Origin of the sequence: Proteiniphilum sp., assembly GCF_040307845.1 — a bacterium.
Taxonomy (GTDB): Bacteria; Bacteroidota; Bacteroidia; order Bacteroidales; family Dysgonomonadaceae; genus Proteiniphilum.
Map to the genome: position 1 here is coordinate 173015 of NZ_JAWRIS010000027.1, position 57671 is coordinate 230685.

Annotated in this window: 43 protein-coding genes and 1 tRNA gene (2 of these 44 running past the window's edge); 10 read left to right on the plus strand and 34 right to left on the minus strand. The window is 46.2% G+C overall.

From position 1 onward, the window contains the following. From ABV001_RS06720 to ABV001_RS06820, 21 genes are all read right to left on the minus strand, one after another. Window positions 1-2085: the 5' portion of a glycoside hydrolase family 95 protein gene (locus ABV001_RS06720; protein WP_352422077.1), read on the minus strand. It extends 372 nt beyond the left edge of the window; the window shows 2085 of its 2457 coding nt (coding positions 1-2085); its start codon is at window positions 2083-2085; the stop codon falls past the left edge of the window. 10 nt (window positions 2086-2095) lie between these two features. Beyond that, window positions 2096-3478: an alpha-L-fucosidase gene (locus ABV001_RS06725; RefSeq protein WP_352422078.1), complete on the minus strand. Its 1383-nt coding sequence runs from the start codon at window positions 3476-3478 to the stop codon at window positions 2096-2098. 83 nt (window positions 3479-3561) lie between these two features. Then, a complete protein-coding gene (locus ABV001_RS06730) occupies window positions 3562-5904 on the minus strand; it encodes a glycoside hydrolase family 3 N-terminal domain-containing protein (protein WP_352422079.1) in 2343 nt (780 codons plus the stop codon). 45 nt (window positions 5905-5949) lie between these two features. Continuing rightward, window positions 5950-8178, minus strand: a complete 2229-nt coding sequence (locus ABV001_RS06735) for an alpha-L-fucosidase (protein WP_352422080.1) — start codon at window positions 8176-8178, stop codon at window positions 5950-5952. Window positions 8179-8226: 48 nt separating this feature from the next. After that, entirely contained in the window at window positions 8227-9612 is a 1386-nt protein-coding gene (locus ABV001_RS06740) for an alpha-L-fucosidase (RefSeq protein ID WP_502929860.1), read from the minus strand. Between the two features lie 118 nt (window positions 9613-9730). After that, window positions 9731-10153 carry a hypothetical protein gene (locus ABV001_RS06745; protein ID WP_352422081.1) on the minus strand — a complete coding sequence of 141 codons (423 nt, stop codon included), beginning with the start codon at window positions 10151-10153 and terminating at the stop codon, window positions 9731-9733. A gap of 70 nt (window positions 10154-10223) precedes the next feature. Beyond that, complete coding sequence (locus ABV001_RS06750) at window positions 10224-11993, minus strand: RagB/SusD family nutrient uptake outer membrane protein (protein ID WP_352422082.1); 1770 nt, start codon at window positions 11991-11993, stop codon at window positions 10224-10226. A gap of 27 nt (window positions 11994-12020) precedes the next feature. Beyond that, window positions 12021-15182: a SusC/RagA family TonB-linked outer membrane protein gene (locus ABV001_RS06755; RefSeq protein WP_502929861.1), complete on the minus strand. Its 3162-nt coding sequence runs from the start codon at window positions 15180-15182 to the stop codon at window positions 12021-12023. A gap of 437 nt (window positions 15183-15619) precedes the next feature. Beyond that, window positions 15620-16948, minus strand: coding sequence for an L-fucose:H+ symporter permease (fucP, locus tag ABV001_RS06760; RefSeq protein ID WP_352422083.1), 1329 nt, complete (start codon window positions 16946-16948; stop codon window positions 15620-15622). Window positions 16949-17071: 123 nt separating this feature from the next. Continuing rightward, window positions 17072-18841, minus strand: a complete 1770-nt coding sequence (gene fucI, locus ABV001_RS06765) for an L-fucose isomerase (RefSeq protein ID WP_352422084.1) — start codon at window positions 18839-18841, stop codon at window positions 17072-17074. Window positions 18842-19123: 282 nt separating this feature from the next. Next, the gene (locus ABV001_RS06770) at window positions 19124-20107 is read right to left on the minus strand and encodes a GntR family transcriptional regulator (RefSeq protein ID WP_323425661.1); all 984 of its coding nucleotides are present in this window, start codon (window positions 20105-20107) and stop codon (window positions 19124-19126) included. A gap of 250 nt (window positions 20108-20357) precedes the next feature. Next, window positions 20358-20579: a DUF2795 domain-containing protein gene (locus ABV001_RS06775; protein ID WP_019538324.1), complete on the minus strand. Its 222-nt coding sequence runs from the start codon at window positions 20577-20579 to the stop codon at window positions 20358-20360. Between the two features lie 131 nt (window positions 20580-20710). Beyond that, entirely contained in the window at window positions 20711-21271 is a 561-nt protein-coding gene (locus tag ABV001_RS06780; protein WP_352422085.1) for a cob(I)yrinic acid a,c-diamide adenosyltransferase, read from the minus strand. Window positions 21272-21329: 58 nt separating this feature from the next. Then, complete coding sequence (locus ABV001_RS06785) at window positions 21330-22028, minus strand: O-methyltransferase (protein ID WP_352422086.1); 699 nt, start codon at window positions 22026-22028, stop codon at window positions 21330-21332. 10 nt (window positions 22029-22038) lie between these two features. Next, the gene (gene ispF, locus ABV001_RS06790; RefSeq protein WP_352422087.1) at window positions 22039-22518 is read right to left on the minus strand and encodes a 2-C-methyl-D-erythritol 2,4-cyclodiphosphate synthase; all 480 of its coding nucleotides are present in this window, start codon (window positions 22516-22518) and stop codon (window positions 22039-22041) included. Window positions 22519-22523: 5 nt separating this feature from the next. Next, window positions 22524-23684, minus strand: a complete 1161-nt coding sequence (porV, locus tag ABV001_RS06795) for a type IX secretion system outer membrane channel protein PorV (protein ID WP_352422088.1) — start codon at window positions 23682-23684, stop codon at window positions 22524-22526. Window positions 23685-23713: 29 nt separating this feature from the next. Further along, entirely contained in the window at window positions 23714-24328 is a 615-nt protein-coding gene (locus ABV001_RS06800; protein WP_352422089.1) for a fumarylacetoacetate hydrolase family protein, read from the minus strand. Between the two features lie 10 nt (window positions 24329-24338). Further along, complete coding sequence (locus ABV001_RS06805) at window positions 24339-24974, minus strand: redox-sensing transcriptional repressor Rex (RefSeq protein ID WP_352422090.1); 636 nt, start codon at window positions 24972-24974, stop codon at window positions 24339-24341. Between the two features lie 474 nt (window positions 24975-25448). Further along, window positions 25449-26237, minus strand: a complete 789-nt coding sequence (locus ABV001_RS06810; RefSeq protein WP_352422091.1) for a DUF3108 domain-containing protein — start codon at window positions 26235-26237, stop codon at window positions 25449-25451. Window positions 26238-26291: 54 nt separating this feature from the next. Then, window positions 26292-28262, minus strand: a complete 1971-nt coding sequence (locus ABV001_RS06815; RefSeq protein ID WP_352422092.1) for an Ig-like domain-containing domain — start codon at window positions 28260-28262, stop codon at window positions 26292-26294. 191 nt (window positions 28263-28453) lie between these two features. Beyond that, window positions 28454-29755, minus strand: coding sequence for a DUF2851 family protein (locus tag ABV001_RS06820; RefSeq protein ID WP_352422093.1), 1302 nt, complete (start codon window positions 29753-29755; stop codon window positions 28454-28456). Window positions 29756-30078: 323 nt separating this feature from the next. On the opposite strand from ABV001_RS06820, the gene ABV001_RS06825 reads away from it, so the two are divergent. The 3 genes from ABV001_RS06825 (at window position 30079) to gpmA (ending at window position 33828) form a co-directional block, all read left to right on the plus strand. Next, window positions 30079-31365, plus strand: coding sequence for an L-cysteine desulfidase family protein (locus tag ABV001_RS06825; RefSeq protein WP_352422094.1), 1287 nt, complete (start codon window positions 30079-30081; stop codon window positions 31363-31365). A gap of 43 nt (window positions 31366-31408) precedes the next feature. Beyond that, window positions 31409-32773, plus strand: coding sequence for an MATE family efflux transporter (locus ABV001_RS06830; protein WP_352422095.1), 1365 nt, complete (start codon window positions 31409-31411; stop codon window positions 32771-32773). Between the two features lie 308 nt (window positions 32774-33081). Further along, window positions 33082-33828, plus strand: coding sequence for a 2,3-diphosphoglycerate-dependent phosphoglycerate mutase (gpmA, locus tag ABV001_RS06835; protein ID WP_323425672.1), 747 nt, complete (start codon window positions 33082-33084; stop codon window positions 33826-33828). Window positions 33829-33929: 101 nt separating this feature from the next. Here the strand turns inward: gpmA and ABV001_RS06840 are convergent, their stop codons facing one another. Together ABV001_RS06840 and ABV001_RS06845 are read right to left on the minus strand one after the other, a co-directional pair. Continuing rightward, window positions 33930-34421: a TlpA family protein disulfide reductase gene (locus ABV001_RS06840; protein WP_352422096.1), complete on the minus strand. Its 492-nt coding sequence runs from the start codon at window positions 34419-34421 to the stop codon at window positions 33930-33932. A 249-nt stretch (window positions 34422-34670) separates the two neighbouring features. Further along, window positions 34671-35642 (minus strand): DUF5106 domain-containing protein, encoded by a 972-nt coding sequence (locus ABV001_RS06845; protein ID WP_352422097.1) that lies wholly within the window; start codon window positions 35640-35642, stop codon window positions 34671-34673. Between the two features lie 208 nt (window positions 35643-35850). Here ABV001_RS06845 and ABV001_RS06850 point away from each other — a divergent pair, with 208 nt between their 5' ends. Both ABV001_RS06850 and ABV001_RS06855 read left to right on the plus strand, forming a co-directional pair. Continuing rightward, the gene (locus ABV001_RS06850) at window positions 35851-37653 is read left to right on the plus strand and encodes a DNA polymerase III subunit gamma/tau (protein WP_352422098.1); all 1803 of its coding nucleotides are present in this window, start codon (window positions 35851-35853) and stop codon (window positions 37651-37653) included. A gap of 1 nt (window position 37654) precedes the next feature. After that, a complete protein-coding gene (locus tag ABV001_RS06855) occupies window positions 37655-38377 on the plus strand; it encodes a M15 family metallopeptidase (protein ID WP_352422099.1) in 723 nt (240 codons plus the stop codon). Window positions 38378-38463: 86 nt separating this feature from the next. Here ABV001_RS06855 and ABV001_RS06860 read toward each other — a convergent pair whose 3' ends face one another. From ABV001_RS06860 to ABV001_RS06870, 3 genes are all read right to left on the minus strand, one after another. After that, the gene (locus ABV001_RS06860; RefSeq protein WP_352422100.1) at window positions 38464-38820 is read right to left on the minus strand and encodes a four helix bundle protein; all 357 of its coding nucleotides are present in this window, start codon (window positions 38818-38820) and stop codon (window positions 38464-38466) included. Between the two features lie 130 nt (window positions 38821-38950). Further along, window positions 38951-40489: a YifB family Mg chelatase-like AAA ATPase gene (locus ABV001_RS06865; RefSeq protein ID WP_352422101.1), complete on the minus strand. Its 1539-nt coding sequence runs from the start codon at window positions 40487-40489 to the stop codon at window positions 38951-38953. Between the two features lie 22 nt (window positions 40490-40511). Further along, entirely contained in the window at window positions 40512-41630 is a 1119-nt protein-coding gene (locus ABV001_RS06870; RefSeq protein WP_352422102.1) for a TlpA family protein disulfide reductase, read from the minus strand. Between the two features lie 336 nt (window positions 41631-41966). Here ABV001_RS06870 and ABV001_RS06875 point away from each other — a divergent pair, with 336 nt between their 5' ends. Then, window positions 41967-42956, plus strand: coding sequence for a glycosyltransferase family 2 protein (locus ABV001_RS06875; protein ID WP_352422103.1), 990 nt, complete (start codon window positions 41967-41969; stop codon window positions 42954-42956). On the opposite strand, the gene upp is transcribed toward ABV001_RS06875, so the two are convergent. Next, window positions 42953-43612: a uracil phosphoribosyltransferase gene (gene upp / locus ABV001_RS06880; protein ID WP_352422104.1), complete on the minus strand. Its 660-nt coding sequence runs from the start codon at window positions 43610-43612 to the stop codon at window positions 42953-42955. The genes ABV001_RS06875 and upp overlap by 4 nt on opposite strands. Window positions 43613-44034: 422 nt before the next feature. Here upp and pckA point away from each other — a divergent pair, with 422 nt between their 5' ends. Next, window positions 44035-45627 (plus strand): phosphoenolpyruvate carboxykinase (ATP), encoded by a 1593-nt coding sequence (gene pckA, locus ABV001_RS06885; RefSeq protein ID WP_352422105.1) that lies wholly within the window; start codon window positions 44035-44037, stop codon window positions 45625-45627. A 96-nt stretch (window positions 45628-45723) separates the two neighbouring features. On the opposite strand, the gene ABV001_RS06890 is transcribed toward pckA, so the two are convergent. Next, window positions 45724-46521 (minus strand): 3-keto-disaccharide hydrolase, encoded by a 798-nt coding sequence (locus tag ABV001_RS06890; RefSeq protein WP_352422106.1) that lies wholly within the window; start codon window positions 46519-46521, stop codon window positions 45724-45726. Here ABV001_RS06890 and ABV001_RS06895 point away from each other — a divergent pair. Further along, complete coding sequence (locus tag ABV001_RS06895) at window positions 46499-47656, plus strand: MsnO8 family LLM class oxidoreductase (protein WP_352422107.1); 1158 nt, start codon at window positions 46499-46501, stop codon at window positions 47654-47656. The genes ABV001_RS06890 and ABV001_RS06895 overlap by 23 nt on opposite strands. A 70-nt stretch (window positions 47657-47726) precedes the next feature. Here ABV001_RS06895 and ABV001_RS06900 read toward each other — a convergent pair. Then, a tRNA-Arg gene (locus ABV001_RS06900) sits at window positions 47727-47798 on the minus strand. A 189-nt stretch (window positions 47799-47987) separates the two neighbouring features. Between ABV001_RS06900 and ABV001_RS06905 the strand changes: the two genes are divergently transcribed. Further along, on the plus strand, window positions 47988-48488 hold the full coding sequence (locus ABV001_RS06905) for a flavodoxin (protein ID WP_352422108.1): 501 nt from the start codon (window positions 47988-47990) through the stop codon (window positions 48486-48488). A 60-nt stretch (window positions 48489-48548) separates the two neighbouring features. Continuing rightward, window positions 48549-49529: a hypothetical protein gene (locus tag ABV001_RS06910; protein ID WP_352422109.1), complete on the plus strand. Its 981-nt coding sequence runs from the start codon at window positions 48549-48551 to the stop codon at window positions 49527-49529. A 185-nt stretch (window positions 49530-49714) separates the two neighbouring features. On the opposite strand, the gene ABV001_RS06915 is transcribed toward ABV001_RS06910, so the two are convergent. From ABV001_RS06915 to ABV001_RS06935, 5 genes are all read right to left on the minus strand, one after another. After that, entirely contained in the window at window positions 49715-49987 is a 273-nt protein-coding gene (locus ABV001_RS06915) for a nucleotidyltransferase family protein (protein WP_352422127.1), read from the minus strand. Between the two features lie 140 nt (window positions 49988-50127). Further along, window positions 50128-50994: a leucine-rich repeat domain-containing protein gene (locus tag ABV001_RS06920; protein ID WP_352422110.1), complete on the minus strand. Its 867-nt coding sequence runs from the start codon at window positions 50992-50994 to the stop codon at window positions 50128-50130. Window positions 50995-51097: 103 nt separating this feature from the next. Next, the gene (locus ABV001_RS06925; RefSeq protein WP_352422111.1) at window positions 51098-56194 is read right to left on the minus strand and encodes a DUF11 domain-containing protein; all 5097 of its coding nucleotides are present in this window, start codon (window positions 56192-56194) and stop codon (window positions 51098-51100) included. A 21-nt stretch (window positions 56195-56215) separates the two neighbouring features. Then, complete coding sequence (locus tag ABV001_RS06930; RefSeq protein WP_352422112.1) at window positions 56216-57256, minus strand: fimbrial protein; 1041 nt, start codon at window positions 57254-57256, stop codon at window positions 56216-56218. Window positions 57257-57264: 8 nt separating this feature from the next. Then, window positions 57265-57671, minus strand: partial view of a fimbrial protein gene (locus ABV001_RS06935; RefSeq protein ID WP_352422113.1) — the final stretch only. It continues 1012 nt past the right edge of the window; 407 of the gene's 1419 nt are visible here — the last part of the coding sequence; its start codon lies beyond the right edge, outside the window; the stop codon is at window positions 57265-57267.

Genomic DNA, 57671 nt, shown 5'->3' on the forward strand with positions numbered 1-57671 from the left:
GTTCGGATAGGTCCCGCCTCCGCTACCCATCTTCACCTCACTCCCATAAGCCGGCTCCAGCAAGCTCTTTAAAAGCTTATAAGCCCGATCGCCATCATGCAGGCGCGCCCAGAAATTCACCTTCCACGCTCTTGACCACCCTGTGCCGGCATCACCACGGCGGTCAAGCGTCTTCCGTGCAGCTTCCGCCAGGTCGGGCGTTGTGACGGGTGATATCTGGTTGGAGGGGTGCAACCCATAAAGATGGGAAACATGCCGGTGTTGCGGGTCTACCTCCTCATAATCCTCCAGCCACTCCTGTAAATATCCGTCGGGGCTGATTTGCATCGGCGGCAACTGGGGAATTGTTTCCCTGATCTTTGCCGTAGTCACGTCGTCTATCCCCAGTATTTCTGCGGCAGAAAGTATATTGGAAAAGAGTTCTTTTATGATTTGCACGTCCATGGTCGGCCCCATGCAGACATATACCGCCTCCCTGCTTCTGGGGAGATAAAATCCGTTTTCAGGCGAAGAGGAGGGAGCGGTGACCAACCATCCTTGCTTCGGTTCCCGGATCATGCTGCCCAGAAAAAAATCGGCAGCACCTGCCAGCACGGGATAGATGGATTTCAGGTATGTTTTATCCTGGGTAAAGGCGTAATGCTCCCAGAGATGTTGGCAAAGCCAGGCACCCCCTGTATTGGTAGCGCCCCAGGAGGCGTGCTCCCCGGGCGCTGTGAATTTCCAGGGATTAGTCATCATGTGCGCCACCCACCCTTCAGCACCATAAAAGGTTTGCGCCGTTTTCTCTCCTGACGGTACGAGTGATACCGTGAAATCTGTCAAACCCCTGTGTAACTCCGACAGGTTGCATACCTCTGCCGGCCAGTAGTTCATCTGCAGGTTGATATTCAGGTGGTAATCCCCGTTCCAGGGCGTCTGCACCTGGTTGGCCCATAACCCTTGCAGGTTGAGCGGTAAATTGTCTTCACGGGTGCCGCAGATCATCAGGTACCGGCCATATTGAAAATAGAGGGCAGCCAATGCCGGGTCATCATCCCTTTGAAACCGGATAAGCCGTTCATTGGTCGGCGTTATATTGTCCTGCTTGCCGAGATTCAGCTCTACTCTGTCGAATTTCTCCCTATACACATCGACATGGCTGTTTTTTAGCCGGTTGTACTGCGTATTTTTTGCCCGTGTGAGTAACTCTCCCGCATATCCAGAATAGGTTGTGAGCCGCTCTTTGTCGAGCATATCCGTCGCGTTGGAGATAAGGATAACCGCCTCATCGGCACCGGACAGGGATAACGAGTTGGCAGACGAAGCCAGCGTTCCTCCGTTGTTTACAATTTCCAATTGCGTAAGGAAGCGCACCCCCTTTTCCCCGTCATGCCCGTCGTTCAGTTGTCCTTCCATATAAAGGATATTATCCTTTACCGAGACCGTGGCCCTTTCCGGGCGACTTAATTTCACCTCAAAAGAGAGCGATTCCTTTCGATCGGCGGTCAGCCGGATCACCAGCACATCATCTGCGTGCGATGCGAAATATTCACGTGTATAGGTGATACCGTCGCGGTTGAACTGGGTGGCAGCCACGGCATCATTGAGGGAGAGCGTTCTTTCATAAGCTCCGATCACACCTCCCGACGGCGGATAGTTGCCCGTACTCGGATAGCTGTAGTTGACATCCAAATCGCCCAACGTCTGGAATGCCCCATACGGGGCATCTTTCCCACTACCGTGGGAAGAGCCTTTTCCGCCGCAACGGAAGTAGCTGTACATTAATTTTTGGGCATCCAGGTTCTTGCCCGCGAGCAATAGTTCCCGTATTTCAGGCAGATAAGTGATCGCATCCGGACTGAATGCCTCACTGTCTTCACTTCCCGACCACATGGTAATATCATTCAACACGATATGTTCAGTATCGATACCGCCGTCGGGCATCATTCCGATACGGCCGTTACCCAGAGGAAGGGTCTCTTCCCACACGCTGGCAGGTGCATTATAACGTAAAATCAGCCTTTGCTGGAATACACCTTCCTTGGAGCATTGCATCCATAGCCCCGCCAACATTACCAGGAAAAAAAACGGATATTTCTTCATACGATAGCGTTTATTTCAAAATCACCTCAATCACCGGCACATCGTAATCCGGACGTTCCACCGGAAGGTCCAGGATAACATCGTTCTCTTTTGAAGTCTCCACAGTATGGCTGCCGGACTGGGTACGTGAATGGAATTTTATTTCTGAAGCGTCATTCAATAGCTGCACATATTCGATCTTGTCTTTCAACCCCGGCAGATGAAGCGACTTGAAAGGCCACTCAAGCACATGGATATACAGCCTGCGCGTTTCGGGGTTATAGGTCAGAAGGCAATTCGCGGGAACTTTATACTCCTCCGGCGCCTGGGTACAGCCGTAAATCGACCGGCTATGGAATTTCATCCATTCGCCTATGCCGTCCAGGCGTTTATTGGCGCGTTCATCAAACACTCCTCTTGCGGTAGGACCTACGTTGAGTAGCAGGTTACCTCCCTTGCTTACGGTTTCTACCAGCATCACGATCAACTGGTGCGTACTTTTCCATGTATATTGGTCACGATAGTACCCCCATGAGCCGGAGAAGGTCTGGCAGGTCTCCCATGGTACCCGTTCACCATTGACGGTGGGCCACTCCTGCGGCATAAATTGTTCAGGGGTGATAAAGTCCCATCCCCAGTCGGTATGGGCCAAATCCATCCTGTTGTTGATGATAATCTGCGGTTGCAATTCACGGGCGAGTCTTGCCAATCCTTCCGAATCCCAATCCTCATGCCCTTTTCCTCCTTCGCCGGAATAGGAGAAGTCCATGAACAGTTCATCTATCCGGCCGAATTGGGTCAATAGTTCCCGCAACTGGTCTTTCATATATTGGCGGTATATGTTCATATCCCGCTTTGCATTTTCCTTCTTCCGTTCTTCCGGGTCGGTCGGGACCGGAGGATGACTCCGGTCGAAAGCAAAGTGCGGATGATGCCAGTCGATCAGCGAATAATAAAATCCGATGCGTATCCCTTCGGCGCGGAAAGCCTCCACGAAAGGTTTTATAAGGTCTTGCCCGTAAGGAGTGTTGGTTACTTTATAATCGGTGTATTTGGTATCCCACAGGCAAAATCCATCGTGATGCTTGGTAGTCAGCACCACATACTTCATACCGGCTTTTTTAGCTTTGGCAGCCCATTCCCTGGGATCATAAAGGTCAGGATTGAAATGATCGAAATATTTTTTATATTCGGCAGCCGGAATTTTTTCGTAGAGTTGCACCCATTCGTGCCTTGCCGGCATGGCATATATACCCCAATGGATAAACATGCCGAACCGGTCGTGTGTCCACCATTCCATCCTTTGGGCTTTCTGTTCCTTGGTTTCACTCCATGCACGTTGTTGGGAAAACAGCGGATTGCTGCAAATCATAGTGAGGAACAGAACAGCCAAAATCATTTTTCTTGTATTCATAGCGATGAATCGTTATATTTGTTATGATAAAGTGCAATGTGGACGATCTCCGGAATGGGATTCAGTTTCCGACAAATAGTTAATCACTCTTCAATCCGGAAACTTCCCTTTAACCGGATGTCGTTGGACGCCGCACCAACCATCACGGTAAATTCGCCCGGTTCGGTAACCCGCTGCATATACTGGTTATATAGGGTAAGATCATCATGCTTTACTATAAATTCCACCTTTTCCGATTTACCTTTTCCGATAGGGATCCGTTGAAAATCTTTTAATTGAAGGGGAGGTGTCACTACGGAGCTCACGTTGTCCCGGATATAGAGCTGTACCACTTCGTCACCGTCAATACCCCCTGTATTCGTGACGGTACAGGAGATTTGCACATGATCCTCTCCCTCTTTGATGGAAAGATCTTCGTATTTGAAATCGGTATAGCTCAGCCCCTGCCCGAAGGCATACAATGGCGAACTGCTTTCTTCCACGTAATTGTTCTGCCGGCCCAACGAATAATATACCGGTAGCTGGCCTATCGAGCGCGGGACGGAAATAGGTAACCTGCCCGCTGGATTATAGTCCCCGAAAAGGACATCGGCAATGGCATGCCCTCCCTCCTGCCCGGGATACCATGCTGTCAGCAGTGCGTCAGCTTTCTCCGAGGCATTGTTCATATTTAACGGACGGCCTTGTATATATACTACAATCAATGGTTTACCTGTGGCGGCAAGTGCATCGAGTAGTTTTTCCTGGTCACCCAACAGATCAAGTGAACTGCGGTCGTACCCTTCCCCCGACTCCATATCCGAAATTATTTCATCCCGGTGGGTGCCGACGGTAGCCGCCCCGGTCTCTATATATTCGGTTCTGAAATCCCTGGCGCTGGATCCTCCCACAACCAACAGGATTATGTCTGATTGACGGGCTATCCGCACAGCTTCATCTATATTGCTTTGAGTCGTATCACGAATGGCACAGCCTTTCGCATACCGGACCACAGTATGGGGACTTACGGTTTTTTTAATTCCGTCGAGCACAGTAACAATATGGGTCCGCTCCTGCGGTGCGGTGTAATCGCCCAACTGGTTATAGATGTTGTCGGCGTTCGGCCCGATCACCGCGATAGAAGCAATCTCTTTCGGGAGCGGCAGCAGGTTATCGCTGTTTTTGAGTAATACGACACCTTGACGGGCTACCTCCCGTGCAATTTGCCTGTGTGCTTCACTTCTTACGAGACGGGTTGTCTGGTCGGGGTCGATATAGGGATTTTCGAACAACCCCATTTCAAATTTCATCCGGAGAATATTGGCCACCGCGTCATCTATGTCCTGCATCGTGACAAGTTCCTCTTCCAGTGCCTGTGTAAGATTCTTACCGTAGGCATTTCCTCCCAGGTCGGCATCCACGCCCGCCTGCAAAGCCATGGCTGCCGCATGTTTGACGTCGGGTGCCACCCGGTGTGTACCTGCGATGCCTTCGATACTGCCAAGGTCGGAGAAGACAAATCCGTCAAAACCCCATTGGCTTCGCAGCATATCTTTCAGCAGAAACCGGTGAGCAGTAGCGGGAATACCGTCGATGGCGTTATAAGAAGTCATCACGGTCTTCACTCCTGTATCCACCGCTTTTTTGAACGGTAATAGGTGGTCGGAAAACAATTCCCGCATGCCAATCAAGGCTTGTTGGCCGTTGTGTCCGCCTGAAGGGACACCGTAGGCGGCAAAGTGCTTTGGAGTAGAATAGACATGCCGGCCGTTATGGATATCCTTTCCTTGCAATCCCTGTATAAAAGAGGCCCCCAGTTTCGCCGTCAACACCGGATCTTCGCCAAAAGTCTCTTCCACCCTCGACCAACGGGGTTCGCGTGCCAGGTCAAGGATAGGGCCGTACCCTATATGGGCGCCCTGTAACCGTGTCTCCAGGGCGATTGCCTCTGCCATTTGCCGTATCAGGGTGGGGTTCCATGTGCTACCTTGCCCTAGGCCGGTGGGAAAGACCGTCGTTCCTATAGCCATGTGCCCATGCATACACTCCTCGGCGAAGAAGAGAGGAATACCTAACCGGGTATGCTCCACAACATATCTTTGTAATTCATTCAGCGCCTTGGCAGCCAATCCCGGATTCAATCCTGTCTGTAATGTTTTTTGTGTCCACGGGTCGGCGCGGAGTGTCGCCCAGAAACCACCCAAAGGCATGACTTGCATCCGTTCCCTGAACAAATCGGAAGGCATAACGGAGTTTACATCTGTTTTGGCGTACATCTCCCATCCGGTAGGGAAGCATAACTGACCGATTTTCTCTTCAGGGGTCATAAGGCTTAACAGATCCTTTACCCTGTCGTCGACCGGTGCGGACGGGCTTTTATAAAGATGTTGCGCTACGGTTAATTGCGTAATGACACACAAGCAGCAAAGGATTGAAATACGGTACATTGACTTCATGTCTTTGAGTGTGAACGGTTCTTGTATGCTCGTTTCTTATAAAAAATCCAATTCGGCAATAGTTACGGATCTTCCATTTCCCGCAATACCGGTTGCCTGTACACGGATATAACGGGTAGTTACCGGGTTGGTGAATGGATGCGTGCGTGGGGTCGGATCATTGATCAGATTGCCGAACCCGAAGGTCTCCACGGTTTTCCAGTTTTTCCCGTCATTGCTGACCTGGATATTTCCCCTTTCCATCATCCCGTCACCATGAAAAGTTTGCGGTGTGTAGGCCATCGCCTTCAATTCATACTCATCGCCAAGATCAATGGCGATAAAGTGAGGCATGGCGTCCTCCTGCGACTGCCAATAGGTGCGGCGGTTGGCGTCGAAAGCATGGTGGGCAGCCATACGGTCGCTTCGCTGGCTGCTGGCACCGAGCAGCACCCAATTTTTTTTCACGATTCCAAACACTTCACTGTGTACCGGTCCTTGCTCTTCATTGTTGAATGAGACCGCTTTCAATATATTATTCTCGACTTTTATAGGATTCTCATACAAGCGGGAAGTTTGGTTTGGTTCCGATCCGTCGAGCGTGTAGAATATCTCGTATCCGGTATTCAGGTTGCCGGCGGCATTCTCGCCATGGGGATTCCAGTTAAACTCGGTCTGCAACGGGGCAATGGTAACCATTCCCTCTTTGTCACGGGTAAAAGCCAGTTGCGGTGGACGAGTAAGATAGTAGTATGCAGATATATGGCTGATCGCCGGATCAAGTCGTGACTCCAATACCCGCAGACGGAGTTTATTGGTAGTAACCTCTGGAAAACGGAGGATACGCTTATAACCGATATTGGTCGCCGCGGCGATCTCTTTCCATTGATTGTCTATCCAGGCATCCACCGCGTGTTGTTCCACACGCTCGCTATGGGTGGCAATGGCTTCCTGCACCATCAACCGGTTGATCGTGGCAGAAACGGGAAGTGTGACGACTATCTCCCGCTTGTTTTTTCCCAACAACAGGTATGTGTCCGGATCGTCATCCAGCATCTGCTTCGGTCCTTTTGCCTCCTGCAACAGATCAACATCGTAAGTCTCCTTTATGCGTTTTCCCACTTCCTCAAGCACCTCCACATCCCGTTGAGAAAAGGATCCTTCGCGGTTAGGCGGGATATTCAGCAGGAAGGTGGAATTGCCTCCCACCGAACGTTCATACATGTCGAACACATCGTCGGCACTCCGTACTTTCTGGTGCGTGTCGTCACGGTAAAACCACCCTTCACGGATGGAGGTATTGGTCTCTGCCTGCTGATAGTGAAGGTATTTCCCCTGATAGAGTTTTTCCCGTGAGCCAAGATCGATATCGGTCATATCCGCGAATTGGGTGGCGGTACGGGGATCTTCGGGGTAGGTGATCACGTTCCACTCCGTGGCCCGTGTAGCTCCCGCTTCGTTACCGCACCAGCGGATATCCTCACGTCCGAAGATAACCGCCTTGGGAGCCAAGGTGCGGATCAACTCCTTCCATGCCGGGTAATTGTATTTCTGTCCCCCTTTGGTCTTGGGATGCGCACCGTCGAACCACACCTCATGGATTTCACCGTATTCAGTCAGCACCTCGAAAAGCTGGTTCAGAAAATATTCATTGTAATCATCCACCTCGAATTCAAAGGTGGTTTTGTTTTCAAAGGGACGACCCGGTACCTCACGCGGAATAGTGCGTTTGGTATATTCACTCAGATTTCCATATAGCCCTTTGGGATTTTCAATCTGATAAAGATCTGCCGGGGAGAGGTAAACACCCAGTTTCAATCCATATTTTTGGCATGACTCAGAAAGACTTTTGAGTATATCGCCTTTGCCGTCGAGGAAACCTGACGACATGATACCATGGTCGGTGTAGCGGCTTTGCCATAGTACGAAGCCGTCATGGTGCTTGACGGTGAGAATGACCATTTTCATTCCGGCAGCTTTCATTGCCCGGCACCACTGGTCGGCATCGAGCGTTTTCAGATCAAAGATCGCCGGGTCTTCCATCCCGTCACCCCATTCTTTGCGTGTAAATGTATTGGGGCCAAAGTGGATAAAGGCGATGAACTCATTTCTCAAAGCATTCAATTGGTTCTCTGTGGGAACCACATGGGCCGCTTTCTCGATAATGGCCTCTTTACTATCTCCCTCTTCTATTTTGATCGTGTTTTGGGGAGTGATGGAACTTGGCTGCTCTGTCCTGCACGACAGAAGAAGCAAGCCGAAGAAAAACAGGATTACTTTTTGCATTATTTGGTAGGTTTATCTATTTAAATTTTGTAAGTCGTATGATTGCCACTAAAGCGTTTCAAATGAAAATACCAATGGCAAGTTAGTATGATTTTTTATAACAGGCAAAACTATACGGGTTTTATTTCCGTCGACCATCCATTTTACCGGTTTATTGGTGTGGAGAAGGGTGACCTTGCTCCCTTTCCCGGGTATGTTGCCTTCCCACTCTATCACAGAAGGTATTTCTTTTCCGTTATCGGGCACATAGTGAGCGTAGATTGTTTTGCCGTCCTTGGCAGCGGTGAACCAAACGTTGCCACTGTGGTAATCCGGTGTGATACGGGTATTATATATTCCTCTGCCGTTTATTTTCAGCCAGTCTCCAATCTCTCCCAGAATTGTCTCCACTTCGGGTTGGATGATCCCTTCGGGGGTAGGTCCTACGCCCAGCAAAAGGTTTCCACCCTTTGCCGTCACTTCGATCAGCATGGCGATTACCTCAGCCGGCGTTTTAAAGGTAGCATTGGGAATCCATCCCCAGTCACTGCTTAGAGGGATACAACTTTCCCAGGGATAGGGGAGCTGTTCGGTAGGGACAGAACGTTCCGGTGTCTGGTAATTCTCATATTTCCCGCGGATCGTGCGATCCACGACTAACAGGTCGGGTTGGCTAGTGCGTGCCATTGCCACGATCCGGTCCATATCAATATCCTGTCTGGGGGGCGCCACCCATCCGCCGTCGAGCCAGAGGATGTCGATGTCGCCATAGAGGGTCATCAACTCCTGCAGTTGGTTGAAGGTGAATTGTTTGAAATTCTCCCATCGCTCCGGATGGCGGTCAATTTTATAGTTTACATTCCGGGTGGGGGTGGCAAAATAATCCCACCAGTAATACTGGCTGTGCCAGTCGGGTTTGGAGAAATAGGCTCCCACCATGAATTCCTTTTGCCGGAAAGCTTCGAAAACGAATTTCGCCACATCGGCTTTAGGGTGGTTCTTGAAAGGGCCCTTAGCGATAGAAAAATCGGATTCTTTGGTATCAAACATATTGAACCCGTCGTGATGCTTGGTAGTGAAAATGGCGTATTTCATGCCTGCCTTTTCCATGACGTCGCTCCACTGGACGGGATCGAAATCTACCGGGTTGAATTGGTCTTTCAATCCCCGGTACCATCGCTTGTATTCCTCATAAGACACGGTGCTGTCGCGAGGGATCCATTCTTCATCTTCTGAACAGATCGACCAGGATTCCACGATGCCCGGCACGGAGTACAAGCCCCAATGGAACAGCACACCAAATTTGAGATCCTGCCAGTTATCCAGTTTTTCAAGCACGTTTTCCTCTTCCGGCCAGACATATCCTCTCGATTGTTCGTGCACAAAGCCCTGTTGGGAATAGATCATTACGGAAAATAGTATCCCGTATAAGATCAAGATTTGTTTTCGATGCATTCTTCTGATTTATTATTTGTCAAAGACTTATCCGATAAGCATTATCACAAAAGTAAAAAAATTTCATTGTATGAAAAAGGAACCGGGAGGTTAGTGATGGCTATTCTTCCCGGTTCTTCTACATATTTGGGCAATTGTTTATTGTTCTACAGAAATTACTTAGCCCAAAACGGTTTGATATAAACGTCATCCGTTCCTCCCATCGCCTGGACTTGGGTCTGATGATTTTCTGTTTGCAGGTAAGGATTACACCTTTGAACCCAGTCTCTTTCAAAACAGATATCCATTGGCCAGTATCCAGTTCGGAGGGGTTGAAGACAGAAGGGCTTTCGTCGCCATATCCCGATTCCTTACCGGTAAAGGTATTGGTATTGAAATGAATGTATTCATTCATTTCCATTTCGTGCCACTCAAGCTGATTTTCTGAAGGTACAGGTAGTAAAGGCGACGGCGACGGTACACTTTTCCCGGATTGACAACCGGTAGTCCACAAACCGATCATACAGGAAATTATGAGGATGATTGGATAATTTTTCTTCATCGCTATTGATGCTTTTGAGATAAATTATCAAGAGAAGTGTGTATTTCACTTCTCTTGATAATAATCAAAATCAGTCCCACCCAGGATTTTGAATTAGGTTTTCATTTAATGTAATTTCATTGCTGGGAATAGGAGACAACCATCGACGATCATCGCTTGACCATACACGACCGGCATCATTCAATGTTTTTGCCGCTTTATACTGATATAGATAAGTGGCTCCATCGTATTCAATAGTTGGACGTCCCGACTCACCACCAAACGTTATATTCGCAGCGGCATAAGCAGTAATAACATCATTTGTGATCTTCAAACCAAACATTGTTTTCGGATTTTCCAATAATTTCATTGCGTTCCAACGTTTCAGGTCATCCAAGCGAAATCCTTCTGCCACTAGTTCGATACGACGTTCTCTCCGAATTTCATATAACAAATTGGATATATTGTATCCATAATTAATAGGTTTGGCATCTGCTACTGGATTTACTGTAAGATGAGCCATTTCTACGCGATCACGAAGAAGATTGATGGTTTTATCCAGTACTTCTTGTGTGCAGAGGTCCAATTCAGCTTGTGCTTCTGCATAAATCAATAGCACTTCTGCGTAGCGATAAACAAACCAATCATAAGATGTGTTTCTTGCTTCTGCCTGTTTGGAATTTGCTGAACGGAATTTTACGCATGGATATCCGGTAACACCTTTACTGGCAACGACATCTGCCACTTGATTTACATATTGGGTGCCATTTAATACAGTATATGGCCTATGCTTGTTATCTATTATTTGATAAATACGCGGATCCCGATTAGCAAATTCATTTTCCTGGTTATCATCACCCTTATAGTCCGATCCGGCATTAAAGATCGGGGTTCCATCTTTCATTAAGAAAGACTCCACAAAATCTTTCGATAAGCCCATTCCATTTTCACCTACCTGACGACCCGTTTCGTGTGTCAATACACCTGTTTCATAAAAGCGGCAAAGAATACCTTCGGCATTTGTACTTAAATCTTCTTGGGTAAATTGATTCGAATAATAGAGTGGATATCCGTCAAAAGCTAACTGATCACTTCCCGCATCAGTTCCTTTTACAATCGAATAATTGCCTGAATCCATTATCTCTTTGGCTAAAGAAGCTGCTTTTTTCAATAATGAAGTCGAAGACAGAAGGTCATCTGATGATGTTTCGTTATGGTATTTTTTATACGTGCCGTAATATAAACAAATCCTGGCTAATTGTGCTTTAGCTGCATCTTTGTGTAACCGACCACTTTCCGCACTTGCTTTAGTGGGTAACCAATTAATGCCAAATTCGATATCTTCTATAATTTTTCCCAACACATAATCCCGGTTGTCTCTTGCTTTATACAATTCTTCCGTGTCGGATGTTTGTAAATCCGTTTCATACCAGGGGACATCTCCAAAAGATTTTATTTTATCGAAATAAAGTAATCCTCGAAAGAAACGAACTTCGGCAACATATTTGTTGATCTCTTCTTCCGTACCGGCTACTTTATCATAACGCTGCATGAAATAGTTGCAGTTACGAATGGTATTCCAATACCAACCGTTGCTTGAGGCTGCCTCCGCGGGGATTGTCAATTCATTGAAGAGATAGCTGCTATAGCTGTTTGTGACAAAATTATCACTTATATTGTCTCCTGTGGCGGTGGGAGCACCAAGATTTTCATATAAACCGTTAGCATACAGTTTCAAATCGTTCACCGAGGTCCAATAAGATTCATCCGTGAAGGAATCTATAGGAGACAAATCCGCAACGTTGCAAGCTACGAGTGAACCTGAGAAAATTGCAATGGTTATTAAATATTTTAATTTCATTGTTGTATTCTTTTACATGTTAAACTTTTAAAAGGTCAAATTTAAACCGAGAGAAAATTTCTTGTTGATAGGATAAACCATGTTGTCTATCGTTTCAGGGTCAAATGATTCTATTAAGGAGGTGAATGTGAATAAGTTCTCACCCTGTATGAAAAATCTTAACCGCTGGATTTTAAATTGCGATACAACAGATTGTGGAAGGGAATATCCTACAATGACATTCTTTAAGCGTATATAGCTTGCATCCTGTAGGTAGCGGGTAGAAGTTTGCCGATTCCCACCATTATTCCAATTAGGCCGTGCAAAGTAAGCATTTTTGTTATCTTCCGTCCAATAGTCCAAAGCGCTTTTTAATGGCGTGTCCCATTCGGAGGTAAATCCCCAGAATGCACTTCCGCCCGGCATATAATCACGTTTACCGATGCCTTGCCAGAACATTTCAAAATCGAACCCTTTGTAGTCAAATCCGGCAGTAATACCATAGGCGTATCGCGGCGTATTATTCCCGATAATCTTCCGATCGCCCGGGTCGCTCAATGTGTTACTTCCGATGTTTATTTTGCTGTCACCGTTCAAGTCTTCATATTTCACGTCGCCTGCGCCCCATTTTCCGCTATACAGATAGGATTGGTCGTGGCCTGCGTCTGCTTCGGCATCAGTTTGGTATAAGCCGTTGGATACATAACCCCATATTTCCCCGAGTTTACGACCTACATAATATTGACTGAGTAATCCTGTAGGATTTGCAAACTTTGTAATCGTGGCCTGATAGTCTGATATAACACCCTTAACGTAATAATTGAATCCGTTCGACAGCCGGTCCCTCCAGCCAAGAGAGAGTTCCCAGCCTAAAGTCTTCATATCTGCCGCATTCTCGTTCGGGACACTTGTACCCAACACTGCCGGAAGGGCTTGTCCTGCGGTAAGCATATCTTTCGTATTCCTTCGGTACCAATCGAATGTCGTAGACAGCCGATTTTGCAAAAATGATGCATCAAATCCTATATCAACTTGGTCTACTGTTTCCCAGGTAAATGAAGGGCTTATCAGCCCTGGCGCGGATACAGCAACCGGAAGACCGCCGTTTAAGAGATAACCATATTTGGTATTCACTCCATATGATGCCAGATAGGGAAAATTCCCCAACTCTCCGACGACTTGGTTTCCTAAAGAACCATAAGACAGGCGGATTTTCATATTATCCCAAACATCCTTAAGGGATGCCCAGAATGTTTCTTCGGAAATTCGCCATGCGGCTGATACCGAGGGGAAAAAATGATATCGATGTCCTTTTGCAAATTTTGAAGAACCATCGTAACGCCCATTCATTTCCAATAAATAACGTCCTTTATAATCATAATTAATACGGGAAAAGGCACCATTTATAGCCCACTGGCTTTCCGATCCGCTGGTGGCAATTTCACCGGTTGCCAGGTTAATAGATGGATTATCATTATCAATAAGATTTTTGCGTCCTACATAATGGTACTTTGTCTTTTTCTTTTCTTGATTATACCCTGCCATAACTTTGAAGTTGTGATTGCTTTCTCCTGCCAATGAAAAAGAATACTCCGCAAAAGTATTGACGGCGTAATAGTAATCATCATCATTAGTCAACGTTACACTGTTCGGGTTAGTCCAGGGATAGTAGTTTTCTGTTCCGGGAACGGCTGTGTAGTCATAGAAATTTCTTACATGTTGTGATGTCGCCTTTCCATAATAATTCCATGTATAGTCGGCATTAATTATCAATCCTTTGATAGGTGTAAGCATAACGGCTCCCGTCATCCAGAGATCGTTTTGTTTATAGGTAGCGTTACCGCCTTGAGCTTGTATGGCTACCGGGTTAGTATAGCTGCCCTGACCTGCATAATTTCCGTCGGGATGCTTCACCGGCATCAAAGGGCTTAAGTCGTTTTTCATCATCCCACTATATGCTGAAAGCCCGGAATAAGCTGTTGTATTCATAGCTGTAGTACCACCCGTAGGGTGCTTTTCATCCGTATGGGTATGCATGATTTTAGCGGAAACATTCAACCAGTCCGTAATGTTTGTCGAAACATTGATGTTTGCATTGTATTTACGGTATTCGTCATCAGCCGCTTTCAAAATCCCTCCCTGGTCGTTCATTCCCAATGATGCATAATAAGTTGTTTTATCGTTTCCACCATGTATGCTTGCATTATAAATAGAGGAGAAGGAAGTTTTATATAGTTCATTCCACCAGTCAGTATTTCCAACATACTGATACTTATAAGGATCTATGCTCGCATCAAAGAACACCGGTGAATCATAAGTTCCGTTAAAATATCTTTCGGCATAGTCATATATCGCTTCATTATAATAATGCCCACTACCACCTGAATTTTGATACGCCAAATCTTTCATGGTCAAAAATTCTATTGAATTTACATTGTGGAAAGACAATGCTGGCCGTTGCCAATAGGCAGTAGTTGAAAACTGAATGGTTGGTTTTTGACCGATCTTACCTTTCTTCGTGGTAATCAATATGACTCCATAGGCTGCGCGTGCTCCATAAATAGCTGCGGAAGCTGCATCTTTCAAAACCGAAATAGATTCAATATCATCAGGATTCACCAGATTGGGGTCCATCTGCACGTTATCTACCAAAACCAAGGGACTGCCACCGTTTAAAGACGTAGTACCCCGAATATTAAAATTCGATGATGCCCCGGGTGCACCACCATTATTCATTGAGATATTAAGGTTTGGTACCACACCTTGTAGCCCTTGTCCAATGTTCGTGATGGGACGATTTTCCAAAACCGAACCGCTGACCGACTCAACAGCCCCCGTTAAATTCACTTTCTTTTGCGTACCATAACCCACTACTACCACTTCTTCCAACATTTCCGCATCGGATTCCAACACAACATTAATCGTTGTTCTTCCGTTTACCGGAACAGATTGGGTAACCATTCCCACATAACTTAATTGTAATGTAGCATCCACAGGCACATTGCTTAATGTATAATTCCCGTCTATATCAGTAACCGTACCGTGCGATGTATTGCCTTGTATCACAATCGTTGCCCCGATGACTGGTTCGTTAGTGGCATCCATTACCGTTCCTCTCACGGTAATATTTTGTGCAACCATTCCAATGGCTATTATCCACATACATGTGAATAGTAGACCTCTTAAATTAATGATTTCTTTTTTTTTCATTCTTTCATTTTTTTGAGAATTAGTAATTCATGAGATTTATTCTGCTTATCTAACCGGTGGCTATTTTTTTACTTCAAAAAAAATCTTTTATTTTAATATATTATAGACAGCTCGTAATTGCGATTTTCTTATTCTTCAGAATTTATATTAGCTATGGTTTTGTATAAACCTCATAAGTCCTGTATCTTTATGCATTCATTATCAAATTTCAGTTCACTATCTTAGGCAAACTATACTGTGCTGTGCTGTGCTGATGCAAAAGTAAAATAAAAAAAAGAGATGAAGAAATATTTTTATATGTTCTGTGACATATTTAAAAAAAAAGGAGAAAGGAATGCCTCAAAATAAAGATAATTTCAGCGAGGTAGTCCCTTGAGTGAGGTTTCCTTGAGTAAATAAATACGTATTCATATAGTCAGGATAATCCTAATATATGATCAGGCAGTCAAGTTCATTCTACTCCTTTTATATGCCTGCGTACCATACCATGTTACCACCACAAAGCATATAAATGGTAATATAAAAGAGGCGTTCACAGCGGGAAAGGTTCCTCCGATAGTGCCCAGATCGATGATCGCTGCCTGCGCCGGAGGTAATATGGATCCGCCCAATATGGCCATGATCAATCCTGCCGCACCGAATTTGGCATCGTCGCCCATCCCTTTCAGGGCAATACCGTAAATGGTGGGGAACATCAGTGACATGCAGGCTGACACCGCTACCAGACAATAAAGACCCCATATATCCTGGAAAAGAATTACACCCAAGGTGAAGATACCCGCGGCAACGGCAAATGCGCGTAGCATTTTCCCCGGATCGAAAAATTTCATCAGGTAAGTAGCAACTAAACGGCTGACACAAAAGATGACCATCGCCACAATGTTGTATCTTTGCGAAAGGACTTCCGCAGCCTGCTCTTCCATTCCCCCGTTCATGAAAACACGGGTGCCATACTGGATGATAAATGTCCAGCACATAATTTGCGCACCTACGTAGAAGAATTGGGCGATGACCCCCTGGCGATAGTTGGGTATGGAAAAAATTCGTTTCAGCGTATTCCCGAAATGAAGGCTTTTGTCTTTATCTCCGTTTTTGGGCATTCTCATCAGGAGAATAATCAGGAACATGGCAAGCACCACCAGCCCGATGGTCAGGTAAGGTGCGATTAGAATAGAAAGGTCGGATTGCTTCATCGCCTCGAATTCAGCATCCGGGAGCAGGGCACGCTCTGCCGTACTCATAGGATTGAGTCTCGCCTGAATGAAGTTCATGGCAACATACATTCCCATAAGCGATCCTATAGGGTTAAATGCCTGTGCCATATTAAGCCTCCGGGTGGCGTTTTCTTCCGGACCCATTGTAAGGATATAAGGGTTGGCACTGGTCTCCAGGAATGATAAACCGCAAGTGAGTACAAAATAAGCAGCCAGGAAGGGATAATAGTTCCCCGACATCATGGCAGGAAAAAACAGAAAAGCTCCCACGGCATATAATGTCAGGCCCAATAAAATCCCCGATTTATAGGAAAACTTCTTGATGAATATGGCAGCAGGGAATGCCATGGCGAAATAGCCTCCGTAAAAGGCCAGTTGTACCAATGCTCCCTGTGTGACATTCATCCGGAAAATTTTGGAGAAAGCCTTCACCATGGGATTGGTAATATCGTTGGCAAACCCCCAGAGCGCGAAGCAGGCGGTAATGATGATAAACGGTAACAGATAATTGACGCCGTTGTGTTTCAATAATGGTAGTTTTGTCTTATTCATCTCATTCTGTGTTGAAGCGCTCATGGCCATTATCAGATTACCCTCTCCCCTTCCCCGATGAATCTTTGTCGATTCAAGGAGGAAGAGGAATCAGGGTGGCATAACTATTGAGCTGTTGTGAAGTTATTTATAAATGGGCCCGAAATTTTCACACGCACGGAAATCGGCACCTTCTTTGTCCATACCGAAAGCATTCCATGCCGACGGGCGGAAGATCTCATCTTCTTCCAGATTGTGCATACAAACCGGAATACGAAGGATCGACGCGAGTGTAATCAGATCCTGTCCGATATGTCCGAAACTGATCGCGCCATGATTGGCTCCCCAGTTGTTCATTACGGAATAGACGTCTTTAAAGGGACCTTTTCCGGTAAGGCGCGGGGCAAACCAGGTAGTGGGCCATGTCTTGTCGGTCCGCTCGTTGATGATGCTATGTACCTCAGGATCGAGATCTACCGTCCACCCTTCGGCAATTTGGAGGACAGGCCCCAGACCGTCTACCATATTCAGGCGTGACATGGTGACAGGCATGCCTCCCCTGGTGAGGAAAGTGGATGAATAACCTCCGCCACGGAAGTAATCGCGGTTGGCCGGCGACCAGGTGGTAGCTGCCAGACAGGCTCTGGTTTCTTCTTCGGTGATATTCCAGGGTTCTTTCATGGCAGGTCTCCCGTCACAATCCATGCGTCCCGTGCCGTCGAGTGTGGTGGCTCCCGAATTGATCAGGTGTATAACGCCGCTGGCGGATAACCCCGTAAGTTCTTTTCCGGTAACACGCTTCACGGCGTCGGGACTCCAGTAGGTGCGTACATCCGAGAAGATCTGTGCGGTATTGGTCAGCAGATGGCCGAACAGCATAACAACAGCGTTCAACGAATCGTTTTCAGTGGCGAAAGTATACGCCTCACGGATACCGTTCCAATCGAACGAGCTGTTCAGTATGGTCTCGCTGAAATCACCGTTGGGCAGGAAATCGGTCCACTGACGTTGTCCCTGGAATCCTCCGAAGATGGCATTGTGTCCGATCGCCTCTTCCTTGAACCCCATTTTTTCCAGTTTCGGGTTGCCCTGCATCAGGTCACGGATGATAATGGTCATTTTCACCACAAATTCCCAGTCTTTGTCTTTCTCTTCCCGGTTCTTTATTTTCTCCGGCCTGTTGACGTCAGCACCTTCGTTCACTTTACAGTATTTCTCGGTCCACGCCATCGCCTTTTCAAACTCTTCATGGTCGTAGATGCCTTCCTGCATCCGGCGGAGGATCTCGGTGGAGTCTATCGATTCATTACGGACACCCAGGTATTTCTGGAAGAAACCGGGGTTGACCATCGAACCGGCAATACCCATAGAAACACTGCCGATGGAGAGGTATGACTGCCCCCTCATCGTGGCCACGGCCTGTGCCGCACGGGCAAAGCGGAGAAGTTTTTCAACCACATCCTCGGGAATGGTATTATCCTGCAGATCCTGCACTTCATGCCCGTAAATACCGAAGGCAGGCAACCCCTTCTGTGAGTGGGATGCCAGCACTGCCGCCAGGTATACGGCGCCGGGGCGCTCTGTCCCGTTGAAACCCCAGACAGCTTTGGGATAGTGCGGGTTCATATCCATGGTTTCCGAACCATAGCACCAACTTGCGGTCACAGTAATGGTAGATCCCACATCTTCACGCTCAAATTTTGCAGCACAGGCGGCACTCTCACCTACGCGACCGATCGTGCCGTCGGCAATCACGCACTCTACCGGACTTCCGTCTCCATTCTTTAGATTGGTACTGATTAGTTCTGCTACAGCTTTTGCCAGATTCATCGTTTTCTCTTCAAGGCTTTCTCTTACGCCCCCCTGACGTCCGTCGATGACAGGACGGATTCCGATTTTAGGATACTTCTTCATATTGTTTTATTTTAATGGTTGTTGTTCGGTTGTTATTCAGTTGTTATTCGATTGTTATTCGATTGTTATTCGATTGTTATTCGATTGTTATTCGATTGTTATTCGATTGTTATTCGATTGTTATTCGGTTGTTATTCGGTTGTTATTCGGTTGTTATTCGGTTGTTATTCGGTTGTTATTCGCTCGCTCACGTTATTCGCTTCGCGGTTATTTCCCGCTTTGCGGGATTAATTTTAAATTACCACCGAATCACAACTCGTTACACCAAATGAGCGACACAAATCAAAGAGAATCCCGCACTATAATTTCTGTCGGTAAGAATTCCTGGATAGAGGTCTTATTGACAATAAAATCAACAGCATGGTTTCCCATCTCTTCCCAATTGATCCCTATACTGGCTATTCCGTTTTCTATCACTTCATAGAGTGGGTTCTCATTGTATGCCAATATCCCATAGTCGTTTCCCGACCTGAGATTTTTTTGCTTTCCTTTTTTTATGATCGTCACCAAATCTTCCTGTTTGATCACCAGATAAAACGCCCGTTCTAAGATGGCCATTTTTTCAGAGACCTCATCGATGATCTCGAATGGGAAATTGTTGTCGATACAAAACTTACTGAAATACATCTTACTACTCTGCGGATGTTTGTGGTATTTGTTCAATACAAAGAACAGTTTCCGGTATTTTCTTAAACGGTCTTTTATGGTTTCCAGCGCATTGTACAACCCGATGTCGAAATCCTGGCAGACATACGAATACCCGTTTTTATCGAATTTCCCAAAATCAAGAAGCAACAATTTTCTCTTATCAATTTTCGTCAATGCTTCGGAAAATTTTTCATTATCGTAATTCATCACGAGGTAGCTGTTGTACATCCCGACGGAATTATTGATTATCTGGTTGAAAAGATGCTCATTGTATTGGTGAAACCAAAGGTCAATCTCATAGTAAGAGGGCAACTTATCCCGTAATGAATTGTATACTACCTCTTTAAAAGGAGTATATTCATCCAGCAGTAACAGCACATTCTTGGAATGAGATGCTACATAGTAATTTTTACCATGTACCGAATCAATGATTTTCCTGTTTTTAAGGTCTGTGAATGCCTTGAAAACCGTATCCCGGGAAAGATGGAACCGCTTGCTCAATTGATTGATGGAGGGTAATTTATCACCCACCTTCAATTCATCAGCTGCAATGGACCTTTGTATGTAATCCGTAAGCTGCTGTAATTTTGTGTTTTTATTATTGAATTGTAATTCCATCGATTAAGTATACTGTACTGTACTGTGCTGTACATGGCAAAGATAGATAGTCTGTATGAACCATACAACTTTTTTTATATGTTATATATCATGTTTTTTAGGCTATTGTCCTATTTATTCCCATGGCTCGTATGCATGAATTGGCTATCACAGGCGCTCCTTCGTGTGATGATGAAGAATCTCCATATAAAAAAAATCCCGGCAGGATGCCGGGATCTATTATTAACACCTGTCTCCACTACAATGAAGACTAATACTCGTCCTCATTGAAGAAGAAATCTTCTTTACTGGGATAGTCAGGCCAGATATCCTCAATCGATTCGAATATTTCGCCATCCTCCTCAATCTCCTGCAGATTTTCAATCACCTCCAGCGGAGCGCCCGATCGCTGGGCATAATCAATTAACTCATCTTTTGTAGCGGGCCAGGGAGCATCCTCTAATTTCGATGCCAGTTCAAGTGTCCAATACATTGATAATTTATTTAATTTGTTGTTTACTTACTAAAGTTAGGCTATTTCTGCGCCCAACAGAGTCAAAACCGGTTTATCTCTGTATTCGCTAATGAAATAGTGTAATTTTTTCGCAAATGTATAAAAAGTTTTTATATATCACCTTGTTCCCAAAAAATTTCTTCTGAGGTTTTATTACTTTCATATCGTGCAAACACAAAAAAATAGTCTGAAAGCCGATTCAGAAAAATCAGGACCTCATCTGCCACCGGAAATTTTTCTGCTACACGATACACATTCCTCTCCGCACGCCGTGTTACGGTACGACATATATGAGCCCGTGCAGCCGCTTCATTGCCCCCGGGTAATACAAACCGGTTCAGCCGGGGCAAGCTCCCGTCGATCATATCAATCTGCTCTTCGACACGGGATATATCCTTTTCGGAGATGATACTTGCCGGTTTAGGATCCTTACTCTCAGTCTCGGTTGCCAGGTAGGACCCCACCGTAAAGAGTTTATGCTGAAGGTAGCGGAGAAATTCGCGATGCGCCTCTTCTTTTACTTCACAATTCAGCCAGCCTATATAACTGTTCAGCTCATCCACCGTACCGTATGCATCGAGGCGGATATGCGTTTTAGTCACCCTCATTCCCCTTACGAGCGAGGTTGTCCCCTTATCGCCGGTCTTTGTATATACTATGCTTTTTTTCATTTCGTTTTCTTTAGAGTAAAGAGTAAAGAGTAAAGAATATTCCACCTTTCCACTGTTCTCACACCCAATAATGCTCCTTATGCAAATCGGGTCTCAGAAAAACAATTCCTGTGCTTTTAGCGTCAAACGTGACACGAGTTGTGACATTATGAACGATTTCATCCCAAAATTGTTTAGCCTTTCCTTTTTTTATAGGGTGAAACGCCCAAAAAGTATCGGGATGGCTCAATTCGGCCAATATCCGGAAATCGGGGATACAGCCATCTTCAAGGTTAATAAAAATAGCATCATAACATTCTCTTTCGCAGATGGATAATGAAGAAATGAACTCCACTTCGAGCCCCCTTTGTGCGTAAAGGCGTTCTGCCACAATACGCTTCTCACTGTCTTTCTCCATGCAATTGCAATGGATATGTGACGATGGTGCTGTAAGGAACAGGGTATTTATTCCGGTACCTGAATTGATCTCCAATATTTTTTCGGGCTGGAGATAATGGACCAACCGGAAGGATAGGTGATTGAAAGCGGTAATAGAATCCTCCGGATTGATGTCGTTCCGGGATATTATGTCATAGATATCGGAGAAAGCATAAAAACTGTAGGGAGAATAGATCACGTTGGTAATCAGGTTATACGCAAAGGGGGAATGCACCCCGTGGCCTTTCGCCTGTTTTTTACGCTGGAGCCACCGTGAACAGGAATAAAACTTCTTTCCCAAAAAGTTCACAAGTCCCGCAATCCCATCAAAGCCCGGCATATTTCTGCCGTTAAGATTTCTGTATGAGTGCTACCGCGTAGGCAGTAATCCCTTCTTCACGACCTACGAATCCCATCTTCTCGGAGGTAGTCGCTTTGATGGAGATGAGTTGCTCATCCACCTCCATCACTTCTGCCAGTTTTCGCTGCATAGAAGGGATATGTGGATTGAATTTAGGCTGTTCGGCACAAATGGTAGCATCAACATTACCAAGGATATATCCCTTATCCCTTATTAAATTCATCGTATCCCTCAGAAGAATTTTACTATCTACATTATGATAGTCCGGTGAAGTGTCGGGGAAATGATATCCTATATCACGCAGATTGGCAGCACCCAATAAGGCATCGCAAATGGCATGAATGAGTACATCTGCATCGGAATGTCCCAGTAATCCTTTTTCATAATCCAATTGAACACCTCCCATCCAGAGTTCTCTTCCCTCCTGAAGGCGGTGCATATCGTAACCAAATCCAACCCGTATCTGCATGATTTTTATCGCATTAAATTCCTAATTCCTTCCACATCAAAGCCGAGAGAGATACGCAACGTCTGGTCCAACGGATTCGACTGGGCAGTCGACACCAGATAAGCGGCATCGATCTGAAAGAGATCACTCCTGAAGCCTGCACCAAAAGCAACATAACGGCGGTTACCCTTATACTCGTTCTCGTGGTAGTAACCGGTCCTGACAGAGAAACTGTTGTCATACCTATATTCCGCACCAAGCGACCAGGAGACCTCCTGCATCTCCTCCTTGAATCCGCCGGGAGCATCACCAAATGATTTGAAAATCCCTCCGATAGAAGAGATATTCTGATACTTATCGATCCGGCGCTGTGCCTCCTCTTCGGTCTCATCCTCCGGACCCAATGGAGGAGTAGGCACCAGTAACTTATTGACATCGAAACTGACGGAGAGCGTATTTTTGGGATCGAAGGGATAGCCTAAAGAGGCGCCAAGCCGTAAATTCGCGGGAAGGAACATAGAACTGTTTCCTCCGTCGTAAGAGATTTTTGTACCTATGTTGGAGATATTGAATCCCAATCCCAGAAGGGCTTCTGAGCGCCCCATATAGAAATAGGATTCGTTGTACCCTGCGATATCCGCAGAAAATGCATTTCCGGGTGTCGTTTCATCGTCACCGGTAGAATAATCGGCACGGATATAACGCAGGGTAACCGCTCCGGAGAATGTTTCGGTGAGTTTCCTCGAATAGCCCACATCAAACGCGAACTCGTGTGGCGACACAGTTTGCCAGAATTCATCATTCAGGGTGCCAACTTCCATATCTCCCAATGAAAAATAGCGCAATGAGGCGCTGATGGCATTCAGCTTATCGTTACCAAACTTCCAGTAACCCGACGCATAGAGCAGGTGAATATCACTTACCAATTTGCTGAGCCAGGGTGTATAAGAGAATGCAAAACCGGCGTCACTCGAAATAAACGGGTATTTGGCCGCATTCCAGTGCTGTGAATAGACATCGGGCATAGTAGCCGCCCCTATGTCACCCATCGCTCCGCTTCTGGCGTCGGGTGCGATCTGCAAAGAGGGCAAAGCAACCGGGATCGGATTATATTCCTGGGCTGCAGCGGAAAAGTCCATTATCCCACAGAGCAGGCAGCACAATAGAGTAAAAAAAACTTTGTTCATGTTGTATCGGTATGGCGATTGAGTGAATGTCATTTGATCCGGAAATCCAATAACTTCCGGCTTTCGAGGTAACCCTGCAGATGATCGTCGATTGCTACCGGGCCAATACCCGCCGGCGTGCCAGTAAAAATAAGATCCCCTATCTTCAGCGTAAAGAACCGGCTTATATAGGCAATAATTTTATCTACAGAGTAGATCATTTCCTTCGTGTTGCCCTGTTGGACAGTCTGATTATTGATATCAAGCCGGAGATCCACATTCTGGACGTCGGACACCTCATTTTTAGAAATAAACGTACCGATAGCCGCAGAATTATCAAACCCTTTCGCTATCTCCCACGGCAAACCCGACTCTTTCTGCTTCCTCTGCAAATCGCGTGCGGTGAAATCTATGCCTACCGTGATTTCATCGTAATAACGGTGAGCAAAACGCTCGGCTATATTTTTCCCCAGACGGTTTACCTTCACTACCAGTTCCGTTTCGTAATGGATCTCATCTGAGAAATCAGGCAGGAAGAACGGTTTATCTCCTTTCAGCAAAGCCGTGTCCGGCTTCATAAAAATAACCGGCTCTTTACTCTCAAACGTGCGTTCCATCTCTTTATTGTGAGACGCATAGTTTAATCCGACAGCAAAAATCTTCATTCCCTAAAAATTATCCGTTCAAGCGGTTAAACATCACGGCAAGATGTGCGTAAAGAGAGGTGTTTTGCAGGACAATTCCTTCCGGCACACGTATCCGGAAAGGTGTAAAGTTCCAAATAGCTTTCACTCCGCCCCGAATCATATATTCCGACACCTCCTGGGCCGCTCCCGGCGGTACGGTGAGAATCCCTATTTCCGCCTTCATCTGCTTGTTCCGCTCAATAAATTCCCTGGAATGGAACACCGGGATATCATGTATTGCGTGACCAACAACGGCCGGATTTAGGTCATAACCGGCAATAATCTTAAGTCCAAATTGTTCCAGCCCGGAGTCGGACAACAAAGCTGCTCCCAGGCTTCCCACCCCAAAGACTACTGCCGAATGCGTATTGGTAAATCCGAGGAACGACTCCAACACCCTGATCAGATCGTCTATATCGTAACCGACCCTCGTCTTGCCGCTTACATCCACATAAGAAAGATCCTTGGCTATCTGTGAAGCGGAGACATCTATTTTTTTGGCGATCTGGGTAGAAGAGACAATAGTTTCCCCCTGGCTCTTAAGGAGTTTCACATACGACAAGTACCAGGGAAGCCTCCTGAGCGCCGGTTCAGGTATTTTTGCGGAATATATCGGATCTGGCATATTTTTCTCTCGTAATCATTACTGATTTACAAAGATACGTCCTTTTTGGGAAAATTTTAGAATTTTAATCCCTATTTATTCAATTGTTATTCGGCTTCGCCGTGATTCGCTTCGCTGTTATTCAATTGTTATTCGCACTTCGTGCGTGATTCGATAGTTATTCGATAGTTATTCATGCTCCGCATGTTATTCGATAGTTATTCATGCTTCGCATGTTATTCGACAGTTATTCGTGCTTCGCACGTAATTTCAAATTACCATCGAATTACAACTGAATATTTGCGATAAGTGAGTACAAAGGCAAAACAAGTTTTGCCTTTGTCGAGCACAGCAAATATCTAAATTTACAACGTAAATTTGAATTACAACTGAATAACAATTGAATTACAACTGAATTACAACCGAATAACAACTGAATAACAACCGAATAACAATTGAATTACAATTGAATAACAACCGAATTACAACCGAATATCACGGATTTCTTGTTCCCGAGGCACTCTTCAGGACTGCCCTGATAGCACCGAATTTCAAAGTAGTATCTATAATTACCGGGATACGGTTTTCATCATTAGTGAGCGACGCCTTTAAAGCTTTTTTCTGATCCTCGAAGGCATCATCAAGAATTGTCAGAGTAATATTGATCACCTCGTATTTTTTCCCGTTATTGGCTTTTACTTTTGAAATACCATCGTAATTGACATACATGTTCACCGGTTTTTTCCCGGCAATAAAATGAATATGGAGCCTGTCACCGGTTTGCATGCCGGTATAATCAAGATTCCGGATATAAGGCAACACAGAGAGGTAATCATAAGTACAATGTTCAAGGGTATTCACCTCATCGAATTGTTCTTTCCCGTTCCTGACACGGAATGAGCGTATTTTCACCTTATCCCCTTCATAAGTATAGGATTGCCGATCCACGGAATAGTCTTTACCCTCGGCCGCCTCCTTGGTAAACAGCAACGGGCGCAGGCTCTTATCCACAAAGGAGGTGAGCGTATCGTTTACAGAGTAAATATTACCTGCCAACCCGGAAGTATTGAACATCATCACCAACTTATAGGCGTCGTCACCACGGTAATTGGCTTCTGTCACCGAGAGCAGCCCCCGTCCGGCACGAGCATTGAATATACCCAAATTCATATAGAGATCATACTTTATCTCCTCTCCACTCTCAAAAGCGGTATTGGTCAGCTTGCATTGTGCATCTACCTGCATTACATTTAACAGTAAGAGTAGCAATACAAGTATAGGCATAATTTTTTTATTAATCATAATTCTAATTTTAAGGGGGAGGGTGCAACAGGTAATTCAATACCGTGTTCCTCCCGATTGCTGTCTCATATTAGAAGGGACTCCCGCACTATTACCTGTTCCGGAGAAAGAAGAGTTCTGCTGATTTTGGCGTTGTTGCTGCTCTCTCTCCTGATTTGGGTTACGGCGTTTTTTTTCTTCCGGCTTATTGGTCGTTATCTCCAACGGTTTTTGGTTGATAACAGGTGTTGCACGGACATTCCAGTCTTCCGAATGATCCGAAAACGCCCTTATCACAAACTTACCGGGATAATAGAATACCTCTTCCGGTTGTCTACCCTCTTCATAATTTCCGGTAGTCCATACACCATCTTCATTTTCATCTATCACAATACGGGCATAAACTTCACCGGGAGGCAAATCCTGAAATCTTGCCCTGTTTCCTTTGACGTAGCTTCTCCGAAAAGGTTTATCCGACTTATCTAGCAACTCCACGAAAGCCGGTTTACCCTCAGGAAGTCCGGCAATGGATATTTCCAGGTTTCCGTACTGATCCAACGGCTTTACGGTAAATGATTGTTCATATTTATTATTCCAAAGGCCATAATGACTGGTGATTGCGGCCGAATCGATATGTATCTTGTATTTTCCTCCGGGGACCCAACGGGGCCGCAAGGTAAACTTACGCGGATTCAACGAGTCGGATTCCAGACGGAAAGGGACCGCCTCGAATAAGGAATCAACCTCGGTCACCAATTGTACGTAGGTAGAATCAAATGCCGTAACAGGTTGATCGAATTCTATCCGGATAGGGTTGTATAACTCGAAGGATGATTGTACATTCGCATTCACATTCAAAAACCTGATCTGCTCTTCTTCCTCGTCTTTTTTTCTTGTACTGGCACGGTCACGTCCCGATCGTCTCAAATTGAGATTGAGTGTATCTGTAGCAATATAATTTTTGTTGAGTGAATCGGTTCGTATATAATTGATCTGCATACGCAGGGAGTCCTGTTGATAGATCAATGAATCGGTAATCCAAAGCATAATGGTGTCATTTTTGGCGTTCCGTTCGGTAACATACCAATCATTGCTCTTTACGTCGGGATTCAGTAAAAAGAAAGTCGGCATGTCGGTAGGTGCAGCGAAAAAGAGGTTGATCTTATGTGCTTCGGGACGTTCATGCTTCTGCAGGTATTGCCGTTGGAAATCGGATAAGAAAGAACGCAACAACAAATCATCCGGCAAAAAGCGGGTATAATTTACGGCACGTATCGTGTCGATGGTAAGGCTATCCTGAAAGACAGTGTCCTGCCGTACTGCCGGCATGGTAGAGGGTATGACAATGGAATCCAGGAAAGCAATATTTTCCTGTGGATTATCATACTTATAATCCCTGTTCAGGTCATTCAGTGCAAATACCCTGTATTCTCCGGGAGCCATCCCTCTCACGATGAAGTTCCCCCGGGAATCGGTCCGGGAGATCCGCTCAAACGGGACACGGGTAAAAGCCGTATCATGATGATTGGAATGAACACCCACATACATGCCTGTGACAGGTTCCAGTTTATCGGCGGTCAGGACTCTACCTCCAATGGATAATGTATCGAGCCGTTCGCCGGTAGAAAAAGAATAGACAAAATTCTCCAACGGATTACCCTCATTATTATCCACGATGGCATCGGTAAAATCGATCGTATAGGTAGTATTGGGCAACAATGTGTCTTTGAGTTCCACGATAGCGTTTCTTCCTGCCGAACGGATCACCGGCATACTTTTCTGGGGAGGAGTAATGATTACTTTCTCTGTGGGCTTCTCTATTTTAATATTCTCATCGAACTCAATCTCAATCCTCGATGGTTTAGCATTCAACGCATTAAAAGCAGGAGTGGCTTTCTTCACTACCGGCGGATCTATGTCATAGGCCCCCCCGGTAGGCGCAGCCATATTGGCACAGGAATAGGACAAGACCGTCACTACTGCCACAAGAAAAAGCCAGGAGAGGAAAGTGAAAAATCTATGTAACATTCTATTTTTTGTGTATGTAAAATGCTATTTCCAACACAAATGTACAATGTTTTATGCAGTCTCATACGATTTTTTCATTTTTTACAATATTCAGTGGAACAGTGCCTAAGTGGTTCAATGCCTAAGTGGCTAAGGAGGAAGGTGATTAGGGGGTTAGGGGGGAGGTGGTTAGGGGGGAATCTGAAAGTGTCTCAACTATGAGAGAGCAGCCGATGTCCAATCCGGCAGAAGAGGCACTTGCGTGGGTCACAATAGGCTCTTCTCAATTGTATAAGCGCCTGCGTGTCAAATGCATTTCGGGGAATTACTCCTGCCTCGCAGAATTCAGAAACAATCACATTCTTCTCCGGTTTTAACAACTCTAAAAGATGAATGGCCCTGTCGCAATGGCTTTCGATAGTAGTTTTTTTACCATAAGCAAATAAAACAGGCGCCACAGTGTTGATCAGCAAAATCTGTCTCGACGCGCTGCCCAATTGCCCATCCGACTCGGGTGATTGTTTTCCGAAAGAGTAATGTGTTCGCCAATAGGGGGAGGGAGATATCCGGAACAGCGACATCCAGTTTTCTACTTCCTGTTGTTCAAGCACCACAGAGAAGAGTCTTCCGGACGATTGCAGCAATGCTGCCAGTTGTGCAATACGCATTTCAGGGAATGATGGTGGACGAACCCGCATTCGCTTGAAGAGATAACCCTCCAGGGGTGTCAGTGAATATTTGTTTTTTAAAAAATGGTACTCTTGCCGCAGTTGCAGGAAATAATCATCCCCCGTCCCCCGGTCTCCCGATCCCCCGGTCTCCCACTCTCCCAACAGTCCTGCCTGTCCAAACAACAACGCCTCCACCTGAAACAGGCTGTCGCCGTGTCGCCGGATATATTTGAATGGCAATGAAAGGGCAAGCCGTTCGAACGCATCGCTATTCAGTCCAAACCCGAAATTACGTGTAAGCAATACATAGAACACGTCATCCCACGATTGATGGAAACGATCGAGATGAGTAAAGATGTCAGCGGTTTTTCTCTCCAGCCGTTCGATGGCTAAGCGGCCGAGAAATGAGCGGATGAACAGCTCCGGCAAAAAAGAAAGGTGATCCCTGCATGGAACAGCGCTATGGCTATAGATCAGGTAGTCCGCATTTCTACGTACTTCATCGGGAACCGGCAACCTGCACTGGAGTATCTGTTGACCCTTCTCATTCTTTATAGCTTTGTCCACACGTTCCGACAGATGAAGGATTACCGAATTATAGGCTTTGTCGGTATGATGTCCATGTCGTTCCCATTCATCCGAAGAACGATGAATTTCCACATCTCCGGCCCATACCTTATTTCCAATCCTCACCTTGGCATTAAAGAAATCGGGGCCGGCATGCAGGTTATGCATTCCCGGATCGATTACCTCTATCTCCTGCCCATCCATCGTCTCAAGCGAACCGGAAGGATAAAGCCTGAACTTCCATATATAGTGTAGCAGTTCTTCTTTATAAGGCATAGTAATCAGAATTAAAGCTTAAAGTTACAACCTATTATCTAAAAATCCAAACTTTTTTTCAATCCTATTTCGCTACCTTCCCACTTAGGCTCTCCCAGTCCCACAGTCACCCACTCCCACAGTCACCCACTCCCACAGTCATCCACTCTCCCTGTCTCCCACTCTCCCCGTCTCCCTTTCCACTTAGGCACCTTTCGCTTCGCGCAATCTGCTATCGTTCGGCAAATGTAAGTAAACTTCCTTTGTCCTCACCTACCCGCAGATTTCCACTTTGAAAAATTTTGATTAATTTTGTCATCACATTATTTATTCCATGTACTTCTATGTTATCAACCGACAAAAGAATCCTTATCCACCGACTCATGCAACAAGAGATAGTTCCTTCCGTCGGCTGCACCGAACCGGTTGCCGTGGCTCTTTGTACTGCGAAAGCATGTAGCATTCTCGGTAAGAAGGTAGAAAAGATTGAGGCTTCTCTGAGTGCCAACGTGCTGAAAAACGCATTAGGGGTGGGGATTCCGGGGACAGGTATGACCGGGCTGCCCATTGCCATTGCGCTGGGCGGGTTGACCGGTAGGCCGGAAGAGGGATTGGAGTTATTGAAACAGGTAACTCCCGAACAAGTAGGGCAAGGGAAACGTTTCATTGAGGAGGGAAGAATAGAGATCCGTCAACAGACCGGTATTAGCGATAAACTCTATATCAGAATCCGCTGTAGTGCAGGTAAGGACTCGGCAGTTGCTGTCATTTCAGGCAGTCACAATCATTTCACCTACATAGAAAAAAACGAGGAGATACTACTCAATGAACCGGCTACCGGACACAAAGAGGATGGCGAAGAGAATACCCTGGCTCTTGACTTCCGGACTGTCTACGAATACGCTGTGGAATCCCCCCTCGAAGAGCTCTCTTTCATACTGGAAGCTGCCCGGATGAACAGGGAAGCATCAGCTAAAGCCATTCTCCATAACTACGGGCACAATGTGGCCGGCAGCCTGAAGAACAGGAATGGACTTCATATTTTCGGTGATAATCTGCACACCCGGATGGTAATCTCCACGGCGGGTGCCTGTGATATGAGGATGGATGGAGGGTTGATTCCGGTAATGAGCAACTCCGGCAGCGGCAACCAAGGAATCGCCGCCACCATGCCGATCCTCACCTATGCCGAGAGTGAGTCATGCAGCGAGGAACAGTTGATCCGCGCGTTGACGATGAGCAGCCTGCTGATCATTTATATCAAGCAGCAATTAGGCCGTCTTTCCGCCCTGTGCGGGTGTGTGGTAGCCTCTACAGGCTCCAGTTGTGGAATTACTTACCTGATGGGCGGGAGTTACGAGCAGATCGTGTACGCGGCTAAAAATATGATCGCCAATATCACAGGCATGATCTGCGATGGCGCCAAACCCGGTTGTGCGTTAAAAATCGCCAGCGGGGTATCTACTGCCGCCTTGTCGGCAGTGATGGCCATGGAAGATGAAGTGGTCACCTCCCAGGAAGGGATCGTCGATGAAGATATCGACCGTACCATAGAAAATCTGGCACGCATCGGCAACAGTGGCATGTTGGAAACCGACAAACTGGTGCTGGATATTATGACAAAGAAATAGGACGACGCCATGGCTCGTCCGGGTTATTACAACAAAAGAAAAATTGCAATCAAAAAGAGAACAGGATTTTCAAACAAAGAAAATCAGTAAATTAGTATGGGATTACGCTCTCCCCGGCATCGTGGGAACGATGGTCACAGCGATGTACAACGTCATCGGACGTATCTTCATAGGGCAGGGAGTGGGCGCGTTGGCTATTTCCGGCCTTGCCATTACCTTCCCCGTGATGAACCTCACCGCCTCCATCGGCATGTTGGTGGGAGCAGGGGCAGCAACCCGTATCTCCATCAGTCTGGGAAGACAGGACAGGCTGACCGCGGAGAAAATTCTCGGCACTTCATTATTGATTACGGTCTTGCTTAACGCCATATTTATCACCCTTATCCTGATCTATCTCGATCCCATCCTCAGGGCATTCGGTGCCAGCGATCTCACTATCCCCTACGCACGCGACTATCTGCAGATCGTACTGGTGGGGAATGTATTCGTGAGCCTCTGCTACAACTTCAATGCGATGATGCGTTCTTCCGGTTATCCTAAGAAAGCAATGATCACCATGCTGATCGGCGCCATATTGAACATCATCCTGACCCCCCTTTTCCTCTATGTATTCGACCTGGGAATAAAAGGGGTGGCCTGGGCTACCGTAATCTCCATGTTTATCGGGATGCTCTTTGTTATGGACCATTTTACCCGGGAAAGCAGCCTGATCCGCCTCCGGTGGAAAAACATACGCCTCGACAAAAAGATCGTCGCCTCCATTCTTTCCATAGGGATATCACCGTTCAGCATGCAGGTGGCAGGCTCGGCAGTGGCGGTACTGTTGAATACTTCGCTCTTACGCTACGGGGGCGACCTGGCGGTGGGAGCTTATGGCATCATCAACACCGTTATCATGATTTTCATGATGATCATCATGGGATTGAACCAGGGAACACAGCCTATCATCGGCTATAACTACGGAGCGCGTAACTTTGGCAGAGTAAAAGAAACTCTTTTCTATTCAATAAAAGCGGCCACGATAGTCACCACGGCCACATTCATCGTCGGGCAGTTCTTTCCCCACCTTTTCGCCTCAGCCTTCACCTCCGACCCGGAACTGCTCTCGATCACTGAAAGGGGGATCCGGATCACTGTGGTCGCCTTCCCGCTCGTGGGTATACAAATAGTGGGGTCCAGCTTCTTCCAGAGTCTGGGGTACGTCGCCAAATCAATCATACAGAGCCTGAGCCGCCAGTTGATATTCCTGGTTCCCTTCATCATCATTTTCCCCCGCCTGTGGGGATTGGACGGTATCTGGATTGCTATGCCGGTAGCCGACACTCTTTCGGCCTTCTTGTCGATTTACCTGCTTATCATACAACTCCGGTTGTTGAACAGAATGGAAGAGGAAGATTTTTGCAATTAGGCTAATTTTATTTAGTTTTGCAAAAAGATTCAAGAGGCAAGAGCCAAGAGCCAAGATTCAATAGCCAATAGCCAAGAGGCAAGAGGCAAGAGGCAAGATCCAAGAAGCAAGATCCAAGAAGCAAGATCCAAGACTTGGAATTTGGGAGATTGGGAAAGATTGAAGGAAATCAATTAAGTCAAGTAATTAAAAACTTCTTGACTTCTCCACTTCTTAACTTCCGACTTCCAAGTTAAATGCTTGAACAATCATTGATAATTGGTAATTGATATTTGATAATCAGTAATTAGTAATTAATATAAGAAAGTATGAAGAAAGTAGTCTTAATTCGCCACGGCGAAAGTGTATGGAATAAAGAGAACCGTTTTACCGGATGGACGGATGTAGATCTCTCCGAAAAGGGCATCGCAGAAGCGCATAAAGCAGGGAAACTGTTAAAAGAAGAGGGTTTCCAATTTGAAAAGGCCTATACTTCCTATCTGAAAAGGGCCGTAAAGACATTGAATGTAGTGCTCGACGAGATGGATCTGGACTGGATCCCGGTAGAAAAGACCTGGCGACTGAATGAAAAGCATTACGGTATGCTGCAAGGTCTCAACAAAGCAGAAACGGCAGAAAAGTATGGCGACGATCAGGTCCTTATATGGCGCCGCAGTTATGACGTACCTCCTACACCGCTTGATAAAGAGGACGAACGCTCACCGTTCCAGGATCCACGATATAAAGGAGTGGACGAAAAGGATCTCCCGCTCACTGAAGCATTAAAAGATACCGTAGAACGTATCCTTCCTTACTGGAACAATACTATCGTACCGGAAATGAAAAATCTGGATCAGGTGATCGTGGCCGCTCACGGAAACAGCCTTCGCGGTATTATCAAGCACCTGAAGAATATCTCCGACGAAGATATAGTAAGCCTGAACCTGCCGACTGCCGTGCCTTATGTTTTTGAATTCGACGATGAAATGAACCTGCAGAAGGATTATTTCCTGGGCGATCCCGAAGAAATCAAAAAACTGATGGATGCGGTGGCGAACCAGGGAAAAGCCAAATAAACAAACGAAAGTATGCCGGAAAGGTCGCAAACCGCGATAACCGGGAAAGGCAGAAAAAAACGGGTATCGAAATTCATTCAATACCCGTTTTACTTATCAACTTAAAGAATTGTTTTCAAATCTTCGGGAGTGACATTCATCGCGATGATGACTCCGTTCTCATCTATCAAGTAGTTACGGAACCCTTCGTTCAGCCTGAAATCTTTGTAGGTTTTCGAACCGGTTCCACTTATCTCATAGAATTGAGATTTACTCTCCAGCCTATCCAGCATCAGCGTCCTTTCCACTACATTTCGGTTTTCATCGAAAGCCACTGAAACAAATGCAACATCGCTATCTCTACTTTGCAGATAATTATAGAGTTGAACGTTGTTTGCCCTGGATTGGGCATGGTAAGTGGCCCAAAAATTGACCACTACTTTTTTGCCTTTATAATCGTGCAGGTTATGCCAATTACCTTCCGAATCTGTTAAAACAATGTCAGGAATTGTCTCCCCGGGATAATAACCCGAAGAAGGTAAATCTGGCTTTACCGAACCGGATGACAACACGAATGCAATCACCGATACAAGGCAAAAGCTCAAGTACTTCATAAAAATATAGTTTGGTTAGTACTCAGAGAAGGCCGCGGCTTCACGCAGCAGGCCAAATCCATTAACTTTACTGACTTTTCGCTAAAAGTCTCATTTTTAGGATGGCAAAAGTACGCTACTTTTTTTTATCAGGAAATTATTTCATCAAAAAAAACACTTCCGAACGTTAATTTTAACCTTTTTATGTTTCTATAAAATTGATTATAAATCTATTAGCAAAAGAGCGATCTTCAATAACGACTTATGTTGTCAATGAACTGAAAAAAATGATTCGATCATCTCTATGGAAGTGTCTTTCAGCACTACTTTTTTATCTTTATCCAGTAAATATAGAGTGGGAAACGCCCTGATATCATACAATTTTTTCGTCGTGATTTCTCCGCTCTTATCATACGCATATACCCATCGGACCGGTATTTCAGGAAGATGTGCTATCCACTCGTCCAAATCGTTGTCCGGAGAGAGAGCGAGAATAGTAAGCATCGTACGGGTCGGGCTGTTCAGGGCCAACGCATCATTCAGTTCCCTGGACTCCTTGAGACGCTCCGTCACTGCAGTACAGGTGGAACAGCCCGGATTGGTGAACATGAGCAGGGTGTATTCGCTCTTGAGGTCATACAGGCGGAAAGATTGCCCCGATGCGACCGTATAAGTGAAATCATTGGCACTCTCTCCTATACGGTTCTTCATGGCCATTTCCCTCTGGAAGCCATACCGTGACCGACTCTCTTCCGTCAATAGCGGTGAGGCCTCGACTTCCTGCAATACGGGTAAATAATACTCCTCGTTGCGGAAAGGGGAATTAGGATCATAGAAATATTTCTCGAATAATTCCGTGAAATGCACATACATCATTGTATCGGTCTCCGCCTTCCGGAGCGTATGTATAAGCGAAGCATCAGCATCTTCCTGCGGTACATAACCCAGGATATTAATATAATCCACAAAAGCCTGCTCCGTAATTTCCGGCCGCCGGATCAGGTTCCGGTCACTAAAATCAAACCTGTCCCAGTAATGCATCACTAAATATTTAGCTCTTTCTTCAGGATCTTTCATGATTTCGGGGATCTGGGGTAGGACAAACGTATCCGGCACGATAGTTTGTACCGGCGTGGGATTCTCCTCAGCAGGTTCCGTCTGCGCTTTTTTACTTGACAAACAGGAGAAACCCGTTATCGCCATCGACCCGATCAAAGCTATGATTAGCAGGATATGTTTCATTTTTCGTTCAATTTCATTAGTCAAAGTAAATGAATTTATTCGTCTTCACGAAATAAGACATTCATACTTCAAAATTACAAGAATTTCTTCTAAAACCACACATAAGGGTAAAAATACCATTCTCTCCATCTGGAAAAAGCAAAAAAAACCAGCCGATGCGTTCAAAATATTTTCACTATATTTGCACTTTACTATTTCTCATAAAGCTATGGACGCATTTGTTGTTTCCGCAAGAAAATACAGACCCTCTACCTTCCAATCGGTAGTGGGACAAGAAGCGCTTACCACCACGCTGAAAAATGCGATTGCCGGTAATAAACTGGCACACGCTTACCTTTTCAGTGGTCCACGGGGTGTAGGGAAGACTACCTGTGCCCGTATTTTCGCGAAAACAATTAATTGCCTCAACCCTACCGGCGACCATGAAGCGTGCAACCAATGTGAATCGTGCGTGGCATTCAATGAACAACGTTCTTATAATATCCATGAGTTGGATGCGGCCTCCAACAATGGCGTGGACGATATCCGGAATCTGATTGACCAGGTGCGTGTCCCGCCTCAGATAGGAAGGTATAAGGTATATATCATCGATGAGGTACACATGCTTTCACAGTCGGCTTTCAACTCTTTCCTGAAAACATTGGAAGAGCCTCCTGCACATGCTATTTTTATTCTCGCCACTACGGAGAAACAGAAGATTATCCCCACTATCCTTTCGCGCTGCCAGGTATATGATTTCAACCGTATCACCATTGACGATACGGTCGCACACCTGCAATACGTGGCCGATCGGGAAGGAGTGAAGACTGAACCGGAAGCCCTGAATATCATCGCCCAGAAAGCGGATGGGGGAATGCGTGACGCCCTCTCCATTTTCGATCAGACAGTGAGCTATACCGGGGGAAATATTACCTACCAGGCGGTGATTGAAAATCTGAATGTGCTCGATTATGAATATTATTTCAGGTTATCTGACGCTATCCTCGACGGCAACGTGGTGGAATGCCTGCTGATATTGAACGATATCCTCAACAGGGGATTTGAAGGACAATATATCATCAGCGGTATCTCCAACCACTTCCGGGACTTGTTGGTATGCAAGGACGCGGCCACGGCACAGCTCTTTCAGGTGGGATCCTCCATCCGTGAGCGATACATCGGGATGGCCAAAAGATGCAGTAACGAGTTCCTCTATAACGCCATCGAGATATCGAATGAATGTGACCTCAACTATCGATTAAGCAAAAACAAACGTCTCCTTGTGGAACTGGCACTGATACGGCTCTGCCAGCTAGCCGGGCCAAAGGATGCGTCCTCCGTGAAAACGGAAAAAAAAAGAACTATTGAACCGATAGTACCAGCATCACAAGAAAAAGCCACACCGGCAGATACCCGGCAATCGCAGTCTCCCGAACCGAAGAAAGATCCCGAACCGAAGAAAGATTCTGGACCGATAATAGTTCCCGAGCAAATAAAAGTTCCCGAGCCAAAAAAAGATGCTGAAAAAAAGGTTGTTGCTGAAGCTGCCACTTCACTGAAAAGGAAAACGGTCTCCCTTTCCGGGATGGGTGTGTCGCTTTCCTCTCTCTCCAATAAAAAAGAAGAAGACTCTTCCTCCCCCGGAGTAGAGACACAACAGCACAATGGGAACAACCTGTTTACCGAGAGCGAGTTAGTAAACGCATGGAAAGAATATACCCACAGCCTGGATGAAGAGAAACTTCTCAAGAATACAATGACACTCTACCATCCCAGGATGCTGAGTGAAACCGTGTTCGAAGTAGAAGTCAACACAGAACTCAATAAACAATACCTCACCGACCACAGTATCGCCCTTCTCTCCTTCCTGAGGGAAAGATTAAGAAATGACGATATCACCATGACCATCAGGATATCAGAGACCAATGCCATTAAAAAGCCCCTGACTTCCCGTGAGATATTCGACGAGATGGTACAACAAAATCCTTCACTCCAAAAACTTTCCGATGAGTTTGGACTCGAACTGAGTTGAGATGAGAGCTATCGTTTCCCTTATTTTAATTTTCGCCTTATTGGGTTCATGTACGGGAAGGAACAACCGTTCCACTACCGGGACAGGGAATCCGGCCACAGAAGCAGGGCAACCGGAAGAAATCACCGGCACCATACAACAGCATCAACGTCCCGACACGGCAGAAGAGGTTGCCTCCGTCAACAACGACACTATCGTCGATGCCGCATATTCCTTTGAAGAGGCCATTGCCGGCACAAAAGCACCCCAAAGCATTATCGACCAACTGGCACTTTTCGATGTGGTGTATCTTTCCACCGACGGACAGATACACCGCGGACAGATACTTTCCCACAAAAAGATAGCAGAAGATATCAGGAATATTTTCAAGTTTATGCTCGACGAAGGATTTGTAATTGAGAAGGCGATCCCTATTGTACAATACGACTGGAACGATAGCCTGTCAATGGATGATAACAACAGTTACAGTTTCTGCTACCGCGACATTACCTTCTCCAAACACGCGAGTGGAATGGCCATTGACATCAACCCCCGGTTCAATCCCTTACGATGGAAAACGGAAGACCGCCCCAACCAACCTGAGGGAGCAGTATTGGATACCACGGTGAATGGTACCCTCTATCCGGGACATCCGGTAGTGGAGGAATTCCGTAAACTCGGCTTCCGGTGGGGGCACTCGTTTACTAAGTTTTACGATGATCATCATTTTGAGAAAAGTGCCTAAGTGGTTAGGTGCCTGAGTGGCTAGGTGCCTAAGTGGTTAGGTGGATGGGTGGTTAAGTGGCTAGATGGTTAGGTGGTTAGGTAGGGTTACTTATTTTTCAGAGAACTGATAAGTCGCAAAAGCATGACTCTGATATATTTTATTTGTTCATTCGGTATTTTTTCTTCTTCCATATATTTCAATCTTACTGCCAATTCCAATTGGGTTTCCACCTCTGACAAAGAACCGTTGGCAATGTAAAGAAACTGGATAAATTCTTTTGTTGAATTCCTGGAAGCACCTTCTGCAATATTAGAAGGAACAGATATAGCCGCCCGTTTTAGTTGGGCCGTCAATCCATAAATCTCCGAAGTGGGGAAAGAAGATACAATTTCATATATTTCTTCGCACAAATCCATCGATTTCTGCCATACAACTAACTCTTTAAAACTCTTCAAACTCATGATCCACATCTTTTAATTTACACCCTCAACCTAACCACCTAAGCACTCAACCACTTAGGCACTCAACCACCTAGGCACTCAACAACCTAAGCACTCAACCACCTAGGCACTCAACCACCTAGGCACCTAATCACAATGCCCAATTATCCCTATCCAGGTTCCGGTAGTTGATCGCTTCCGCAAGATGCGACGGTTTCACATGTTCACTGCCGTCGAGGTCGGCAATAGTACGGGATACTTTCAGTATGCGGTCGTAGGCTCGGGCCGAAAGGTTGAGCCTCTCCATGGCCGCCTGCAGCAGTTTCATCCCTTTTTGGTCGGGAGAAGCATATTCGCGCAACATTTTGCCATTCATCTGCGCGTTGCAAAAGACGCCACGCCTGTTTTTGAACCGGCGCGACTGGATCTCCCTTGCTTTCACTACCCTCCCGCATATATCCGCACTGCGCTCCGCCGGTGTACTATCGGATATCTTTTCGAACGGCACCGGCACAATCTCTACCTGGATATCGATCCGGTCGAGGAGCGGCCCGGAAATCCTATTGAGGTATTTCTGTACTGCTCCGGGAGGACATACGCATTGTTTGTCGGGATGATTATGGTATCCGCAGGGGCAAGGATTCATCGCTGCTATCAGCATGAATCCGGCCGGATAGTCTACCGAGAATTTGGCACGAGAGATGGTGATCTTACGGTCCTCCAACGGCTGCCTCATCACTTCCAGCACATTCCTGCTGAATTCCGGAAGTTCGTCGAGGAACAGGATCCCATTATGTGCCAGACTTATCTCGCCGGGCTGTGGATATGCACCTCCACCCACCATCGCTACATCGCTGATGGTATGGTGGGGCGAACGGAAGGGACGATTGGTCATCAGCGACCGCCCCAGATCCGTTTTCCCCGCCACGCTATGTATCTTGGTCGTCTCCAACGCCTCTTCCAGTGAAAAAGGTGGCAGGATAGAGGGCATCCTTTTGGCCATCATCGATTTACCGGAACCCGGAGTGCCTATCATTATCACGTTATGCCCTCCGGCGGCAGCCACTTCCAGAGCCCGCTTCACGTTCTCCTGTCCTTTCACATCGGAAAAATCAAATTCAAAAGAAGAGCGGCCCTCCAGAAACTCCTGTTGCAGGTCCACTTTTATAGGCTGTAACTCCTGTTCACCGTTGAAGAAAGCAGCCACTTCCCGTATATTGTTTACCCCATAGATCTTCAATCCCTCTACCACAGCGGCTTCTTTTGCATTCGCCATCGGCAGGATAAACCCCTTGAGGTTGCTATCCCTCGCCATCAAAGCCATGGGCAACGCACCCTTTAAGGGAAGGATGGTGCCGTCGAGCGACAATTCACCCATCATCAGGTAGTCGCCCAGCCTGCCAGGGGGAACGGATCCGGAAGCAGCGAGGATACCGACAGCGAGCGGCAGGTCATACGCCGATCCCTCCTTCCGGATATCGGCAGGGGACATATTGATTACGATCTGTTGACGTGGGAATTTCAGTCCGTTTACTTCAATGGCTGATACAATACGTTCATGGCTTTCTTTCACAGAGGTGTCCGGCAGGCCCACCAGCATAAACCGGATCCCTCTCGAACAATTTACTTCAATGGTGATGAGCGTCGCATCGATACCTTGTACGGCCGCTCCAAATAATTTGACCAGCATGCCACCAAGTCTTTTCTTGCACTTAATCTTCGGTAGAATTTCTGATTGCATTCGCTACTCCCTGGGCGGGAATATTGCGTACTTTGATATTGCCGTCGGGAGCGATCAGAATATTAAAGGGTATATATTGCACATTATACGCATCTACAATATCAGATCCCCAACTCCTTTTCTCGGGGACCACTCTCCAGGGAATAGAGTCATTTTCCACATATTCCACGGGATAAATGTCGGAATCGATATACACAGTCAGGAACTCCACACTGTCCTTATTAACTCCCTGATAAGCTTCTTTCAGCAGATCGATTGTCTCGCGTGATTCGATCCCCGCCATAGAGACGAAAGAGAGCAGCACGTATTTTCCGTTAAATTGATGAGAATAGATAGTCTTTTCCTCTTTGTCAATGAGCTTGAAATAAGGCATCCGCGCACCTTCTGCCGACTGGTTGATCTTTTCGGAATAGGATCTCAATTGGGTTGCGTACCGGGTATTGGTCACATCTCCCTGTAAATATCCCAGTACCCGTTCCAATGCATGAGGATTATCACTATTGATAAAAAAATTATTGATGAGGATGAGACTTGAGAATCTGGAAGGATTTTTCTTGATGAATTCTTCTGCTTGCGATATCAATTCATGATTGAGCAATTGCAATTTGGCAAGTTCATCATGTCGGGTGACAGACTTGTTGACGACCGTATCCGCCTGTGACTCCACATTCAGATTAAGCAACAACTGTCCCCGCTGGGAAAGCAACTCACGGTTTTGCATCTTGAACAAGGTCAGATCATTATTGATCTCATTTCCGTTCACCTCTATAAGATCGGGTAATAACGCATCTCCTTTCACTTTCAGTTCCTGCCCTTTATCGGCGAAAACCACCGCAGCACTCTCATAATTATTCAGATAAAGAGAGAAAGTGGTAAGAGTGTCAATGGGGTTTTTGTAATTGAACCTACCCTTTACATCTACATTGATCGTATCAGTGGCCAGCGTGTCGCCGGAAAGCCAGGTAACCAGGATATAGGGATTTTCTAAGTTTGAAATTTCCCCCCTGATTAAAACCTCCTCTCCATTTTTACATGATAGGACGGAATATAAAATAAATATATAAATAACTATTTTACAAAACCTTTCCATACTATAACAATCTCTCTTCTAGTATTTTATTGATATTTTACTCTTTCTTGCGCAACCTATCAAACGAGAATATTTATTAGGAAAAACAAAGGTATCTCTTTTTTTTAAATATTCAATGATTTTCACATTTATTTAACTGTTTTTTGTTTTTAACTTATTATCTCAAAATGATCAAAGGAGATGAAAGTAATATTCAATGGAAATAAAATAAATTCATTAGATTTGTGATGGGAAAGTGGGAAGGTGATTTTATTTACTAATTACTAATGGATAATGTGCCCCAAATCCCCAGTCTTGGTTCTTGATTCTAAAAGTCTTGGTTCTAATTTTTACTCAATGTTTTACTCTATTATAATTCCTCTTTATAATCGCCCCGACGAGGTGGAAGAACTGCTCGAAAGCCTCAGTAAACAGACTGACAAGCAGTTTGAAGTCATCATCGTTGAGGATGGGTCTACCCGGAAAAGCGATACTGTGGTGGAAAACTACCGCCACAAACTCGATCTCTGTTACTTCGAGAAACCCAATTCGGGTCCCGGTCTTGCCAGGAATGCCGGGGCAGAGCGGGCAAAGCATGATTACCTTATTTTTTTTGACTCAGATTGCATCATTCCCCCTGATTATATAGAAACGGTTTCACATTCCCTGCGCCAGAAATATGCTGATGCCTACGGGGGACCGGACGCGGCACTACCCACCTTCTCAACCACGCAAAAGGCGATCAATTATTCCATGACTTCTTTCTTCACTACGGGGGGTATCCGGGGCGGAAAAAAATCGATGGAGAAATTCACTCCCCGGAGTTTTAACCTTGGGGTTTCAAAAGAGGCATTTAATACGATAGGGGGCTATGGCACCATGCGGTTTGGCGAAGACATCGATTTCAGCCTGCGGTTACAGAAAAATGGGTTCCGGACAATGCTTATTCCCGGCGCTTTCGTATACCATAAACGAAGAACTACTTTCAGGCAATTCTTCAAACAGGTGCATAATTCTGGTATCGCACGTATCAATCTCCACCTTTCGCATCCCGGCTCATTAAAGATAGTGCATTGGCTACCCGCGTTGTTTGTTGTAGGGATGACACTCTCCCTGGTACTTTCACTTCACCACCCCGCGTTTCTGCTTATACCGCTATGCTATTCCCTACTGCTTTTTATCGACTCCCTCCTGAAAAACAGATCGGCCGGCGTAGCGCTTTACAGCATTGCGGCAGCATGGATCCAACTGACGGGATATGGGACGGGGTTCCTCTCCGCAGTGTGGAAGCGGCTGATCTTGGGAAAAGGGGAATTTAACGCATTCGAGAAAAAATTCTACGATTAGATTTTCTCCCCGTAAGCGAGATCGCCCGCGTCGCCAATGCCGGGTACGATATAAGATGACTCATTCAGTTCCGGATCGATAGCGGCGGCCCAGATAGTGGTTTTTTCTTCAGGAAAATTGGCCTTGCAATAATCGATCGCCTGCCTGCTGGCAATGATAGTGGCTATATGGATATGCGCCGGCGTCCCTTTGGTGAGCAGTGCCCTGTAAGTCAACTCCATGCTGCTTCCTGTGGCCAACATAGGATCGGCCAGGATCAACGTTTTCCCCTCTATGGAGGGCGATGCGATATATTCGATATTGATATCGAACGATTGGTGGCCGATCTCCCTGTATTTCCTGTATGCAGAGACGAAAGCATTTTCAGCCCCATCAAAATAATTCAACATGCCATGATGGAAGGGAAGCCCCGCCCTGAGAATAGTGGCGATAACGATTTCCTCGTCCGGAATATTCACTTCAATCAGGTCGAGCGGGGTGTTCACCTCAATCTTCTTGTAATGAATCCCTTTGCTGATCTCATAAGCCATGACCTCACCGATACGCTCTATGTTTCGGCGGAACCGGAGACGGTCGTTCTGGATGGTGATATCCCTAATTTCACGGATAAAAGAGTTAAGTAGAGAATTGGTGTCCGAAAAGTTGTTTACTTCCATTTTATATATCAGTTTTATCTCTTCCGGTTTATCACGAGGTAGCATACAAAACTCACGTGATGAACCCGGATGAAGTAATTATTTCCGGAAAACAAAGGTAATGATTTTCTACACTTGGCTAAACTTTTGGCATAATTTTTTGTTTTTAAAAAGATATGCGGATAAAAAAACAGCCAATTAAAGAAAAATTTCTTTAATTATTTTCCTGTATGAAAGAATTTGCGTATTTTTGTGCGCCTGTTTTTAGGTTTATCCACATGCAAGCATTAGTTCTTAATTTTTCACTTCGTAGATTTTCTGTCGTCACTCGGCATAATCAAAACAAGTTTTGCTTCTGCCCTCGTTTCTAAGAAAATTCACTTTTAGTTTGTAATTGGCAAGTTTTGTAAATTCATAATATAGTAAACCCTAATTTTATCAAAATGGCAAATTTAGATTTAAGCAAGTATGGCATTAGGGGCGATTTTGAGATCGTTCACAATCCCTCCTACGAGACGCTTTACCAGGATGAAATGAATCCGGCGAACGAAGGTTTCGAGAGAGCTAAATCAACAAAGAGCGGTGCTACCGCAGTGTATACCGGAAAATTTACCGGTCGTTCTCCTAAAGATAAATTCTTTGTAAAAGACGATGTCACAAAAGACACACTCTGGTGGGATGGTACTATCAATCGTCCTTGTACCCGTGAAGCATTCGACTACTGCAAGGGATTGGTAGCCAACCGGCTTTCCAAAGCGAAAAAACTGTATGTAGTGGACACTTTCTGCGGCACCAACGCCGACACACGTATGAAAGTACGTTTCGTGATGGAAGTTGCCTGGCAGGCCCACTTCGTAACCAATATGTTTATCCGTCCGTCACACTACGAACTGGCCAACTACGGTGAGCCCGATTTCGTATGTTTGAACGGTTCCAAAGTAACCAACGACAAATGGCAAGAGCAAGGTCTGAACTCTGAAAACTTCACCCTGTTCGACCTTACCCAGAAAATGCAGGTAATCGGTGGCACCTGGTATGGTGGTGAAATGAAAAAGGGCATGTTCTCCCTGATGAACTACTATCTGCCTCTGAAAGGTATTGCTTCTATGCACTGCTCTGCTAACGTAGGTGAAGATGGTGACGTAGCTGTCTTCTTCGGTCTTTCAGGTACCGGTAAAACCACCTTGTCAGCCGACCCGAAACGGTTCCTGATCGGTGACGACGAACACGGTTGGGATGAGCACGGAGTATTCAACTACGAAGGTGGCTGCTATGCGAAAGTGATCAACCTGAGCGAACAAAATGAACCGGACATCTGGCGTGCTATCCGTCGCGATGCATTATTGGAAAACGTAACAGTAGATGATGAAGGCAACATCGATTTCGCTGACGGTTCTACCACCGAAAATACCCGCGTATCGTATCCTATCTACCACATCAGCAAGATCGTTCTTCCTTCACGTGCAGGACATGCCAACAAGATCATTTACCTCTCGGCTGACGCATTCGGCGTATTGCCTCCGGTATCTATCCTCGATGACAACCAGGCACAGTATCACTTCCTCTGTGGATTTACGTCCAAGCTGGCAGGTACCGAACGGGGTATCACCGAACCGCAACCTTCGTTTTCACCCGCATTCGGAGAAGCGTTCCTTACGCTGCACCCCACCGTATATGCACAACGTCTGGTTGAAAAGATGAATCAGCACAACGCTAAAGCATATCTGGTAAATACCGGCTGGAACGGAACAGGAAAACGTATTTCCCTGAAAGATACCCGTGCGATCATCGATGCCATCATCGACGGTTCAATTGAAAAGGCAGAAAAGGTACATATTCCTATCATGAACCTGACGGCTCCTGCAAAACTGGAAGGTGTTTCCGATATCCTCGACCCGCGTAACACTTACGCCGATAAGAGCGAATGGGAAGCAAAAGCCAAGAAACTGGGCGCCATGTATATTGAAAACTTCAAGCAATATTGCGACAACGATGCTGCAAAAGCATTGATCCCTTCAGGACCGCAAGTTGACTGATCAGTTTAGATTGATTGGCTTAACAAATGTGCCACGGCATAGTTAAGTTTTTTCCATAAAAAACCCGCTTCGCAATAGGTGAAGCGGGTTTTTATTTCACTCCTCCAGCACCATGATCTCCACTTTCCGGAAATCAATCGGATGGCCTTCACTCTGCAAGGAGATGGTGCCACGGCTAAGCATTTTATCGCCACCGTTCAGACCTACCAGTTTGGAATAGGTTCCGTCTCTCTCATCCAGTTGCGGCTGCGTATACTGGAGTACGGTATCACCGTTGATGATATGTTTAATTACCTCGTTACCCCTCACCTCTACTTCGGCGGTGTACCAATCTTCACCATAAAAATAACCGGTGGAGGAGTTGATGCAATGATCGAGTATCAACTCGCCATCCATCACAATATTGGTTCCCGGGGTACATACATTCATATTGGTACGCTCCACCGTTGAATCGCTGCCAAGCAACTGCACCTCGATGGAAGTAGGGAAATCCTGGCCTCTTTCCATCGATTCAGGTGTCTGTCCATGGATCATAATTCCGCTGTTCCTGTATGCCCAGCCGGGTGCACCGGGGCATTGGTCACCCACAAAACGATACTCCACACGAAGCCTGTAGTGCGAAAACGGATCTTTGTAGAACAAATGTCCGAAGCGGTTATCAAATGAATCATACCCGCCGTCGTAGCGCACTTTGATCATCCCGTCCTCTACCCGGAAAGTGTTCCCGAAATTATCCCCGGAGTCGTATCCGGTGATTTTCGGCGTCCAGCCGGATAAATCCGTACCGTTAAAGAGTTGCACCCATTCGGCTTCACCCGTTTTTTTCCCGTTACAGGAAGCTAAAAACAAGATTGAAACAGCAGTAAAAAAAATGAATAGCCAGTTATACTTCATGATTGTGAGCAGTTTATATGAATTATTAAAGAGCAAAGATAATCATTTTTTCATCTTTCCTATAATGGTTGTATTGCTTTGGGGGGTAAAAATCGATAACTTTGTCAAAAAAAGCGACATGAATCTTTCACTTGTAGACATATCCATAGCACCTTATGGTGGAGACAGAAAGCAGGCCCTAAAGAACACTATCGAGACCGCTAAGCTGGTTGAAAACTTGGGCTTCCGGCGTATATGGCTCGCCGAGCATCATAACCTCGCCAACGCGGCCGGCCGTACGCCCGAAGTATTGATTGCCGCGGTGGCGGAAAACACGAAACGCATCCATGTGGGGTCAGGGGCTGTATTATTGAACCACTATAGCCCCTTCAAGGTTGCCGAAGTTTTTGGCACGTTGTGCGAACTCTATCCGGGCAGAATCGATCTGGGTATCGGCAGGGCAACCACCGGCAGGTATACCGATGTGGCGTTGCAGCGTAACCGCTCCGCCTATCAGCGGTTCGACGACTCGCTGGAACAGATCGAGGAGCTTCTGGCATGGCTTACCGACGATTTCCCCGAAAATCATCCTCTAAAAGGGAAAGTAAGATCCTACAACGACGGCGCTTTGCCCAATGTATACCTGTTAGGTTCAAGCAGCTTCAGCGCTGAAGCTGCAGCAGAGTTGGGGTTGGCGTATGTATTTGCCTCATTCATCAACACAAACGGCACTTACCCGATCACCAACACATACACCCGCACATTCCAACCCTCCGAAAAACCCTATGCACACAAAACGCCCAAACTGACCCTGTCGCTGAGTGTATATGTGCATGACACCGATGAGCTGGCACTACAGTTTTCCGCCCCTATGCAATATATGTTCAGGCAGATGCAGTCGGGAATAATTTCCAACGCCTATCTGCCGGAAAAAGAAGCATTGGACAAACTGGGCGGCTCCGCTCTCATGGAACGGTTGAACAATCCGCTGCATCCGCCAAGATACCTTGTGGGAAAAGCGGAGACAGTAGCCCGGGAAATAAAACTGATCCGGAAAACTTATGGCACGGAAGAAATAATGTTCCAGATCATCACCGCCAACCATACCCAGCGGCTGAAAAGCCTCGAATTGTTGGCAAAGCATCTATTGGATTAAAAGTCAAAACGACAAATCATCCCGATCTAAAACAGGAAAAGTGACCAATCTGATCACTTTTCCTGTGAAGTAGCTCCGCCGGGAATCGAACCCGGATCTACGGTTTAGGAAACCGCTATTCTATCCATTGAACTACAGAGCCAAACGGAAGTGCAAAAATAGTACTTTTCCGGTTATCTGCAAAAGATATTTGCCGCAGACACAAATAAACAATATGCTGGTTGGGTTGTTTAGTGTACACCTATTATGGGACTATCGTTGCGTTTTGTAAAACTATTGTAAAACTTTTACAGAAATATTACAGAAATATTACAGAAATATTATAGAAAAAATGAATAAAATAGCCATTCTATACGGCTCATCCGGCGGGAACGCGGAATCTGTGGCCAGGCAGGTGCAGGATCTTTTTGACGGAAATGCCGACTTATACAATGTGGAGTATGTCTCCCTCGATGAAATAAAAGATTACCCCTATTACGTGGTGGGAACCTCAACGACAGGTATTGGCGACTTGCAGGACGATTGGGAGGGCTTTCTACCCTCTTTTGCCGGGTTGGATTTCACCGGAAAAAAAGTAGCCATTTTTGCCCTGGGTGACAGCGCCTCTTATTCGACCAGTTTTGCCGAATCGATGAAGGTGGTCTACGACGAGATAGGCGACAAGGCCCAGATCGTCGGCCGGGTCCCTGATGAAGGGTATACCTATGACGATTCCACTGCCGTGATCGACGGCCTGTGGTTAGGTCTTCCCATTGATGAGGACAATGAATACGACATGACTGAAGAGCGTTTGTCGAGATGGGTAGAAGCCCTGAAGGAAGAATTCGTGTAGCAAACCGGACAGGAATCCTCATAACAATTCACACAATTGAATCAAAAGCAAACAATCAACATGATAACGGTAAAACAGTCTATTTTACTGGCAGCCCTTTTAATGGCTTTGCCGGTGATTTCCTATGGTATTGAGTCCGAACAGAACTTAACATTGACCAAAATTGCACAAGCATCCGAGAAGACATCGGAAAACACCAGTCCCACCCGTTTGGCCCAAACGGACACCGACGAGGTCGCCAATCTTTGCCTGGCCGCTTTTGCCGCACTGGGGACAGTACTCACCTGGCGTGCCGTTCGCAAAGAATCGAAACAACAGCAGATCAAGCGCACTTTCCAGGCCAAAATCTTATCCGACCTGGTGCGGCACATGTACCGGAATAAAGTATGTATCTGCGCCACGCAAGCAAAACTTCGGGAAGAAGGATTCAACAGGTACTATCCCTCGGAAGAGCACTTGTTAAAATTGAAACTCCTGCCGGAAGATCTTCGCTTCGACCGTTTCGACAACACCCCTGACTATTATGATATCCTGCATGAACTGGAACTCAAATTCCGGAATTTCAATATTGAGGTGGACGTCTCTTTAGAGCATCTGAAACAACAAAATATAGATGAGAAAACCAAGGTGCGGGATCTGGAGGTCCTTGAATTCAAATCCCAGCTCTTAACGAGCGACATCATCAACCTGATGCATACTTTAAAGCTTCCTATTTTGGAAGAAGAAAATAAAAACTCAGGCGAAAGTGCCCTAAGGTATATTCCCATGGAAAGCGGCGACACCGTTCAGCATGGTTTGAGGAAGAAGTTCCACGCAGACATCCCGTTGGATTACATCGAAGATGTGAGGAAATTTCTGGTATCCAAGTCTGCCCGTTACTCGAAGCTACATCCGGCAGAACTTCCTTCAAAATCCTGCCGTCCGGATCACAAAGATGAGAGATCGATCTATTTCGATGAAGTGCTGCAACTTACCGAATACTTGGACAACGACATCAGGGCGGAATATCCGAAAATCCATCTGATTGCGTTCCAGGCCTGATTTCTGGGCAACATGCCGTTACCAATGACTATCTTTGAGGTTTATCGTCATCGCATGATGCCCGCCTCGAACCTCCGCTGCATATGCGTCGCACTTTCTCCAGTGCAACTCTATATCAACTCTATACCATCCCTATACCATCCCTATAAAATTATAGTGTTGAAGCTGCGCTTGAATGAGATTCATCATCCATATATCAATACTTTTGTCTGTTCTATATTTTTCCGGAGAAAGGAATTGCGGATAGGTTGTTCTTCCAGCAAGTCCACTTCTCTCCCTAAAACATCTTCAAGCGAATATTTAAAATCGAAATAGTGAATGAAATGGTCTTGAACCGCCTGTTTATCGAAATCAACAATCAAATCCACATCACTTTTGTCATTGAATCGGCCGGCAAGAACAGAGCCAAATGAATTAGTCTTGAATTGTACATGATAGTGTAAAACAAAACCCGGCATATCCTGAGATACACCGGGTTTCGTAATTTTTATCACCTAACCACTTAGGCACCTAACCACCTTTCGCTTCGCGCAATCTGCTACCGCTCGGCAAATGTAAGTACACTTACTTTGCCCTCACTTACTCGCAGATTTCCACTTTACTGCACTACCCACCCTTTCTCCATTGCACTTGCCTGCAGGGTTTGTCCAAGCGGTTCTTCGGTGAGCCAGAGGTCACCGCCGGTCACGCTTCTCAGCGTGGACACGATGCTTTCGGCTTCGGTGTCGGCCAGTGGGTTGCCAAATGCCCACAGGCGGTTTAACAACGGATTTTGTGAAATATCGAGTGCTGCCAACTGGTTATTGTACACCAACAGGCGGGTCAGTTGCGTGTTGTCCGAGATATCGAGGTTGCCGAGTTGGTTTCCGGAGCAGTCTAGGTATTCAAGGGCGCTGTTGGCCGACACATCCAGTTCCGTCATCTTGTTGTTGAAGCACCAGAGCGACACCAACTCCGTATTGGCCGACACAATCAGCGACCGGATATCGTTATCCGACACGTCGAGGCGGGTGAGCATTGTGTTCTGCGACACATTCACAGCGGTGAGGTTGTTCATCGGCACGTTCAATGTGGTCAAATAAGGACTACCCGACACATCAATAGATGTGAGTTCATTTCCCGCCGCGGCCAAATAGGTGATATCACCATAGATTGCGATTTCGCTCACTCCCGGGGCAACGGTATAGTCCTGGTAGGCGTTGAACACCTTCACGTTTTCCGTACCATCTTCCGCACATTTACCATCCCCGTCGAGGTCGATCCATACAGCGGCACGGTTCAACGCAGGGGCATCCACCGACAGGCTGATGATACCGTCGGTACGGCCGCTTTTGAGGGTGACCACGCTTCCGCTTTCCGTCTCAAGGTCTCCCGCCCTAAATCCGGTATCGGGCAACTCTTCTTGGCAGCCCGTTATCACCGTGGACAGCAACACCACCAATAAGTATACATATTTATTATTCATCTGTTTATGAATTTCTAATTACTAATTTCACTTAACCACTTAACCACCTAGGCACTTAGCCACTTAGCCACTTAGGCACTTAGGCACTTAACCACCTAGGCACTTATCTCACCACTATTTTCCTCGCGTCGTTGATTACCGCGTTCTGCAGGCGCACCACGTGTGTTCCACCCGGCATATCCTCCACGGTTTGCTCGTCACCGGCTACCACTTCCAATCGTTTCAGAAGTTTCCCGGCGGTATTGGAAATGAATACCGAGCAATCGTTATCACTTCTATTATGGATGGCAATTTTGCCGGCATCGATGGAACTCACGGTGATTTTTGCCGCTTCCCCGCCTGTCAAGATACCACCCGATGATGAGAGGCTGAAGCGAGTGCTTGAGTCCCCTTTCTTCGCCGCGAAGCGATAAGAGCCGCCGTTTGTGATCCGTGTTTGTGTGCCGGAGGCAAGGTCGTTCAAATAAATCTCTTCGTTTGCCCAGTGGTCGGAAAGGGCGAATTCAATGGTGTATTCTCCGTCCACGTCGGCTTCGAAGCCCAGCGGCAAGTTATCCAGTCCCGGCACCGTGGCCACCTGGAAGTGATCCTTGTCGGCTTCATCCGCCACGTAGAACTGAACGATACCGCTCTCGGCCATCTTGCGACCATCCCATCCATTGTCGAAACCGTTGGTAGTACCTTCTTTCGTGAAGATCCATATCCTGTCGGCCGATTGCTCGCCAATCACATCCATCACCAGCGACGGGATTGAAGATGCCGACTTGCTCTCTGCCGAGCGGGTGACAATTTCTGTCGAGCCGTCCCCTAACGCTACTTTCGTGTTTTTAGTGAGCTGGTCGTATTTTATGGCCACCTTACCGGTGGTAGTCGCATCGTCAACCAGCACCATAAAGCTATGCATGGATGGAATCCTGTCGGGGAAATGGAGTGTTCCCCCCAGGTTGACCGGTACCGCGAGATACTGGCCGGCTCGGTATCCCTGCTTGTTGATCGCTGTGCCATTGAGCTTGCGCCACTCATCACGGGTACCCGTATTAAAGAGGTATACTGTTGCCTCCGCGTTGGTGAATGTCATTGCCTCCGGTTTGATGGGAATGGCTGCCGTATAGGAATTAGCCACCAGATTGGCTCCCGCATAGTTCACCACAACAGGTGTGGTTGTCCGTGTAAGGGCCACGTCCTTGTCGCCCACGTTCAGCGTACCGGCAAAGTCGTAGATATGGTCCGGTTGCGTGGTGCCGGTATTGGTAATCTGATACCCCCTGAAAGGAATGAGATTCCCCGATGTCACGGATACCCATTTATTACCGTTTACAGGCTCTTCCCATCTGTTCACCGACTCACTGACCGGTGACTGGAAAGGAAAGTCCGAACCATCCACAGGGGTTCCGAAGTATTGCCAGCTGCGGGTATAGAATCCACAATCCGCGCAATCGTACGCCTGATTGTAGAATTCCACGACCGCCTGTACACCGTCAGGGTTTTCTTCCGGGTTAATTTTCAACGTGCCGGTAGGCGCGTTGACCGGTTGGCTTCCGTCGGTGGGAATAGTGGTCGATTTCACAAGGATAGTACCCGTACCATAAGATCCATCCGATTGTTCGGTTTTTTCTTCCACCTTGCCGTTAATGGTCAATTGGTTTCCGGATGTGATCACCAAATCCATATTCGAATTATTCTCCAGCCTCCCGATAATCCGTCCGCCACTATTATCGTCGTCCGCATCATCCAGGTAGAGGTGGTCTTTTGCAGCTCCTTCGCCATTACCATCCCCCCCCTCACCGTTATTATCTTTTGTCGCGAAGACCACGTCTTCATTGATGCCGGGCACGAATCCGGCCGTCCAGTTTTCTTCCTCGTTCCATGCGTTCGGTGCTCCGGGCTTACCGCCTATCCAGTAGTTTTTGGACGACTCGGTAGGACACTCGATGGTAGGGGCATCCGATGGAATAGAACAGGTTTTATCAAGACGTATATCATCAATAAAATAGTCATTCCCCTGATATTCTGCTTTATTATTCCGGAAAGACAACACAACGTTGCTTGCGTTACAGTCAGGGCCTTCCCCTCCGGGCACTACGAAATAGAGTTCAAAAAGTGTCCATTTTCCTTTATAGGTGGGATCCCAATCCCATAAGTTGGGGGAAGTTAACGTTGCCAGCACTTCTTTCGTCTGGGAATGCTTGATGTCAATGGCTACCTGAGAAGGGCCATTGACCAAGTATAACCAGAATGAGGCCCTATAACCGGATCCGGCTTTCAACAATGCGGGTCGGTCATAAAACGAATTCAAGGTCTCTCCCGCGTTTATCACCATCACCGCGCCATTTTCAGTTCCGGAACGATCTGTCACCGTATTAGGTTCACCGACCGCAGGTGTCCAGAAATAATATCCATCCACAGTGCCTTTTTTGATGTACCCGGGAGCAACAACGGCATAGTGGTTATTATCAATATGGGAGATATAGTAATCGTTCGTGTTATCTTTCGATGTCCCGAATGAAAAACTACCCGATGGCATATACTCTGATTCTCTTCTGCCGTGATTGATATTGGGATCGCTTATGCCAAAATCTTCTATGAAAATATTCTCCCCTATACAGGGAACCACTGTCACGCTGCTTCTATTATTTTCAAGGACAGGATCGTATCCTTCACCTATAACAGCTGCCACATTAGTGTAATCACCTGAAGCCAAAACCTTTGCCGTAAAACTAAGAGAGACGGGGGTATCATTCTTACCCAGTTCCGGGATTTCCCATTCAATGATATTGCCGTTCGCGACACCATCCCCATTGATTGTTTCAATGAGGTACCCGTTCGGAAGCGTGTCCGTTACAATTATATTGACCGCGTCATGAGGCCCTTTATTAGATATCGCCAAGGTGAAAGTAACGATATCGCCCACATCGGGATCCATTCTATTTACCTCTTTCAGTATCGCGAGGTCGCTCATGCGCGTCACTTCCACGGTTTTTTTCTTACTATTGTTACAAGGATCGGTGCTATTGCTGTGGGTACATTCAAATTCCGCACTGAAGGGAGGAACATAGTAATTAACGACACCGTTGGCATCGGGCCAGTCGGCCGGATATTTCCAGAGGTCATCCCACGTACGTCCCTGAGGAAGCGGGTACATATCCTTTTCCGGATCACTACTGTTAGTAGCATTCGGGTCGGTCACGTCATTCGGGCGGAGGATACCGGCCACCGCGTCCGTATCGTCAGGATCCGAATTTCCGGTTACTTTAGCCTTGAAGGTATAGGTAATCTCGCACCCGTCTGGCAAATTAAGTTTGGACCGATAGGTATGCGTTACCGGATCATATTCCATCGCTATTGATTCTGTACCACAGCCATTTCCCGAAAATACAGGGTCGTCAGTCGGCTCGAAACCGGGAGGCAACCTAAAGGTAAACGGCGCTTCTTCCACATCGCTCGGCCCATTATTTTTAACAACTACTTTATAGTCCAATTGATCACCTACAATGAAATCGTCTTTGGGAGTGGTTGTCCCCGACTCGAATGTGGTAACCGACTTAACTTCAAGATCAGCAATTTTTATGGCGACATTGGTATCGATTGTCTCTTCCTCTCCCTTGATAAATGTCCATGTGTCCATAGATTTGACATCACCGAAAGTTCCGGTAGTACCTCCACCTCCCCATTTATGTCCATTGCTATTCGAGCTTATTCCTGAACTACCAACACCTCCTAAAGAGGAGGGGAGATGGCTGTTATTTTTGGGATTTGAAGCGACTCCATTACTTGCAGAAGGTATGTCTGCATCATTCCAATATACGATATCCGACTTAACGACCTCCTGCGAGGGCAGCAACTCATGATCTAACAATTCCAACTTGATCCCGTTGATATTATTCTCCATGTCGAAATAAGGGAAATGGACCTCAGCTCCTTGCAGTTGCACTGTAATACTTGCAGGTGCCGTTCCGGCAGGGATGGGTGTCAAGTTTCCATCTTTCCCGTCCCAATATACACTGTTTTCTCCGGCGACAGCAGTGCCGTACAAATATCTTGTAGCGAAAGAGGGAGTACCATTACTTTCTATTTTTATGGTGTAAGCTCCTTGTGACTCCGTATTGAACTTAATGTACCCTCCTTTGGTACTTACCTGTCCTTCAGTATTATCCGCCCCCTGAATTCTCACATCCATAACCCGAGGTACTACCACTGAGTTTTTTAACCAGGTTGAACCACCGGGAACAGCCCCATTAACCGGCGTGTCCTTTGGCAAATCTTCACTCGGAAGCGTGTAAAACATTTTATGTGTTATATTCTGCTCATTATCAGGTCCGGTAGGATCCCATATTTTGTTATCATTCACGGCTTCATCAACAGTCTTCAAACTCTTATAAAGCGGGGTGTAATCTATACTCCCATTCGATTGCTTCCCTTTTACAAAACCGTTGTTGTTTACAAAAAAAGCAAATAAGATACCATTATTCCCATTATTATCCACACGATAGGTATATCCATCTTTGGTTAACACATACATCTTACCATAAAATCCTTGAGAAGCAGAGGAGGATCCTTCAATTCTCATATTTAATAAATTGGCATATACGCGTCCCTTTATATAACCATTCTTTGCAGTATTGATTACCGAAACATCCCATGCCCCGATATGGGTCGATTTTGTATTACTACTATTCCAACTGTTCCATAATGCATCTGCCATCGTATTAACGAGTCCAGTAGTTGAAATCATTTCAGTTGTTGTTTTAGACCAGAACTCAACCTTGTAAATACCCTCACCTCCTGCCGGAACCGTATAATATATAGGCAGGTATCTATTTGTTGTATTGTCTGTCGATGTCAGCTTCGGACCTGCCAATTCCTGAGCCCGGGTAGATATCCTACCTGCATTGTTCGCTCTATCCAACGTCGTAATTTCACTGCCATTCGGCCGGAAAAGTTTGATTGTCGCGTCCCCGGTCCATGCACTGGATGCCAGCGCAATGGTTTCATTTGCTTTAGCATAGACGTAGTGGGTACCATAGCTTTGAAAAGGAAGTGATCCACTGTAGCTCGTATAATACGAGGTTAAATAAGCTCTTCTCCCTAAGGCTCCATCAGGGTAAAGATCTTTCGACCCATCGGCATAAATATTGGTAGCCGGCACTAAAAACAGCAATGCCAAGAACAGCCAGAAATATCGGTTTGTATTCTTATACATAGTCAATTGTATCTATCATTATCAAATTTCAATCTCATGCACGTACCAGTCATTACGCTGTATCCCTTCGGGGAATTCCAACTTGTATAGTTCGGGACCGAACTCAGGAGGAGGAAGCGGACCTGATCCGTTGTATGGCACCTCTATCTCTATGGCTGCACCGGTATCATCGCGTTCGTTGACATAAGTGACGAGTTTCAAAGTAGTCACCACTCCCCCCGAGACGGTATGGGCCGAACCAATTCCTTGCGTGTCGAGCGTAGACCCCCAGGGTGTCCAGTCGGCAGTAATGGGCCATACGCTTGCGGATGAAGCGGCGTATTTATCGGAACCGGTGGAGGTGGCTTTTTTGATCACATTGGTCTCCTTGTGAAAGTTTGTGTACTTGTATTTATAGTCTGCAATGGCGGCGCTCTTATGTTCGTCTTTGAGTATGATATTCAACTCTATCTTGGCAAGTGCGCGCACCAGGTGCAACGGTTCATTACCGCCGGTACCGGTTCCCAACACACGGTCGGTCATAAAATTGTGCAATTTGCTTCCCGACATCAGGATCGGGGTGGCAAGCGCGGGCGACCAGGGAGTAGTGGTAGTGCTGAACACCTCCTCTAAATCCGAAATAGAATTTACACCATCCAACGCCGTTTGCAAGGCGGTATTTCCGGCGGTATTGGCCACGATATAGACCTCACGGTTACCGGCTTCGGCTTTTGTAAGGTTGAGCGATACTTTCTTTCGGGGTGCGTCGTACGTTCCGAAACTGCCGGGAACTCCTACCTGGACTACTCCGGCGCCATTTATATAGTATTTCCTTACCGGATTTGTATTGCCCGATCCCGGGAAAAGAAAGAGATAGAAGTCGTTTATTGCCTGCTCATAAGGATTACCGGCATCTGTTGCACGGGTTGCAGCACGGACGGTGGTTACCTTGTAATTGGAAACCGAGAACAGCACCGCTATATTTTCACTTCCGGTTTCGTCGCCCGGAACCTCTTCCGACGTGCAGGCAGGGAATAACAAGACCGCCAACAGGGATATATATAGTATTCTTTTTATCATCATTATTCGAATCAATTGCTAAATGTTTTCACCAGGATATCATTATACCAGACCTGCAGATATTCCCCGGAAGAGGGGATATTGCTTAACGGGTATTCGGGAGACATTTTGCCGGGCGTATCATCGGTAAATACTCTTTCTGTGTCAGTAGTCCCTCCTTCAAAGGTGGCACCGTTGATAGCTACCAGTTTAATTTCATGCGGTGGACAAGCATCTACCGTATTATTAACGGTCACCTTGCCATTTTCATCGATATGGACATTATAGCCATAACCGAGATATGTGTGCCTTTCCACTAGGTTCCACGGTTCAACTTCGTAGATAACCTCTATCTGTTCCAGGTTCCTTACCATATATTTGTAATGGTGGTTGCGGTGGATAGTATAATCGGGGGTATAGCCGGGGAATGTCCCTTTTG

Bases quoted from the DNA above. Each gene is read 5' to 3' on its own strand.
- fucI (WP_352422084.1), bottom strand. From the start codon at position 18,841: ATGAAGAAGTATCCTAAAATCGGAATCCGTCCTGTCATCGACGGACGT.
- porV (WP_352422088.1), bottom strand. From the start codon at position 23,684: ATGAACAAAGTTTTTTTTACTCTATTGTGCTGCCTGCTCTGTGGGATA.
- ABV001_RS06750 (WP_352422082.1), bottom strand. From the start codon at position 11,993: ATGAAATTAAAATATTTAATAACCATTGCAATTTTCTCAGGTTCACTC.
- ABV001_RS06855 (WP_352422099.1), top strand. From the start codon at position 37,655: ATGAGAGCTATCGTTTCCCTTATTTTAATTTTCGCCTTATTGGGTTCA.
- ABV001_RS06755 (WP_502929861.1), bottom strand. From the start codon at position 15,182: ATGAAAAAAAAAGAAATCATTAATTTAAGAGGTCTACTATTCACATGT.
- fucP (WP_352422083.1), bottom strand. From the start codon at position 16,948: ATGAATAAGACAAAACTACCATTATTGAAACACAACGGCGTCAATTAT.
- ABV001_RS06860 (WP_352422100.1), bottom strand. From the start codon at position 38,820: ATGAGTTTGAAGAGTTTTAAAGAGTTAGTTGTATGGCAGAAATCGATG.
- ABV001_RS06840 (WP_352422096.1), bottom strand. From the start codon at position 34,421: ATGAAGTACTTGAGCTTTTGCCTTGTATCGGTGATTGCATTCGTGTTG.
- ABV001_RS06870 (WP_352422102.1), bottom strand. From the start codon at position 41,630: ATGGAAAGGTTTTGTAAAATAGTTATTTATATATTTATTTTATATTCC.
- ABV001_RS06735 (WP_352422080.1), bottom strand. From the start codon at position 8,178: ATGCAAAAAGTAATCCTGTTTTTCTTCGGCTTGCTTCTTCTGTCGTGC.
- ABV001_RS06865 (WP_352422101.1), bottom strand. From the start codon at position 40,489: ATGCTGGTCAAATTATTTGGAGCGGCCGTACAAGGTATCGATGCGACG.
- ABV001_RS06800 (WP_352422089.1), bottom strand. From the start codon at position 24,328: ATGAAGATTTTTGCTGTCGGATTAAACTATGCGTCTCACAATAAAGAG.
- upp (WP_352422104.1), bottom strand. From the start codon at position 43,612: ATGGAAGTAAACAACTTTTCGGACACCAATTCTCTACTTAACTCTTTT.
- ABV001_RS06820 (WP_352422093.1), bottom strand. From the start codon at position 29,755: ATGCCTTATAAAGAAGAACTGCTACACTATATATGGAAGTTCAGGCTT.
- pckA (WP_352422105.1), top strand. From the start codon at position 44,035: ATGGCAAATTTAGATTTAAGCAAGTATGGCATTAGGGGCGATTTTGAG.
- ABV001_RS06875 (WP_352422103.1), top strand. From the start codon at position 41,967: ATGTTTTACTCTATTATAATTCCTCTTTATAATCGCCCCGACGAGGTG.
- ABV001_RS06810 (WP_352422091.1), bottom strand. From the start codon at position 26,237: ATGCCTATACTTGTATTGCTACTCTTACTGTTAAATGTAATGCAGGTA.
- ABV001_RS06845 (WP_352422097.1), bottom strand. From the start codon at position 35,642: ATGAAACATATCCTGCTAATCATAGCTTTGATCGGGTCGATGGCGATA.
- ABV001_RS06920 (WP_352422110.1), bottom strand. From the start codon at position 50,994: ATGAATAATAAATATGTATACTTATTGGTGGTGTTGCTGTCCACGGTG.
- ABV001_RS06890 (WP_352422106.1), bottom strand. From the start codon at position 46,521: ATGAAGTATAACTGGCTATTCATTTTTTTTACTGCTGTTTCAATCTTG.
- ABV001_RS06770 (WP_323425661.1), bottom strand. From the start codon at position 20,107: ATGGAATTACAATTCAATAATAAAAACACAAAATTACAGCAGCTTACG.
- ABV001_RS06895 (WP_352422107.1), top strand. From the start codon at position 46,499: ATGAATAGCCAGTTATACTTCATGATTGTGAGCAGTTTATATGAATTA.
- ABV001_RS06925 (WP_352422111.1), bottom strand. From the start codon at position 56,194: ATGTATAAGAATACAAACCGATATTTCTGGCTGTTCTTGGCATTGCTG.
- ABV001_RS06905 (WP_352422108.1), top strand. From the start codon at position 47,988: ATGAATAAAATAGCCATTCTATACGGCTCATCCGGCGGGAACGCGGAA.
- gpmA (WP_323425672.1), top strand. From the start codon at position 33,082: ATGAAGAAAGTAGTCTTAATTCGCCACGGCGAAAGTGTATGGAATAAA.
- ABV001_RS06740 (WP_502929860.1), bottom strand. From the start codon at position 9,612: ATGCATCGAAAACAAATCTTGATCTTATACGGGATACTATTTTCCGTA.
- ABV001_RS06725 (WP_352422078.1), bottom strand. From the start codon at position 3,478: ATGAATACAAGAAAAATGATTTTGGCTGTTCTGTTCCTCACTATGATT.
- ABV001_RS06825 (WP_352422094.1), top strand. From the start codon at position 30,079: ATGTTATCAACCGACAAAAGAATCCTTATCCACCGACTCATGCAACAA.
- ABV001_RS06850 (WP_352422098.1), top strand. From the start codon at position 35,851: ATGGACGCATTTGTTGTTTCCGCAAGAAAATACAGACCCTCTACCTTC.
- ABV001_RS06730 (WP_352422079.1), bottom strand. From the start codon at position 5,904: ATGTACCGTATTTCAATCCTTTGCTGCTTGTGTGTCATTACGCAATTA.
- ABV001_RS06775 (WP_019538324.1), bottom strand. From the start codon at position 20,579: ATGTATTGGACACTTGAACTGGCATCGAAATTAGAGGATGCTCCCTGG.
- ABV001_RS06780 (WP_352422085.1), bottom strand. From the start codon at position 21,271: ATGAAAAAAAGCATAGTATATACAAAGACCGGCGATAAGGGGACAACC.
- ABV001_RS06910 (WP_352422109.1), top strand. From the start codon at position 48,549: ATGATAACGGTAAAACAGTCTATTTTACTGGCAGCCCTTTTAATGGCT.
- ispF (WP_352422087.1), bottom strand. From the start codon at position 22,518: ATGCAGATACGGGTTGGATTTGGTTACGATATGCACCGCCTTCAGGAG.
- ABV001_RS06815 (WP_352422092.1), bottom strand. From the start codon at position 28,262: ATGTTACATAGATTTTTCACTTTCCTCTCCTGGCTTTTTCTTGTGGCA.
- ABV001_RS06930 (WP_352422112.1), bottom strand. From the start codon at position 57,256: ATGATGATAAAAAGAATACTATATATATCCCTGTTGGCGGTCTTGTTA.
- ABV001_RS06915 (WP_352422127.1), bottom strand. From the start codon at position 49,987: ATGCCGGGTTTTGTTTTACACTATCATGTACAATTCAAGACTAATTCA.
- ABV001_RS06745 (WP_352422081.1), bottom strand. From the start codon at position 10,153: ATGAAGAAAAATTATCCAATCATCCTCATAATTTCCTGTATGATCGGT.
- ABV001_RS06785 (WP_352422086.1), bottom strand. From the start codon at position 22,028: ATGCCGGGCTTTGATGGGATTGCGGGACTTGTGAACTTTTTGGGAAAG.
- ABV001_RS06805 (WP_352422090.1), bottom strand. From the start codon at position 24,974: ATGCCAGATCCGATATATTCCGCAAAAATACCTGAACCGGCGCTCAGG.